This window comes from Methylobacterium aquaticum (assembly GCF_001043915.1).
GTDB lineage: Bacteria > Pseudomonadota > Alphaproteobacteria > Rhizobiales > Beijerinckiaceae > Methylobacterium > Methylobacterium aquaticum.
On sequence record NZ_LABX01000050.1, the window covers coordinates 1 to 52,909 of the forward strand.

The 52,909-nt window shown below is 69.9% G+C and carries 46 protein-coding genes, 1 tRNA gene, 1 other RNA gene, 2 pseudogenes and 1 other annotated feature; of the genes and pseudogenes, 23 read left to right on the plus strand and 27 right to left on the minus strand.

The window, feature by feature from the left end:
• Positions 1-136: 136 nt before the first annotated feature.
• Positions 137-1,936, plus strand: a complete 1,800-nt coding sequence (locus VP06_RS06965; protein ID WP_082167231.1) for a PQQ-dependent dehydrogenase, methanol/ethanol family — start codon at positions 137-139, stop codon at positions 1,934-1,936.
• Between the two features lie 32 nt (positions 1,937-1,968).
• Positions 1,969-2,472: a hypothetical protein gene (locus VP06_RS06970; protein WP_048463106.1), complete on the plus strand. Its 504-nt coding sequence runs from the start codon at positions 1,969-1,971 to the stop codon at positions 2,470-2,472.
• 416 nt (positions 2,473-2,888) lie between these two features.
• Here the strand turns inward: VP06_RS06970 and VP06_RS06975 are convergent, their stop codons facing one another.
• Positions 2,889-3,875: a hypothetical protein gene (locus VP06_RS06975; protein ID WP_048463107.1), complete on the minus strand. Its 987-nt coding sequence runs from the start codon at positions 3,873-3,875 to the stop codon at positions 2,889-2,891.
• A gap of 651 nt (positions 3,876-4,526) precedes the next feature.
• On the opposite strand from VP06_RS06975, the gene VP06_RS06980 reads away from it, so the two are divergent.
• Positions 4,527-5,738, plus strand: a complete 1,212-nt coding sequence (locus tag VP06_RS06980; RefSeq protein ID WP_048463108.1) for an acyl-CoA dehydrogenase family protein — start codon at positions 4,527-4,529, stop codon at positions 5,736-5,738.
• A 77-nt stretch (positions 5,739-5,815) separates the two neighbouring features.
• Positions 5,816-6,793: an alpha/beta hydrolase gene (locus VP06_RS06985; RefSeq protein ID WP_048463109.1), complete on the plus strand. Its 978-nt coding sequence runs from the start codon at positions 5,816-5,818 to the stop codon at positions 6,791-6,793.
• Between the two features lie 155 nt (positions 6,794-6,948).
• On the opposite strand, the gene VP06_RS06990 is transcribed toward VP06_RS06985, so the two are convergent.
• From VP06_RS06990 to VP06_RS07015, 6 genes are all read right to left on the minus strand, one after another.
• Positions 6,949-8,652: a saccharopine dehydrogenase family protein gene (locus VP06_RS06990; protein WP_048463110.1), complete on the minus strand. Its 1,704-nt coding sequence runs from the start codon at positions 8,650-8,652 to the stop codon at positions 6,949-6,951.
• Between the two features lie 55 nt (positions 8,653-8,707).
• The gene (locus VP06_RS06995) at positions 8,708-9,133 is read right to left on the minus strand and encodes a thiol-disulfide oxidoreductase DCC family protein (protein ID WP_048463111.1); all 426 of its coding nucleotides are present in this window, start codon (positions 9,131-9,133) and stop codon (positions 8,708-8,710) included.
• A 159-nt stretch (positions 9,134-9,292) separates the two neighbouring features.
• Positions 9,293-9,592: a hypothetical protein gene (locus VP06_RS07000; RefSeq protein ID WP_048463112.1), complete on the minus strand. Its 300-nt coding sequence runs from the start codon at positions 9,590-9,592 to the stop codon at positions 9,293-9,295.
• A gap of 92 nt (positions 9,593-9,684) precedes the next feature.
• A complete protein-coding gene (locus VP06_RS07005; protein WP_048463113.1) occupies positions 9,685-10,668 on the minus strand; it encodes a CobW family GTP-binding protein in 984 nt (327 codons plus the stop codon).
• Complete coding sequence (locus VP06_RS36030) at positions 10,665-10,958, minus strand: hypothetical protein (RefSeq protein WP_048463114.1); 294 nt, start codon at positions 10,956-10,958, stop codon at positions 10,665-10,667. The genes VP06_RS07005 and VP06_RS36030 overlap by 4 nt, the downstream gene beginning before the upstream one ends.
• 18 nt (positions 10,959-10,976) lie before the next feature.
• Positions 10,977-11,876 carry a polysaccharide deacetylase family protein gene (locus tag VP06_RS07015; RefSeq protein WP_048463115.1) on the minus strand — a complete coding sequence of 300 codons (900 nt, stop codon included), beginning with the start codon at positions 11,874-11,876 and terminating at the stop codon, positions 10,977-10,979.
• Between the two features lie 128 nt (positions 11,877-12,004).
• Between VP06_RS07015 and VP06_RS07020 the strand changes: the two genes are divergently transcribed.
• Positions 12,005-12,096: transfer RNA gene (locus VP06_RS07020), tRNA-Ser, on the plus strand.
• Between the two features lie 262 nt (positions 12,097-12,358).
• Here the strand turns inward: VP06_RS07020 and VP06_RS34555 are convergent.
• Both VP06_RS34555 and VP06_RS07030 read right to left on the minus strand, forming a co-directional pair.
• Positions 12,359-13,304, minus strand: a pseudogene (locus tag VP06_RS34555) (transposase).
• Positions 12,886-13,024 (minus strand) — a sequence feature (AL1L pseudoknot). Its footprint overlaps the pseudogene before it by 139 nt.
• A 104-nt stretch (positions 13,305-13,408) precedes the next feature.
• Positions 13,409-14,011: an invasion associated locus B family protein gene (locus VP06_RS07030; protein WP_048463116.1), complete on the minus strand. Its 603-nt coding sequence runs from the start codon at positions 14,009-14,011 to the stop codon at positions 13,409-13,411.
• Positions 14,012-14,185: 174 nt separating this feature from the next.
• Here VP06_RS07030 and VP06_RS07035 point away from each other — a divergent pair, with 174 nt between their 5' ends.
• Both VP06_RS07035 and VP06_RS07040 read left to right on the plus strand, forming a co-directional pair.
• Positions 14,186-15,244, plus strand: coding sequence for a phosphotransferase (locus tag VP06_RS07035; protein WP_048463117.1), 1,059 nt, complete (start codon positions 14,186-14,188; stop codon positions 15,242-15,244).
• 202 nt (positions 15,245-15,446) lie between these two features.
• Positions 15,447-15,677 (plus strand): hypothetical protein, encoded by a 231-nt coding sequence (locus tag VP06_RS07040; protein ID WP_048463118.1) that lies wholly within the window; start codon positions 15,447-15,449, stop codon positions 15,675-15,677.
• Positions 15,678-15,710: 33 nt separating this feature from the next.
• Here the strand turns inward: VP06_RS07040 and VP06_RS07045 are convergent, their stop codons facing one another.
• Together VP06_RS07045 and VP06_RS07050 are read right to left on the minus strand one after the other, a co-directional pair.
• Complete coding sequence (locus tag VP06_RS07045) at positions 15,711-15,923, minus strand: hypothetical protein (RefSeq protein WP_048463119.1); 213 nt, start codon at positions 15,921-15,923, stop codon at positions 15,711-15,713.
• A gap of 196 nt (positions 15,924-16,119) precedes the next feature.
• Positions 16,120-16,701, minus strand: a complete 582-nt coding sequence (locus VP06_RS07050) for a GNAT family N-acetyltransferase (protein ID WP_048463120.1) — start codon at positions 16,699-16,701, stop codon at positions 16,120-16,122.
• Positions 16,702-16,898: 197 nt separating this feature from the next.
• On the opposite strand from VP06_RS07050, the gene zapE reads away from it, so the two are divergent.
• Positions 16,899-18,098, plus strand: coding sequence for a cell division protein ZapE (gene zapE / locus VP06_RS07055; RefSeq protein WP_048463121.1), 1,200 nt, complete (start codon positions 16,899-16,901; stop codon positions 18,096-18,098).
• Between the two features lie 81 nt (positions 18,099-18,179).
• Positions 18,180-19,316, plus strand: a complete 1,137-nt coding sequence (locus VP06_RS07060; protein WP_048463122.1) for a M20 family metallopeptidase — start codon at positions 18,180-18,182, stop codon at positions 19,314-19,316.
• A 22-nt stretch (positions 19,317-19,338) separates the two neighbouring features.
• Here VP06_RS07060 and VP06_RS38545 read toward each other — a convergent pair whose 3' ends face one another.
• Positions 19,339-21,072 (minus strand): methyl-accepting chemotaxis protein, encoded by a 1,734-nt coding sequence (locus VP06_RS38545; protein WP_197093152.1) that lies wholly within the window; start codon positions 21,070-21,072, stop codon positions 19,339-19,341.
• Positions 21,073-21,659: 587 nt separating this feature from the next.
• Here VP06_RS38545 and VP06_RS07070 point away from each other — a divergent pair.
• Positions 21,660-22,265, plus strand: coding sequence for an NUDIX domain-containing protein (locus VP06_RS07070; RefSeq protein WP_048463123.1), 606 nt, complete (start codon positions 21,660-21,662; stop codon positions 22,263-22,265).
• Between the two features lie 52 nt (positions 22,266-22,317).
• Here VP06_RS07070 and VP06_RS07075 read toward each other — a convergent pair whose 3' ends face one another.
• The gene (locus VP06_RS07075; RefSeq protein ID WP_048463124.1) at positions 22,318-23,307 is read right to left on the minus strand and encodes an alpha/beta fold hydrolase; all 990 of its coding nucleotides are present in this window, start codon (positions 23,305-23,307) and stop codon (positions 22,318-22,320) included.
• 409 nt (positions 23,308-23,716) lie between these two features.
• Here VP06_RS07075 and VP06_RS07080 point away from each other — a divergent pair, with 409 nt between their 5' ends.
• From VP06_RS07080 to truA, 8 genes are all read left to right on the plus strand, one after another.
• Positions 23,717-25,084 (plus strand): RtcB family protein, encoded by a 1,368-nt coding sequence (locus tag VP06_RS07080; RefSeq protein WP_082167235.1) that lies wholly within the window; start codon positions 23,717-23,719, stop codon positions 25,082-25,084.
• 67 nt (positions 25,085-25,151) lie between these two features.
• An RNA gene (ffs, locus tag VP06_RS34055) (signal recognition particle sRNA small type) lies at positions 25,152-25,248 on the plus strand.
• Between the two features lie 64 nt (positions 25,249-25,312).
• Positions 25,313-27,325 (plus strand): DNA polymerase III subunit gamma/tau, encoded by a 2,013-nt coding sequence (locus VP06_RS07085; RefSeq protein WP_048463125.1) that lies wholly within the window; start codon positions 25,313-25,315, stop codon positions 27,323-27,325.
• A 65-nt stretch (positions 27,326-27,390) separates the two neighbouring features.
• The gene (locus tag VP06_RS07090; protein ID WP_048463126.1) at positions 27,391-27,711 is read left to right on the plus strand and encodes a YbaB/EbfC family nucleoid-associated protein; all 321 of its coding nucleotides are present in this window, start codon (positions 27,391-27,393) and stop codon (positions 27,709-27,711) included.
• A gap of 88 nt (positions 27,712-27,799) precedes the next feature.
• Positions 27,800-28,405 (plus strand): recombination mediator RecR, encoded by a 606-nt coding sequence (recR, locus tag VP06_RS07095; protein WP_048463127.1) that lies wholly within the window; start codon positions 27,800-27,802, stop codon positions 28,403-28,405.
• 104 nt (positions 28,406-28,509) lie between these two features.
• Positions 28,510-29,025: a peptide deformylase gene (gene def, locus VP06_RS07100; protein WP_048463128.1), complete on the plus strand. Its 516-nt coding sequence runs from the start codon at positions 28,510-28,512 to the stop codon at positions 29,023-29,025.
• Between the two features lies 1 nt (position 29,026).
• Positions 29,027-29,959, plus strand: a complete 933-nt coding sequence (gene fmt / locus VP06_RS07105) for a methionyl-tRNA formyltransferase (protein ID WP_048463129.1) — start codon at positions 29,027-29,029, stop codon at positions 29,957-29,959.
• Entirely contained in the window at positions 29,959-30,711 is a 753-nt protein-coding gene (gene truA / locus VP06_RS07110; RefSeq protein ID WP_048463130.1) for a tRNA pseudouridine(38-40) synthase TruA, read from the plus strand. The genes fmt and truA overlap by 1 nt, the downstream gene beginning before the upstream one ends.
• Here truA and VP06_RS07115 read toward each other — a convergent pair whose 3' ends face one another.
• Together VP06_RS07115 and dapE are read right to left on the minus strand one after the other, a co-directional pair.
• On the minus strand, positions 30,712-31,281 hold the full coding sequence (locus tag VP06_RS07115; protein ID WP_048463149.1) for a hypothetical protein: 570 nt from the start codon (positions 31,279-31,281) through the stop codon (positions 30,712-30,714).
• Positions 31,282-31,334: 53 nt separating this feature from the next.
• The gene (dapE, locus tag VP06_RS07120) at positions 31,335-32,537 is read right to left on the minus strand and encodes a succinyl-diaminopimelate desuccinylase (protein WP_048463131.1); all 1,203 of its coding nucleotides are present in this window, start codon (positions 32,535-32,537) and stop codon (positions 31,335-31,337) included.
• A gap of 122 nt (positions 32,538-32,659) precedes the next feature.
• Here dapE and VP06_RS07125 point away from each other — a divergent pair, with 122 nt between their 5' ends.
• On the plus strand, positions 32,660-33,439 hold the full coding sequence (locus tag VP06_RS07125; protein ID WP_048463132.1) for a HesA/MoeB/ThiF family protein: 780 nt from the start codon (positions 32,660-32,662) through the stop codon (positions 33,437-33,439).
• Positions 33,440-33,463: 24 nt separating this feature from the next.
• On the opposite strand, the gene VP06_RS07130 is transcribed toward VP06_RS07125, so the two are convergent.
• The 7 genes from VP06_RS07130 to VP06_RS07160 form a co-directional block, all read right to left on the minus strand.
• Positions 33,464-35,449 (minus strand): methyl-accepting chemotaxis protein, encoded by a 1,986-nt coding sequence (locus VP06_RS07130; RefSeq protein WP_245291084.1) that lies wholly within the window; start codon positions 35,447-35,449, stop codon positions 33,464-33,466.
• A 623-nt stretch (positions 35,450-36,072) separates the two neighbouring features.
• On the minus strand, positions 36,073-36,996 hold the full coding sequence (locus VP06_RS07135; RefSeq protein ID WP_048463134.1) for a DUF1186 domain-containing protein: 924 nt from the start codon (positions 36,994-36,996) through the stop codon (positions 36,073-36,075).
• 59 nt (positions 36,997-37,055) lie between these two features.
• Positions 37,056-39,479, minus strand: a complete 2,424-nt coding sequence (gene pheT, locus VP06_RS07140) for a phenylalanine--tRNA ligase subunit beta (RefSeq protein ID WP_048463135.1) — start codon at positions 39,477-39,479, stop codon at positions 37,056-37,058.
• 18 nt (positions 39,480-39,497) lie between these two features.
• On the minus strand, positions 39,498-40,085 hold the full coding sequence (locus VP06_RS07145; protein WP_048463136.1) for a hypothetical protein: 588 nt from the start codon (positions 40,083-40,085) through the stop codon (positions 39,498-39,500).
• Positions 40,085-40,429: a hypothetical protein gene (locus VP06_RS07150; RefSeq protein WP_048463137.1), complete on the minus strand. Its 345-nt coding sequence runs from the start codon at positions 40,427-40,429 to the stop codon at positions 40,085-40,087. Before VP06_RS07150 ends, VP06_RS07145 begins: the two co-directional genes overlap by 1 nt.
• Before the next feature lie 37 nt (positions 40,430-40,466).
• On the minus strand, positions 40,467-41,549 hold the full coding sequence (pheS, locus tag VP06_RS07155) for a phenylalanine--tRNA ligase subunit alpha (protein ID WP_048463138.1): 1,083 nt from the start codon (positions 41,547-41,549) through the stop codon (positions 40,467-40,469).
• 91 nt (positions 41,550-41,640) lie between these two features.
• Complete coding sequence (locus VP06_RS07160) at positions 41,641-42,438, minus strand: IclR family transcriptional regulator (protein WP_063928353.1); 798 nt, start codon at positions 42,436-42,438, stop codon at positions 41,641-41,643.
• A gap of 237 nt (positions 42,439-42,675) precedes the next feature.
• On the opposite strand from VP06_RS07160, the gene VP06_RS07165 reads away from it, so the two are divergent.
• Genes VP06_RS07165 through VP06_RS07175 form a run of 3 tightly spaced genes read left to right on the plus strand, consistent with a single transcriptional unit; the run spans position 42,676 to position 45,873 of the window.
• Positions 42,676-43,902: an ABC transporter substrate-binding protein gene (locus tag VP06_RS07165; protein WP_048463139.1), complete on the plus strand. Its 1,227-nt coding sequence runs from the start codon at positions 42,676-42,678 to the stop codon at positions 43,900-43,902.
• A 47-nt stretch (positions 43,903-43,949) separates the two neighbouring features.
• Positions 43,950-44,720 carry an SDR family NAD(P)-dependent oxidoreductase gene (locus tag VP06_RS07170; RefSeq protein WP_048463140.1) on the plus strand — a complete coding sequence of 257 codons (771 nt, stop codon included), beginning with the start codon at positions 43,950-43,952 and terminating at the stop codon, positions 44,718-44,720.
• Positions 44,721-44,754: 34 nt separating this feature from the next.
• The gene (locus tag VP06_RS07175) at positions 44,755-45,873 is read left to right on the plus strand and encodes a CaiB/BaiF CoA transferase family protein (RefSeq protein ID WP_048463141.1); all 1,119 of its coding nucleotides are present in this window, start codon (positions 44,755-44,757) and stop codon (positions 45,871-45,873) included.
• Between the two features lie 35 nt (positions 45,874-45,908).
• Here VP06_RS07175 and VP06_RS07180 read toward each other — a convergent pair whose 3' ends face one another.
• The 5 genes from VP06_RS07180 to VP06_RS38920 form a co-directional block, all read right to left on the minus strand.
• Complete coding sequence (locus VP06_RS07180) at positions 45,909-48,065, minus strand: TonB-dependent hemoglobin/transferrin/lactoferrin family receptor (protein ID WP_048463142.1); 2,157 nt, start codon at positions 48,063-48,065, stop codon at positions 45,909-45,911.
• Positions 48,066-48,244: 179 nt separating this feature from the next.
• Positions 48,245-49,075 (minus strand): heme ABC transporter ATP-binding protein, encoded by an 831-nt coding sequence (locus tag VP06_RS07185; RefSeq protein ID WP_048463143.1) that lies wholly within the window; start codon positions 49,073-49,075, stop codon positions 48,245-48,247.
• Positions 49,068-50,114, minus strand: a complete 1,047-nt coding sequence (locus tag VP06_RS07190) for a FecCD family ABC transporter permease (protein WP_053081572.1) — start codon at positions 50,112-50,114, stop codon at positions 49,068-49,070. Before VP06_RS07190 ends, VP06_RS07185 begins: the two co-directional genes overlap by 8 nt.
• Before the next feature lie 13 nt (positions 50,115-50,127).
• On the minus strand, positions 50,128-51,015 hold the full coding sequence (locus VP06_RS07195) for a heme/hemin ABC transporter substrate-binding protein (protein ID WP_048463145.1): 888 nt from the start codon (positions 51,013-51,015) through the stop codon (positions 50,128-50,130).
• Complete coding sequence (locus VP06_RS38920; protein WP_082167237.1) at positions 51,012-51,320, minus strand: hemin uptake protein HemP; 309 nt, start codon at positions 51,318-51,320, stop codon at positions 51,012-51,014. Before VP06_RS38920 ends, VP06_RS07195 begins: the two co-directional genes overlap by 4 nt.
• 1,392 nt (positions 51,321-52,712) lie before the next feature.
• Between VP06_RS38920 and VP06_RS07200 the strand changes: the two are divergent.
• A pseudogene (locus VP06_RS07200) lies at positions 52,713-52,909 on the plus strand (PE family protein); the annotation flags it as partial.

A 52,909-nucleotide genomic window follows, 5' to 3' on the forward strand; every position in this document is an offset into this window, starting at 1 on the left:
GACGGCAGCGCTGTCGCGCTGCCTATCCGACACCAAGACCGAGAGCCGCGCAGCAACGACGCGGGTCCGGACAATGAGACCGGGATTGAGGAAATGCCGGGCCGGCCTGCGCCGGCTCCCGCCTGAGGAGAGCAGCATGTCACGTCTCGTTCGAGCCAGGGGCTGGCTCGCCGCGGTCGCGCCCTGTGCCGTGGCCCTCGCGCTCGCGCTCGCCGCCGCGCCGGTGCAGGCCGGTCCGGTCGACTACAAGCCGGTCACCGATCAGCGCCTCGCCCATCCCGAGCCGGAGAACTGGCTGCAATACCGCGGCAACTACCAGAGCTGGGGCTATTCTCCCCTCGACCAGATCACCGCGAAGAACGTCACCAAGCTCGTCCCGGCCTGGAGCCTGTCGACCGGCGTGAGCGAGGGCCACCAGGCCCCGCCGATCGTCAACAACGGCGTGATGTTCGTCACCACCCCGCAGGCCCAGGTGATGGCGATCAACGCCCGCACCGGCGAGATCCTGTGGCGCTATCAGAAGGAGCTGCCGCCGGAGCTGTCGCAGCTCCACCCGACCAACCGCGGCGTCGGCCTCTATGGCGACAGCGTCTACATGACCACCACCGATTCCTGCGTGGTGGCGCTGGGCGCCACCACCGGCAAGGTGAAGTGGGAGACCTGCGTCGCCCCCTGGAAGGACGGCTACTACATGACGCTCTCGCCGCTGGTGGCGAAGGGCAAGGTCGTGGTCGGCGTCTCCGGCGGCGAATACGGCGTGCGCGGCTTCATCACCGCCCTCGACGCCGAGACCGGCAAGGAAGCCTGGAAGACCTACACGGTCGCGGGCCCCGGCGACCCGGCGGCCGGCACCTGGAAGGGCGATTCCTGGCAGACCGGCGGCGGCTCGGTCTGGATCCAGGGCAGCTACGACCCGGCGGCCAACCTCGCCTATTTCGGCACCGGCAATGGCGGCCCCTGGACGCCCGACGCCCGGCCGGGCGACAACCTCTATACCTCGTCGGTCGTCGCCCTCGATCTCGATACCGGCAAGATCAAGGGTCACCACCAGTATCACTGGAACGACGGCTGGGACTGGGACGAGGTCTCGGCGCCGGTGCTGATCGACATCGAGCGCAACGGCAAGACGATCCCGGCGGCGATCCATGCCGGCCGCAATGGCTATCTCTGGACCCTGGAGCGCAGCAAGGACGGGCCGCTGAGCTTCGTCGAGGCCAAGCCGTTCGTCTACCAGAACGTCTTCTCGTCCCTCGATCCGAAGACCGGCCGGCCGACCTACGACCAGTCCAAGATCCCGGGCATCAACCGCCGCGCCGCCTTCTGCCCCGGCCTGTGGGGCGGCAAGGACTGGCCACCGGAAGCCTACAACCCGAAGACAGGCCTGTTCTACATCCCGTCGAACGACAACCTGTGCTCGGAGCTGGCCGGCGCCCAGGCCGGCACGCGCAAGCCCGGTGAACTCTATATCGGCATCCCGATCGACGAGGTGCTGAACTCGCTGCGCCTGCGCGACGGCGTCGACAAGTCGAAGCCCTTCGCCATCGGGGCGATCCAAGCCTGGGACCCGAAGACCGGCAAGCGCGTGTGGCAGCACGACTTCCAGGATTCGGCCAATTGGGGGCCGCTGCTGACCACCGGCAGCGGGCTGATCTTCGCCGGTGGCACCAGCGACCGGAAGTTCCGGGCGCTGGACGGCACCACCGGCAAGGTGCTGTGGGAGACAAGGCTCAATTCCGGCGTCACCGGCGTGCCGTCGAGCTACATGGTCGACGGCATCCAGTACGTGGCGGTCCAGGCCGGCTGGGGCGTCGATGCCGAGCGCATGCTGACCGGCATCAACGCGCTCATCCCCGAGGAGCGCCGGGTCAGCATCCTGCCGCAGGGCGGCGTGATCTGGGTGTTCCGGGTCATGGGCGAGGAGGCGGCGGCCAAGTGAGCGGCCAAGTGAGCGGCCGAGTGAGCCACCAAGTGAGCGGCCTTTCGAAGCCGGGGCTGCGTCTCGCCGCCCTGGCGCTCGCGGCCGGCCTCCTCGCGGGGCCGGCCGCGGCGCAACCCGCACCGGAGGCGACGGCCGGGAGCACCGCTCCCCTCCCCGCGCAGGCGGATGCCCTCGTCGCCTACGTGACGAAGGCCATGACCGATCACGACATCGCCGCCTTCGAGCGGCTGGTGAACTGGTCCGGCACCCGGGCGCAGCGCAAGCGTCTGACGCTCTACCAGATCCGCTCCGGCTTCGGCCGGCCGATCAAGGCGGCTTCCCTCGAGCCGATGCCGGAGGATGGCCTGGCGGAGGCGACGTCGCGCGGCACCCTCAAGGCCAACATGCCGGTGACCGAGCGGCTGCGGGTGGTGTTCGATGAGCCGCCGGTGGAGGACGGCGCCGCGCCGACCAACGTGTTCCTGGTCGGCCGCGAGGGCGGCACCTACCGCATCGCCCTCCTGGTCCCGACCGGGCCGCCCCGGGGCAAGTGATCGACGTCCCAAATAAGACTTCAAATCGCTTTCGCGAAAGCAGTGGCGGTTTTCGCGATTGCCTCGATATGCCGAAACCAGGAAGATCTGCGTTGGCATGACAGCGCAAGTCTTCTTCGCGTCAGTCCGGTGACCGATGGGTACCGTCGCATTGGCGCCGCACGCGACGGGATCGCGTGCGGCGCCGCGGCTCATGGATCAGACCGAAGCGGCTTCGGATCCGGGAGGAACACGGCCTCGCGGCGACGAGCCCTCATCCCGTCGACCGCCTCGCGACGTGAAAACCATATTATGCCAGCGGCAGAAGATGCCGACGCATCCGGCCACTGCCACCAACTCGAATATTCGATACAAAACCAGAGTCCTGGCAGAAATTCGAGAACGGAACCAAAGGTCGTTTTCCACGACCGTTGAGATCATGCCCTGTCGGATGCTTTCGCGAAGCCCATCTCCTTCAGATAGCGATCCGCAATGCTTGCTTCCCACTCGTTGAACAAGCCGCTTAACGGCAGCCCGGCGAGCATGCCCGGCTTCTCCGACGGCCCATGCGTCTTGATAAGCAATTCGACCGCAAACATGACTCTCTTGTATTTATCGTATTCCTGCATGACTTTGTCTCTGTCCATCTTTACGCTTGCGATCGCGACGTTGTAAGCATCATTTGTCGATTTGAAATCTTTAATATCTTTTTTGATGATTTCATCGAGACTTTCCATTTGCGCGGTGCGGATCTTGGCGATCATCTCGTTCAGGAGCTTGATCTCGTGCTCGGTCGCCTTGAGAATTTCGTGAAGCGTAAAGGCTCGTGACTCTTCCGCGCTGACGTGAGACTCGAAGACGATCTGGAACGAGCCGATGAATTCGTTCGAGAAGAACTGCTTCGCTTCGTAGACCCGTCCCGACGATCCATAGAACAAATGGAGACCGCCCGAGAGCGGGATGTCCTTCAGCTCGGACTTGTGCACCGTCTCCGACTTGACGGAAAATTGGGACAGCGTTGCCGATACCAGCGCCTGGACCCGTGCGACGATGAGACTGTAGTCGCCGGCGAAGACGCCGGCGAATTCTTTCGCGGTATCGATCGCGTTCTGGTCAGCCTTGTCGGATCCGGGTACGGCGCTGGAGGGATAGTCACCTGCGCCAAGCGCCTTGCCGATGCTCTCGACAATGGCGTTGATGCGGTCCAGGCCCCAGTCGCTGTAATTCTGGTAATCGCTTTGCCGGTTGCCGAACAGCCTGTCGTGACTCCATTTATTTTTCTCGTAATGACTATCGATACTGGCAAGCACTCTCTCGTGAAGATTTGCCTCTTCTTTTTTTGCGTCCGCCTCGACCGCAGACATGTATTTACGAAATTCTTCGTCTTGCTTCATCTTGTCGGCGATTGTCTGAGTCATACCCATGACGAAGCATCCCTGTTAGCGCGGATTGGTTGTCCGCACGGGTTAATTATCATGTCATTAGTAGTTTTGTATCGATTTTATTGAGAAATATATTTTCGAAACGTGCGCCTTTACTGTATTGCCAAACATTATGAGAATATATTTGTCAATTTTTTGACTTGACATGATTGTCAAAGATTCGTCGTCGAGCGTCCCGTGGCGGAGGTGCTCTGCCGCACCGGTCCAACGATCACGATCAGGCCGCAGCCCGTCGGCGCAGGTTGACGCTGCCGGCAGGACTTTGGCGAATCTGGTCATGCCACAGGATCATGCCCCGTCGCGGCGCGGATCATCCTGGATGGTCACCGGCCCGAGGCCGGCTCGCCGGGTGTAGGCCAGCCCATATCCGGCATCGGCCACGGTTCTGCCGAGGCGATGCGCGCCGTGCGCCGACGCTGAGGCGGCCACCGGCATCTTGATCGCCCGCTCCCGCGGCATGAACGCTCGGCCGCGGCCAGCGGGGATTGGGCCGGCCCGAGAGCCAGGAAGGCGTGCCTCATCGGACGATCCGCCCCAGCGGCGAAACGGCAAATCGGGCGGGGGGCGCTTGACCGCGCACCTCGGGGCAGCGCAAGCGTATGGAAATATAGTTCCATACCGGAGGACACACCGATGGACTTCACGCTCTCCCCGCGCATCGAGGAGTACCGCACCCGCATCGCGGCCTTCGTCGAGAGCGAGATCCTGCCCGTCGAGGCCGATCGCAGCACCTGGGACGAGCACGAGAATATCGGCCCCGCGGCCCTGGCCGGCTTACGCGCCAAGGCGAAGGCGGCCGGCCTGTGGTGCCTCCAGCTCAGGCCCGAGACCGGCGGCCAGGGGCTCGGCAAGGTCGGGATGGCGGCCTGCTACACCGAGATGAATCGCTCGATCTTCGGGCCGGTGGTGTTCAACTCGGCCGCCCCCGACGACGGCAACATGATGGTGCTGGAGGCGCTCGGCACGCCCGAGCAGAAGGCGCGCTGGCTCGAACCCATCGTCTCGGGCGAGGTCCGCTCGGCCTTCGCCATGACCGAGCCGCATCCCGGCGGCGGCTCCGACCCGTCGATGATCCGCACCCGCGCCGAGCGCCAGCCGGACGGTTCGTGGCGGATCACCGGGCGCAAGTGGTACATCACCGGCGCCGAGGATGCGGCCCATTTCATCCTGATCGCCCGAACCTCGGACGATCCGCGCTCCGGGCTCACCGCCTTCCTGTTCCACCGCGACCAGCCGGGCTGGGAGATCGTGCGCCGCATCCCGATCATGGGGCCGGAGGAGCATGGCGGCCATTGCGAGCTGGCTTTCGACGGGCTGACGATCAAGCCCGAGGATGTGCTCGGCGGCGAGGGCAAGGGCCTGAAGGTGACCCAGGTCCGCCTCGGCCCCGCCCGCCTCACCCATTGCATGCGCTGGCTCGGGCTCGCCGGCCGCTGCGTCGAGATCGCGCAAGACTATGCGGCCAAGCGCGAGGGCTTCGGCGTGCGGCTCGCCGACCGCGAGAGCGTGCAGCTGATGCTGGGCGGCCTCGCGATGGATATCGAGATCGGCCGGCTGCTGGTGATGCGCGCCGCCTGGGAACTCGACCAGGGCCGCTTCGCCCGCAAGGAGGTGTCGATGGCGAAGGTCCACGTCGCCAACACCCTGCACCGGGCGGCGGATCTCGGCATCCAGATCAACGGCGCCCGCGGTTATTCCAAGGACACGGTGCTGGAATGGATCTACCGCTACGCCCGCCAGGCGCGCCTGGTCGACGGTGCCGACGAGGTCCACCGCATGGTGCTGAACCGCCACCTCGAATCCGAGGGGCGCGGCTTCTTTGCCTGGCCCACCGCCGAGGCGTGACGCCCAAGGTCCGAGGATGATCCCGGGCGGGGACCTGCTAAAGCTCTCGGCTCCCTTGTCCCCGTTCGAGCCGTCCGATGCCCGCCCTCCACCCCGACGTCCAGGCCCTGCTGGCGATGCTGCGCGCCGCCAACGCGCAGCCCCTCGAGGCGCTGCCGCCCGAGGCGGCCCGGCGCGGCTACCTGGCCGGGCGCCGGGCCCTGCAACCGCCGCCGGATCCGGTCGCCGAGATCCGCGACCTCGCGGCGCCCTCCCCGGCCGGCCCGGTGCCGCTCCGCCTCTACCGCGGCGAGGGCACGGCGCCCGGGACGCCCCTGCCCTGCCTCCTCTACCTGCATGGCGGCGGCTGGGTGCTCGGCAGCATCGAGTCGCATGACTGGATCTGCCGGCGGCTGGCCAACCTGATGCGCGCCTGCGTGATCTCGGTCGATTATCGGCTGGCCCCCGAGCACCCCTTCCCGGCGGCGGTGGAGGACGCCGCCATGGCTCTCGCCTTCGTGGCCGAGCAGGCGGAGGGCTTGGGCATCGATCCAACCCGCCTCGCCGTCGGGGGCGACAGCGCCGGCGGCAACCTCGCGGCGGTCCTGGCGCTGATGGGCCGCGACGGCGCCCTGCCGCGGACGGCGATGCAGGTGCTGCTCTACCCCTCCGTCGATCTCGGCCTGACCAGCGAGGGCTTCGAGCGCATCACCGAGGGCCAGCCCCTCACCGCCGGCACCATGCGCTACTTCGTCGACCACTACGCCCCGGACGCCGCCGACCGGACCGACTGGCGCGCCTCCCCGGCCCGCGCCGCCAGCCTCGCCGGCACGGCGCCGGCCCTGGTGCTGACCTGCGGCCACGATCCGCTCTGCGAGGAGGCACGGGCCTATGCCCACCGGCTGGAGCGCGAGGGCGTCCCGGTCACCGCCCTGCACCTCTCCGACCAGACCCACGGCATCCTGACCATGAGCCGCCTGGTGCGGACCTCCGCGACGGTGCTGAGCTTCGTGGCCGAGGCGCTCACGGAACGCTGGAGCCTCGGTGGCCCGGAGGGCGGGCGCGGCAGCCGGTAGAAGGGACGCTGGAGCCCGCGGGCGGCCTCATACCAACGGTCGAAAGAAAACGACCGTTGGTGCCGTTCTCGAGTTTTCGCCAAGCCTCTGGCTTAGTATCGAAAAGTTGAGATTGGATCAGCGGCCCGATGCGTCAGCATCTTGGGCCGATGGTATTACGACACACGGTCGGATCGCGCATCGGCTGCCGGCTCCGCCCCCGTCGCCATGGGCTCCAGCGTCCCCCGATAGGCGACGATCAATCCGACGAGCGGCACCCGGATCGTGACGTCGAAGGCGAACCGGCCGTCGCTCTCCGTCTCCACGCTCTCGCCCACCGGCAGCAGCACGCCCGGCATCGGAACGCCGAGGAGCGACCATCGCCGGGGCACGAACCGCAGCCGCGCCCCGTCCCGGACGAGGGCGAGCGAGATGGCCACGATGCCGAACCGCTCGACCAGCAGGTATCGGTCCCGTCCGGTTCCGGCCGCGTGGACCGATGCGAAGGTCCGGCCGCCGATGGTCCTCGTCCATCGCTCGCCCCCCGCCTCCGGCGCGAAGGAGACCGTGACGGGAGCGCTCCGGGCCGTCTCCGGGAAGCCGATCAGGGCACAGAGGAGGCGGGCGACGAGACCGCGCCCCCGCGTCACGGTGGCGGACCCTGTCCAGCGGCGCAGCCCCGTGCCGTCGTGCAGCGCCCGGACCCGCGCGGGCAGTGCATCGAAGGCGGCGCCGAGCAGGTCGCGATAGAGCGGGCCGCCGCCCGCCTCGTCCCGGAACCCGAAGACGATCGCCCGGCGCGCGAACGCCGCCGCGTAATCCTCCAGCTCCAGGGCACGGACGGCCGGCCGGGCCCCGGGCGCGGGCCGCTCCCCATCGCGCCACTTGCGGATCAGCGCCTCGATCGCCATCGCGGGGATCAGCGGGCCGTCATCGCCCTCGGCGAGGAGGTGCCAGCTGCGCACGACCTCGCGCCCCTCGGCGCGTCCCCGCACGGACAGGATCATGCCGCCGCGATGCTCGCCGAACCGCAGCCGGTTCAGCACCGCATGGAACAGGCCCGCGCAGGGCGTGAGCGCCGGCCCTCCGAACCGCGCCCGCGCCATGGCCAGGAGCATGAGCATCCGGTGCAGCGATTCGGGCACCGGGCCGGCCCCCATCCAGATGTCGGTCATCGCGGGATGCTCGGGTGGGAGAACCCGCAGGTCCGGCACGTCGACCAAAGAGAAAAGCCGGCTGCGCAGGGGCAGGTGCCCCGGAACCGCGACCGTGAAGCGACGGCTCTCGGCGAGGCCCGGGGCCTCGCTCGGCCGGCCGCCACGCAGCAGCCGGACCGGACCGCCGGCATAGCCCACAACAGCCCGCACGACGTTGACGCCGACCCCTGCATAGGGCGAGGGGGCGATGCCGCCCTCGACCGACCGGATCTCCATCCCCACCGCCATGCGGCGCAGGACGGCGGCGGTGAGCACCGGAAAACTGCTGACACCGGACAGGATCGCGATGCCCGCGGCCTTCGCCCGCGCGTCGAACCGGGACACGCCGAAAACGAAATCTGCCCCATCGGCAAAGTCGAGATAATCGACGCCGGCCGCGAGGCATGCCTCGATCACGCGGTACGGCTCGGCGCCGTAATCCTGGAACGGACCCGAGGCATCCACCACCAGGTCCGGTCGCCGGGCCCGAAGCGCCCCGGCAATGTCCGCCCGGTCGAGGGCGAGCGGCTCCACCCGCGCCACCCCGCGATAGGCCGCGCAGAACGCCTTGGCCCGTTCGAGGCTGCGGCCAGCGATGACGAGGTCGAGGCCGCGGACGTCTTGCAGGAGCTGGACGAGCCGTCCGCCGAAGACCCCGTATCCCCCCAGGATCAGAACGCGCATCGACGGGTCGTCCCGGCCGGGCGTGGGATCGGGGCGAGGATCGTTCGCGGTCCCGTCACAGGATGCGGTCCCGATACCGCTCGGGCGCGACCCAGCACGTGTCGCGCCGGCCGAACAGGCGATAGCGGTTCCGCGCGACGAGGCGGTAGACGGGGTCGCGCAAGCCCGCCGGCACGATGCGGAAGACCCGGGCCAGATTCCAGGGAAAGCCGAGGCCCTCGGCGATGGCGAGGACCGCGTCGCTGTCCCGGCGCATCCGGTCGCTGTCGACGACGAGAAGGCTCGTCGGATCCTCCGGGTCCATGCCGTGTCGCCGGCAGAGGGACTGGCCAATGGCGCTCTGCATCGCGGCGAGGCGGAACCTCGCGGTGCGGTCCCGTTCCAGAACGAACCGGGCGCTGGCCGAACACAGCACGCATTCGGCATCGAACAGGATGATGGGGCCGGCGGACGCCGGCGCCGTGCGGGCTGCTGTCGTCATGCCACGATCGTAGCCGATTGCTCCGGCTCACGAGAAGCGCGCGTCATACGAAATCCGATTGAGTGCTTCGCAAGGCGGATTTCGGCTTCGCTCAGGCGCCGCGCGGGCTTGTGATGCGAAATCCGATTGAGTGCTTCGCAAGGCGGATGTCGGCTTCGCTCAGGCGCCGCGCGGGCCGCGCTTGGCGGCGGGCTTCTTCCGGCGGGGTTTCGCGGCCGGCTCGGGTTCGGGGGCGGGCTCCGGCTCGCGCACCGGCTCGGGGCCGCGCGCCTCGCGGGTGATCATCTCCACCATGCTCTGCGGCAGGCGGACGAAATGGCCGGTGCCGTGGCCGGACCGGTCGAGGATCTCGGCGAAGACGGGCTTGTGCGGCTCGTGCCCGGCCTCGCCGAGCGCGCAGGGGCGGCGCGGCAGGGCGCTCAGCTTCGCGGCGAGTTCCTTCGGCACCAGTGCGTTCACGCCTCACCCTCCCGTCGGCCGGACGAGGAGGAGATGTAGGACCCGCAGGGTTAACGATCGGCTGCCGCCTGCGCCGGAGCGGCGTGTGGGCCTTAGACGGCGCGGGCCCCGACGACGGCCGACGCGCCCGTGAAGGCGCCATAGGAACGGCGCAGGAGGGCCCCGTCGAGGGCGTGGCCGATCAGGACCAGGCGGGTACGGGCGGTGCCGTCGGGCCAAGCGGGCAGGTGCCGCGGCGGATGGACGAGGTGCTGCACGCCCTGGACCACCACCGGCGTGGCGACGCCCGCGACCGCCACCAGGCCCTTGAGGCGCAGGATCCGGGCGCCGTGCCGGTTGAGCAGCATGCCGAGCCAGAGCCCGAACCGGGTCCAGTCCACCGGCCCGCTCTCGATCGTCACCGCCCCGACCGGGCCGTGCGACGCCGCCGGGACCTCGGCGCAGAGCCAGCGCCGGGCGCTCCCCTGACCGGTCGGGTCGTCGGTGAGGAGGGCGGATTCCGGCTCGTCGTCGAGGGTGAGATCGGTGACCGGGGCGACGGGATTGAGCGCGGCGAGCTGCGCGCGCAGGGACGCGATGGCCTCGGGCTCCGCCAGGTCGGTCTTCGACAGGATCAGCCGGTCGGCGCAGGCCACTTGGCGCACGGCCTCCGCGTGGGCATCGAGGGTGCGGGCACCGTTCACCGCGTCGACCACCGTGACGATGCTCCCCACCGCGAAGGCGTGACGCAGGACCGGGTCGGCCACCAGGGTGGCGATGGCAGGGCCCGGATCGGCAAGGCCGGTGGTCTCGATCACCACCCGGCGAAACGCCGGCACCAGGCCGCGCCGGCGGCGATCGTGCAGGTCGATCAGCGCCGCCTTCAGGTCGCCGCGGATGCCGCAGCAGACGCAGCCGCCGCGCAGCAGCGCGACCTCGCCCTGCACAGGCTCGACCAGCAGGTGGTCGAGCCCGACCTCGCCGAACTCGTTGATCAGGACCGCGGTATCGCGCAGGTCCGGCCGGCGGAGCAGGCGGGCGAGCAGAGCGGTCTTGCCGGCGCCGAGGAAGCCGGTGAGCAGGGTGACGGGGGTCACGCTTTCGCCTCGAGCGCCGCGATGACCGCCGGGTCGAGGGGATCGCAGGATCGCCCGGTCAGGCGCTCCGCCACCGGCCACAGCGCACCGAGATGATCGACCACCGCGCTGCGCCCGGTGCGGCCCGAGAGCGTGTAGCGGTCGGCCCAGGCGGCGAGGTGCAACCCGTAGAGGCCGAGCACCCGGTTGGCGGCGGAGGCCCGGGCCCGGCGCTCGGCCTGCGGCGTGCCGCTCCGCACGCCGTCGCTCCAATGGTCGGGCGCCCCGAAGGCGCCGCATAGGCCGCACATCGGTTCAGGAGCCCGGGCTCAGGATTCCGGCCGCGCCGGGCCCTCGAACGGGAAGCGCGTCGCAAAATCCTCGGCGATCGTCTCCATCGTCACGAAGCGTACGCCGTCATGGGCCTTGAGGTGCTGGAACAGCCGCTCATGCATCTGGAGCACGTGCGGCTTGCCCGACACGTCGGGATGGATGGTGATCGGGAAGACGGCATACTCGTAGTTGGCGTAGACCCAGTCGAACTGGTCGCGCCACATCTGCTCGATGTCGCGCGGATTGACGAAGCCGTGGCTGTTGGGCGCCGCCTTGACGAACATCATCGGCGGCAGGTCGTCGAGGGTCCAGGAGGCCGGGATCTCGATCAGCGGGGTCTCGGTGCCGTGCTCGAAGGGCCGCATCCAGGTCGAGGGATGTTGGGAATAGTCGATCTTGGTCCAGGATTCGCCGACCCGCACGTAATAGGGGTGGTGGTCGTTGTGCATCAGCGAGTGGTCGTAGCGGATGCCCTTCTTCTGGAGCAGCTCGTTGGTCTTCGGCCCGAACTCCCACCAGGGCGCGACGTAGCCGCGCGGCGGCTTGCCGGCGAGGTCGGTGATGAGCCCGACGCACTTGTCGAAGATCGCCTCCTCCTGCTCGGGCGTCATCGCGATCGGGTTCTCATGGCTGTAGCCGTGCATCCCGATCTCGTGCCCGGCCGCGGCCACGGCCTTCATCTCCTCCGGGAAGGTCTCGATCGAGTGGCCGGGGATGAACCAGGTCGTCTCGATGCCCCAGCGGGCGAACATCCGCAGCAGCCGCGGCGTCCCGACCTTGCCGGCGAACACGCCCCGGGAGATGTCGCAGGGACTGTCCTCGCCGCCATAGGAGCCGAGCCAGCCCGCCACCGCGTCGACGTCCACCCCGTAGGACACGAAGATCTGTTTTGCCATTCCGGCCTCCCCGCCTGCGGGGTCATCTGACAACCGGCGGCGCCCAGGGGTCAACCCGCCTCCGACGGCCGAGCCGCCACGAAACCGGTTGACCGGGCCCCGCCGATTCCCTAGAGCGTTGACCCACAGGAGACGTGGCCGAGCGGCTGAAGGCACTCGTTTGCTAAATGAGCAAGCCCCGAAAGGGGCTTCGAGGGTTCGAATCCCTCCGTCTCCGCCATCCAGCGCTTAAGCGGCCGGAAAGCAAATATCGCCATGTGGCTCAAGGGTAGGACGCTTCAGCCTCCCCTGCATGAGCACTACATGCATCGGTTTCCACATGTGAAGCGAAGTCATCGTTCCGGAAACAGGATCTATGTCCGGCGCGACCCCTTGGCCGTTCAGGCGATCACCGGCCGAACGTTCTTCGAACGCTCACTGCGAACCTCGGACCAACGCCGTATTGAACCGCTCGGGGTTTTTCGGAGGCTGATTGGCTTGGGTCAGGCCGCCAAGGCTTGGTCACCAGCGTGAGCATGATCGCGCGCGTCGGCCTCGGCGGGAGGGACGTTGCCGATCGGCGCGAGGCAGCGACGGTGGTTGTACCAGACGACCCACTCCAAGGGGGCGCACTCGACGGCCTCGAAGGAGCGCCACGGCCCGCGCCGCGATGGATCACCTCCGCCTCGAACAAGCCGTTGATCGTCTCCGCCAAGGCGTTGCCGTCGCTGTCATCGACGGCTCGATGGCCGCTCCGGCCAGGCGCTCGGTGTACGGCAGAGCTAAGTATTGCGAGCTGCGATCCGAGTGATGCACCAGTCCGCGGCCTTGGACAGGGCCGCGCCACTCTGCATCGAGCGCCCACGATCCCCTCCCGAGCCAGTTGCCGCCAGATCTTGCGCATGCCGTAGACGCAGAAATTCGCCTCGAACACACGTCTGATCTCGATCATCAACGCGGCGCCGCTGCGAGCACGAACTGGTTGCTTGTCGGGGTCGATAGGCGGGGCAGCGCGCAGGTAGTCGGTCGGCGGGGCGATCGGCAGCACCCTGCAGATCGGCCACATCCTGAGGCTCTCGAAGGACGACCCCGTGGACGGCTCGATGATCGTCGATGACGCTGATCATGGCCGCGACCGGCGGTCGAACTCGGCACAAGCAAAATACGCGCTGGCCTTGCACAGGATCTCGTTGGCCTGGCGCAGCTCGCGGTTCTCCCGCTCGAGCGCCTTGATCCGCTCGCGCTCGTCCGTCGTCTGGCCAGGTGGCACACCTTGATCGCCTCGGACTGGCGCACCCAGCTCCTCAGCGTCCCGCCCGATCAGCCGATCTTGGCCGCGATCGGCTGGATCGCCGACCACGGCGAGCCGTGCTCACCCTCATGGTCGCGCACCATCCGCACGGAACGCTCGCGCACCTCAGAAGAATGCGGCGCTGCTCGCTTCGTCATGGCTCCATCCTCTCAGAAGTTGGAGCCTCCGGAAAACCCAGGGCGGTTCACTGAGGGTGGTGAGCGGGGATCTCGCGCCCGATCTTGTCGGTCGATCTCGCACGTTACTTGCACTCCTCGCGAGTGCGCTTCATCGCCTCGCCGAAGCCGTCGAGGGCATATTCGTCGGTCGAGGTGTTGCCGCGCTGCGAGACGGCCTTGATGACGACCTTCTTGCCCCGGGCCATCTCGGCGACGACCTTGCTCTCGTCGGCTGGGTTCTGCACCCAGGCATTGGCGCCCTTCACCACCAGCGCGTAGCGCGCCGGACCGATCGCCAGGCTCGGATCGGAGGCGCTGGAGGCGGGGGTCGGCACCGCGCCGTTGGCCGCCGCGGTGGTGGTCGTCTGGCTGGTGCCGGGCTTGGGCGCGAAGCCCAGCATCACCGCGACCTCGTTGTTGACCTTCTCGCCCTTGCGCACGGTGACGAAGAGATAGGCCGGATCGCGCTTGAGGTTTTTCGGGAGACGCACCTGCGGCTGGCTGATCGCGTAACAAATCCGCGACTTGCCCTCGCCCGCGGCAAAGACGTTCCAGTCGCCGAAAGTGCCGATGGGACTGGCCTGGAGGCTCGCGGGCGCGGCCTCCGCCTTCGGCTTCGGCTTGGCAGCGGCGGGCAGGACGAGGGCGAACAGGCCGAGAGCGGCGAGGAGGGATGCGCGAGTCATGCGGGCACTCTAGTCGCGGGGGCTGCGCTTGCCCACCCGATTGCCGGAAAATGCGGCGGAATCAGTGGGCTACGCACACGCTCCGACGAATTGCTGCGGTGCAGGAATGACCCGCGGCCGGCGGTGGGGCATGGTCGCCCCGAGGAAACGCACGCGAGAGGCCGCGAAGGTCGCATGACTGCCCCATCCCCGTCGGACCTGCCCGAGACCATTCCGGTGCGCGAGGCGCACCGCTTCCCGACCGAGGCGCTGGAGGCGTTCCTCGCCCGGCAGGGGCTGGGGCGGCTGACCGAGCTGCGCCAGATGCGCGGTGGGCAATCGAACCCGACCTTCCTGGTGATGGCCGAGGCCGGCGAGTACGTGCTGCGCAAGCAGCCGCCGGGCAAGCTGCTGCCCTCCGCCCACGCCGTCGACCGGGAATTCCGGGTGTTGCAGGCTTTGTCGCGCACCGACGTGCCGGTGCCGCAGGCGGTGGCCTATTGCGCCGATCCGGCGGTGATCGGCACGCCGTTCTACCTGATGGAGCGGCTGCACGGCCGGGTGTTCTGGGACCCGATGCTGCCGGAGCTGCCGCGCGAGGAACGGGCGGGCATCTATGACGGGATGAACGAGGCGTTGGCGCGCCTCCACCTGGTCGAGCCTACGGCGATCGGCCTTGCCGATTTCGGCCGTGCCGGCAACTACTTCCAGCGCCAGACCGAGCGCTGGTCGAAGCAGTGGGTCGCCTCGAAGACCCGCGAGAACGCGGCGATCGACCGCCTCGCCGAATGGCTGCCGGCCCATATCCCGGCCGACAGCGACGAGACCCGGATCGTCCACGGCGATTTCCGCCTCGACAACATGATCTTCCACAAGACCGAGCCCCGGGTGATCGGCATCATCGACTGGGAGCTGGCCACCCTCGGCCATCCGCTGGCCGATCTCGGCTACAACTGCATCGCCTACAACACCGACCCCTCGGCCTATCGCGGCATGCTCGGGCGCGACCTCCAGGCGCTGGGCATCCCCACCCAGGACGAATACGTGCGCCGCTATTGCGCGCGCACCGGGCGGCGCGACGGCATCAGCCCGTTCCACGTCGCCTTCGCGCTGTTCCGCCTGGCGGTGATCCTGGAAGGCGTGCTCGCCCGCGCCCAGGCCGGCAACGCCTCCAGCGACGAGGCGAGCCAGAAGGGCGCGCTCGGCATCGCGCTTGCCGAGCGGGGCTGGCAGCTGGCCCAGGGCCGGGCTTGACGGAGGATGTTCCGCCCAAGTAACGTGCGGATCTCAGCAGAAGGACGACAGACGATGGTTCGCGCACTCGCACAGATGGGGTTCCCCACGCGGTGACGTGAGCGCACGCTCGATGTCTGCACGGCAACCCCGACGGCGCACGCCCTCGGGGTTTTTCTTTGTCCAATGATCCCTGCTGCGCATCCGCAGAAGAGGAAAGGTCATGACCACGCACTACGTCCAGTGCGAGCTGTCCCGCCATCGGCTCGTGCAGGTCACCTGGTTGCCGGAGCGCTTCGCCCGCGCCGGTGATTACGTGAAGCTGAAGGAAGAGGGCGGCTGGCAGGACGGGTGGCGGGTCGCCGCCACCTATCCGGGCGTGCGGCTCAGCCATGAGGTGCTGATGGAGCGCAGCCAGGATTACAAGCGCACCCGCGCGGCGTCGGATATCTGATGCGATCGGGGCGGGCCGTCCCCGAGCGGCCCGTCACGCTTGGGCGGCGTTCTCGCGCTCCCGGCGCCGCTGCAAGCGGGTGACGCCGTAGATGGTCGCCAGCCGCAGGCGGGCGGAGCGGACCGGGGCCGTGCTGCGCTCCGCCTGGACCGCCGCGATGGTGCGAAGCGCCGCGGCGACGGAACGCTCCAGGTTCGACTGGGCTTGTGTGGTGGTCTCGCCGCGAGTGAAATGGACGGGCTGCATCGGGATGTCCCCTCCTGCTGATCGTGCCTGTGGTTTGACACGGACAATCCGGCAGGGACGGGGCCCGATCGTGGCGGGTCCGCGTCGCGATCAAGACTTTGTTCATCGCTGCATTGGTCATCATGGCGCTTGGACGCCGCGCCGAGGCGGCGCGACGCATCATGGTCGGCACCGCCTCTGCGACGATCGGGCGGCGTCAGAGCATCGGCACGGCCGGCCAGGCCGCCGACGCGGCAGCCGCGGCGTCGAACACGCCGTCCATGCCCTCGCGCCAGAGCGAGAACAGCGTGGGCGGGCTGAGCGCCAGGACGGCGTGGATCTCCCCGCCTCCGAGGCGCAGCTCAGCCCCGAGGCGCCTGGCGAGCGCCCGCATCGGGCGGTTGCCGGCCAGGCAGCGCAGGTGCAGCCGGCGCGTGCCGCCGTTGCGGGCGGCTTGCGCGAGACGCGCGCCGAGCGCGACGCCGAGGCCGCGCCCGCGATGACCGGGCGCCACCGCGAAGGCGATCTCGGCCTCGGCCCTCGCCCCGGCGGGGCGCAGCTCGCCGATGCCCCGCAGGGTGCCCTCCGAGAAGGCACCGAAGACCAGTCCCTCGGCGGAGACGGCATGGGCCGCATAAGCAGCGGCGGCGGCCTCGCTCACCGCCCCCATGAAGCGGTCGAAGCGGGAGTCCGGGTCGAGGCCGCGGAACAGGGTGACGACCGCATCGCGGTCGGTCGACCAGAGGCGCCGGATCCGGAAGCCGGCGGGCTGTGGGAGAGGCAGGGCGTGATCTTGCATTCTCGAGGTGCACTCCGGACGGGGGACGGCACGATCTCGAGCGTTTCCTCATCCCGGTCGGCGACCGGGATTGTGCAATGCAGCAAGTGGTGAGCCGTTCCGGGATTGCCCGGCACGACGGCCGTGCCGGTGGCGCATGACGCCGCCATGATCTCACCGCATTGCGCAGGCCCGTGCGCCGCGATAATCCCCGTCGCGTGACGCAAAGCCCCGCTTCCGCCGCCCGCTTCCCGGTCTCCGCCCGCTACGACGCCCTGGTCGAGTCGGGCGCGATCGAGCGCGATCCCGCCCAGACCGACCTCGTCGCGCGCCTCGACGGGCTGATCCGCGACCTCGCCGCGACGCCGCCTCCGGAAAAGCCCGGCGTCCTCGGCCGGCTGTTCGGCCGCAAGCCGGAGCCGGTGGCAGCCCCCCGCGGCCTCTACGTCTGGGGCCTGGTCGGCCGCGGCAAGACCATGCTGATGGACATGTTCCACGAGGCGGCCCCGGCCCCGAAGCGCCGGGTGCATTTCCACGCCTTCATGGGCGACGTGCACGAGCGCATCCATCGCCACCGCCAGGCGGTGAAGCAGGGCACGGCGAAGGGCGACGACCCGATCCAGCCGGTCGCCGAGGCGCTGGCAGCGGAGGCACGCCTGCTCTGCTTCGACGAATTCACGGTCACCGACATCGCCGATGCGATGATCCTCGGGCGCCTCTTCACCGCCTTGTTCGCCCGCGGCGTGGTGATGGTGGCGACGTCGAACGTCGAGCCCGACCGGCTCTACGAGGGTGGGCTCAACCGTGCCCTGTTCCTGCCCTTCATCGACCAGCTCAAGGAGCGGGTCGCGGTGGTGCGGCTCGATTCGCGCACCGATTTCCGCCTGGAGAAGCTCGGCGGCAGCCCGGTCTACCACGTGCCGGCGGACGAGGCGGCGGCACAGGCCCTCACCGGGGCGTTCCGGGCTCTGTCGGGGGAGGCGAAGGGCCGGCCGACGACCATCACCGTCAAGGGCCACGAGGTGGCGATCCCCGAGGCCGCCGGCGGCGTCGCCCGCTTCACCTTCCCGGATCTCTGCGCCCGGCCGCTGGGGGCTGCCGACTACCTGGCCCTGGCCCAGCACTTCCACACCGTGATCGTGGAGGAGATCCCGGTGATGGACATGCCCCAGCGCAACGAGGCCAAGCGCTTCATCATCCTGGTCGACGCGCTCTACGACACCCGCACCAAGCTGCTGGCCTCCGCCGCCGCCGAGCCGACCGGGCTCTACCTCGCCGAGTCGGGCCGCGAGGCGTTCGAGTTCCAGCGCACGGTCTCCCGCCTGATCGAGATGCGCTCGGAGGAATACCTCGCCCTGCCGCATGGACGGCCGGATTCCGAGGCATCGGGCAGCACGACGGGGCTGGTGGAGACGTAACCGCCCTTCGTGACGGCGCCGCATTTCGCGCCGAAACGGTGGCGTATCCGAGTTGTTAGATCTTTCCCGCCGAGGCTCCCGATGCCCCCCTCCCCCCTGCCCCCCGTCCCGTCGCCCGAGCACGCCGTCGCGGCGATCTCGCGCTGGCTGGCCGTCGAGAGCCCGACGGACTCGGCCGAGGGCGTCAACCGGATGATGGATCTCGTCGCCGGGGAGGCCGCCAGCTTGAGCCTCGCCGCCGAGCGGGTGCCGGGCCGCGACGGGTTCGGCGACAACCTGATCCTGCGGGCGGGGCCACGGACGGGCGAGCCGGGCCTTCTGGTGCTGTCCCATCTCGATACCGTCCACCCGATCGGGACGCTCGCCCGTGACCTGCCGGTGCGGGTCGAGGGCGACCGGCTCTACGGGCCGGGGGTCTACGACATGAAGGGCGGCGCCTGGCTGGCGCTCCAAGCCTTCGCGGCGGCGGCCCATGGCGGCGCGGCGCGGCGCCCGCTCACCTTCCTGTTCAGCAGCGACGAGGAGACCGGCTCGCCATCGACCCGCGGGCTGATCGAGGATCTGGGACGTCGGAGTGCCGCCGTGCTGGTGACCGAGCCCGGCCGCGACGGCGGCAAGGTGGTGACCGGCCGCAAGGGCGTCGGACGCTTCGACGTCCATGTCGAGGGCCGTCCCTCCCATGCCGGCACCCGCCATGCCGATGGCCGCAACGCCATCCGGGAGGCCGCCCGGCTGATCCTGGAGATCGAGGGGCTGACCGACTATGCCCGCGGCGTCACCACCACGGTCGGGACGATCAGTGGCGGCACCGCCGAGAACGTGGTGCCGCAGCATTGCCGCTTCGCCGTCGACCTGCGGGTCGTCACCGCGGCGGACGGCCTGGACTATGCCGGCCGGATCCTCGGCCTGACCGCGACCGAGGAGTTTCGCGTGACGGTGACCGGCGGCATGAACCGGCCGCCCTACGATGCCGAGGCCGGCGCCGCGCTCTATGCCCATGCCAAGGCCCTGGCCCGGGACGAACTCGGGATCGATCTCGGCGAGGTGCCGCTCACCGGCGGCGGCTCGGACGGCAACTTCACGGCCGCCCTCGGCATCCCGACCCTCGACGGGCTCGGCATCGACGGCGACGGGGCGCACACCCTCCAGGAATACGGCCTGATCTCCTCGATCGCCCCGCGCCGGCACCTGATGCGGCGGCTGCTGGAGACGCTGTGAGCCACCGGCCTCCCCGCTCGGCTCAGGTCCGGTAGGCCGTCCGGCAGGCGCCCCAGTGGCGCCCGAGCACCCGGATCGGCGCATCGACCTCGCGCACCTGCACCGTCTCGTGACCGAGCCGGCGCCGATAGGCCTGGACCGTGAAGGGCCGCAGCGAGCGCGCCGCCGTGATGCCGGTGCGGTCGTCGAAGATGCGCCGGTGGCGGCAATGGGCGTCGTTCCAGACCGGGTCGTCGGGCCTCTGCGGCTGCGAGACCTGGCGGTTGTGGATCGGCACGAAGCCGTTGCGGTCGGTCGGAATGCAGAACAGCATCCGGTTGTCCTGGAGCAGCGGCGGCTCGATCAGCGGCCGCAGGATCCGCTCCAGGGTCTCGATCGCGTCGTTGAGGAATTGCGGCGGGTTGCTGCCGGCCATCCGCCGGTATGCGGTGTCGAACAGGGCCTCCTGGGTGATGCGCCCGGCCGTCACTTCCCCCTCCATCGCCGCCGCCATCGCGGCGGCGATCGATTGCGCCCGGGCGATCAGGGGCTGGTAGTCGGCCGCGAGATCGGCCAGAACCGTGCCCAGGCGCTCCCGCGCCGCCTCGTCCAGTGCCGCGAAGCGCAGATGGAGGCCGACCGGGCTGACCGCGACGACCTGCCCGGCAACCGGGCCGAGACGCTCGACCTCGAGGGCGAGCGTGGCCCCTACGGCAGGCGCCGGCCCCGCCATCCCCTCGAGGAGCAGTCCGCCGGCGCTGAGATCGATCGTGCGGGTGCGCCTTCCGTCGCGCAGGCGGACGGGCAGCTCGGCCGGGTAGCGGTCGAGACGGCGGCGGTCGCCGACCTCGCTCTGCCGCACCACGGCCACGAAGCGGCGGCCGAGCCCTTCGGCCTGGCCGGCCGCCTCCGCCGCCTGCGCCTCCGCCCGGGCGGCAAGCCCCTCGACCCGGTCGGCGGTGGTGCAGGCGTTCCGCGCGTCCCGGCTCACTCCGGCGACGAAATCGGCGGCCCGTCCGGCCTCGCCGGCGAGCCCCGCGACCGCCGCATTCTGGTCACCGGCAATGTCCAGGACCGTCGCGAAGGCCGGCCGCATCGCCGCGACGGCGCCGGCCACGGCGGTGATCGCAGTACCGGAGGCGGCGGCGCCCTCGCGCAGCCGCGCGATCCGGTGGCGCACATCCTCGGCGGCGCGGCCGGTCTCGATCGCCAGCGCCTTGACCTCGCCCGCGACCACGGCGAAGCCGCGCCCCGCCTCGCCGGCCCGGGCCGCCTCGATCGTCGCGTTGAGGGCGAGAAGGTTGGTCTGGCGCGAGACCGCCGCGATCGCATCGACCACCCCGACGATCTCCTCGCTGGCCTTGGCGAGGGCCAGCATGAAGGCCCGCGCCTCTTCGGCCCGGTCGGTCGCTGTGCCGAGATGGCCATCGGCCTGGCTCATCGCCGCCACGATCCGGTCCGATGTCGCCGAGAGCGTGCGGCTGGTTCCGAGGATCTTGTCGGTCATCGCCTCCGCGTCGCCCGCCGCCTCGGCGAGGCGGCCCATCTGGGTCCGGATGTCGGCGATGTCGGCCTGCATGCCGCCGACCTCGGATCGCGCCGAGCCGATCGCGTCCCCGACCCGCGTGATGGCGGTGAGGACGTCCGCCTCCATCGCGTCCATCGCGTCGTGGGCCGGCCCCGCGGCCGCGCCATCGGGCACGACGACCGGCGCGGTCAGGACCGGGTGGGCGGCGGGCGCCGAGGGCTTCGAACGGGACAGGGAGAAGAGCGACATGCCGACGAACATCGCGCCCAACGGTCAATGGTTGGTTAATGACGGGTGGGAGCGATGTAGTCCGCCCCTACCTTCGGCAACCCGCCAGACCCTTACGCCACTCGTCACCGCTTTCGGATGCGAAATCCAAGTCGAGCAGCAGATACTTATCATGAAATTTCTGACAGTGATGTATCAAATATGATTTTATTGCAATTTACCTGCTTCATATACCTTATTTATCTGACGATTGCGTGAACGATCCTGACGATCGAGCTGGATTCATGCGCTGCCTCGACCTCCGCTATCGCACGGCGCGCGGCCGACCCTTACGGACGATCCCCAACGACGTCGCGTGTCCCTTACGGCAGCGGGACCGTCGACACCGCGGCCCGACGAGGCTCCATGGCGTCTTGATCGGCCGGCGATGCCTGCGCCATCGCCGTGCCAAGGTGGAAATCGGCTTTTGCCCGCGCGCCGTTCGGGCCTCATCTCACGCCTGCGTCACCCCTCGGCGCGACCGGTCCGCCCCCGCGCCCGGCTCGGGCCGCCAAGCGGAACGCGGCAGCGCCCGGAGTCTTGTCCGAGGATTGAAGGAGAGAGCCGAGATGACGAGGCACGACGATCCCGCGGCGACGCGCTCGCCCTGGGTGACGCTCGCGCGCGACCGCCGCTACGAGGACCGTTACCTCGGCGTCGATCTCGACCAGTTGCGCCACGTCTCGGGCCGCGAGCATCCGCACGTCGCCTTGCGCTTCAAGGTGTTCGGCGTCGCGGTGCTGCCGGTCGATGCAGACGGCCGGGTCAGCCTGATCGGCCAGTACCGCTACGTGCTCGACCGGTTCACCTGGGAACTGCCCCGCGGCTCGGGCCCGGTCACCGAGGATGCGCTCGCCACCGCCCGGCGCGAATTGGCGGAGGAAACCGGCGACGAGGCGGAATCCTGGCTGGAAATGCTGCGCCTCGACGCCTCGCCGGGCATCTCGAGCGAGCAGGTGCCGGGCTTCGTCGCCTGGAACCTGAAGCGCGGCCCGGCCCATCCCGACCCGCAGGAGAGCCTGCGGCTGCGCCGCCTTCCCTTTTCCGAGGCGGTGGGCGAGGCGCTGTCGGGCGCCATCACCGACGGGCCGAGCGTGGCTTTGCTCCTGTGCCTGGCGGAGCGGGCCCGGCGGGGAGACCTGCCGGGGGATCTTCTGGACTTGTTGCGCGGGTAGCGATCGGGCGCAGGTGTCTCGCGGAGCCTTCAGAGGTGTGCCGAAGACCGCCTCATGGGGCCGACAGTTCGCGCAGCAACGCTTCGTGGAACCGGTCCGGCGCCTCGACCTGCGGCGCATGGCCGAGGCCCTCGAACATCACCAGGCGCGCCCCCTTGATCCGGGCCGCCACCTCCGGCCCGAGCCGGTCGTAGCGCCCCAGGGTCTCGGCCAGAGCCGGTGCGGCGCGATTGGCGCCAGGAGCCGTGCGATCCTTGTCGCCGGCCATCAGCACCGTCGGCACGCGCAGGCGATCGAGTTCGTGCACCACCGGCTGGGTGAACACCATGTCGGAGGTCTGGGCCTGGTTCCAGGCCACGCGCTCGGCTCCGGAGCCGGCATAGAGCCCGGCCTGCATGTCGACCCAGCGGTCATAGGCCGGCTTCCATTGGCCGTCATAGTAGAACTTGAGCTGGTAGGCTTTGATTGTCGCCGCGCTTGTCTTGCGCTCGGCGGCATAGGCAGCATCGATGGTCTGATAAGGCACGCCCTTCTGCTGCCAATCCTCGAGCCCGAGGGGATCGACCATCACCAGCCGCTCGACCGCCTCCGGGACCATCAGCGCGTAGCGGGCCGCCAGCATCCCGCCCATCGAGTGCCCGACGATGGTCGCTTTCGCGATGCCCAACGCCGCGAGGAGCCCGTGGGTGTTGGTGGCGAGCTGCTGAAAGCTGAACTGATAGCCGGTCGGCTTCGTCGACTTGCAGAAGCCGACCTGGTCGAGGGCGAGCACGCGATATCCCGCCTGCGCCAGCACGCCGATCGTGTCGCCCCAGGTCGCGGCGCAGAAGTTCTTGCCGTGGAGCAGCACCACGATGCGGCCGTTCGGGCGCTCCGGTGCCACGTCCATGAAGGCCATCGACAGTTCCTGCCCCTGCGACGCGAAAGCGTGGCGCCTGACCGGGTAGGGATAGTCGAACCCCTGGAGTTCGGGCCCGTAGGAGGGGGCGGCGGACGCCGCCGTGGCAGCGAGGAGGGCGACGGCGAGGAGCGGAAGGCGCATCGGGCGGGTCTCGGAAGGGGATCCAGGCTCTTGCAATCTAAGCAGATTTCGCCGAAGTGGTTGCCGGTTCGGCGGCAAAAATCTGCGATCAAACAAGACCCTCAGCGGACGAAGCGTTGGCCTGCCAACGCAAGTCTGCTTAGGGCTCGCAACCTGGGGCGCGATTGCGCAGAGCCTCGCTCTCGGCCGATCGCGTCGTGATCGAAGCGAGTCGTCACGGGGCGACGGTGGCTCGGGCATCCCGGACGCCGGCGCCGGGCCGCGCGACCACCGGCTGGAACGCGACGTGCCTCCGCGTTACCCTGGCACCGTCACCCCGGTTCGGAGCCCGAGGGGGCAGCCCAGGCTCCACGACCGTCCCGAAGGGCACGGCCGAGAGCCGCGGGTCGTCAGCGCAGGAGACAACCCCGTGATCGATGGAGCGACCCTGATCGCCTGGGGCTTCCAGCCGGACCGCTGGTTCAAGCAGGGCATCGCGACGGCCAACGCCATGCGCGCGGCGGGCGAGAGCGACGACGCGATCTTCGCCCACTTGCAGACCCTCGCGCCGGTCGAGACCCTGCTGCGCACGAACGGCCTGCCCTATGGCCTGTTCCTCGACGCCGAGACCCCGGCCGAGCGGGCGAATGCCGCGGCAGTCGCGGCGCATATGGACGCACTGATGCGGGTGCCGACGATCAAGGCCGGGGCCGTGATGCCGGATGCCTGCCCGTCGGGCTCGGCCATGGGCACGATCCCGGTCGGCGGCGCGGTGGCGTGCGAGAACGCCATTCATCCCGGTTTCCACTCGTCGGATATCTGCTGCTCCGTCGCCGCCACGATCTTCAAGCGCGACGACGATCCGGTGAAGGTGCTCGACGCCGTGCAGCGGGTGACGCATTTCGGGCCCGGCGGCCGCGCCAAGCCGATCCGACCGGCTTTCGAGGGCGACACGGATTTCGGCGACAACCCGTTCCTGAGGGGCCTGGAAAACTTCGCGCTCGGGCATTTCGGCAGCCAGGGCGACGGCAACCACTTCGCCTATGTCGGCCGTCTCCGGTCGACGGGGCAGATCGCCCTCGTGACGCATCACGGCTCGCGCGGCCTCGGCGCGCAGCTCTACAAGCGCGGCATGGCGGCGGCCCGGCGCCATACGGCGATCGTGGCGCCGAAGGTGCCGGCGCACAATGCCTGGATCAAGGCCGACAGCCCGGAGGGCCGATCGTACTGGCAGGCGTTGCAGATCGTGCGGAGCTGGACCAAGGCCAATCACGCCATCATCCACACGATGGTGCGCCAGGAGATCGGCAACCAGATCGCCGACACGTTCTGGAACGAGCACAACTTCGTCTTCCGGCGCGACGACGGCTTGTTCTATCACGGCAAGGGCGCGACGCCGTCATGGTCGGGCTATTCGGCGGACGATGACGGCCGCACCCTGATCCCGCTCAACATGAGCGAGCCGATCCTGATTACCGCCCACCGCGACCACAAGGGCTCCCTCGGCTTCGCGCCCCACGGCGCCGGCCGCAACGCCTCCCGCAGCCAGCACCTGCGCGAGAACGGCGACGCGCTCGCCGCGGAACTCGCGGCGTTGCAGGCGCGCGGCCTCGACATCCGGTCCTATTGCGGCATCCCCGACCATTCGGAGCTGCCCTCGGCCTACAAGGACGCCGCAGCGGTGCGGGCCCAGATCGACAAGTACGATCTGGCGCGGGTCGTCGACGAGATCACGCCCTGCGGCTCGATCATGGCCGGCGACTGGGAGCGGGACGCGCCCTGGCGGAAGCCACGGTGAGCCTCGGCCGGGAGGGCACGCCGTCCGGCCGCTTGCGTTTCCGGCCGCGCCCCGCCATATAGGCGTCGGGAGGTTGGCGAGGGACGTTTCACTCGCCAACCGGGTCAGGTCCGGAAGGAAGCAGCCCTAACGAGACCGAGCGGGTTTTCGTCCAGCCTCCCACCCCCACCCGTTTCAGGAGCGCGTGCGCCCCCTCTCCGGGGGCCGCCCTCACGACCCTGCGAGCGCATGGACGAGACCTCCGGCACGCCCTCGATCGACGAGCCGGGTCTCCCCGGATTCAGCGCGGCTCCAGCCCGGCCTGCCCCCGCCTACCGGGTGCTGGCGCGCAAGTACCGGCCCAAGGATTTCGACGACCTGATCGGCCAGGGCGCCATGGTGCGGACCCTGGCGAACGCCTTCGAGGCCGGCCGCATCCCGCAGGCCTGGATGCTCACCGGCGTGCGCGGGGTCGGCAAGACCACCACCGCCCGCATCCTCGCCCGCGGCCTCAACTACGCGCTTGCCGACGAGCCGAATGCCGGGCCGACGATCCGGCTGCCCCGCCTCGGCCTGCATTGCGCCGCCATCATGGAATCCCGGCACATCGACGTGCTGGAGATGGACGCCGCCTCGCATACCGGCATCGACGACGTCCGCCAGATCATCGACGGCATCCGCTACTCGCCGGTCTCGGCGCGTTACAAGGTCTACATCGTCGACGAGGTCCACATGCTGTCCGAGAAGGCGTTCAACGCCTTCCTGAAGACGCTGGAGGAGCCGCCGCCGCACGCGAAGTTCGTCTTCGCCACCACCGAGATCCGCAAGGTTCCGGTCACCATCCTGTCGCGCTGCCAGCGCTTCGACCTGCGCCGGGTCGAGGCCGGGGCGCTGATCGCCCATCTCCAGAAGATCTGCGACGCGGAAGCCGTCTCGGCCGAGGCCGAGGCGCTCGCCGCCATCGCCCGGGCGGCGGAAGGCTCGGTGCGCGATTCGCTCTCGCTCCTCGACCAAGCGATCGCCCACGGCGCCGGCCACGTCACCGCCGAGACGGTGCGCGACATGCTCGGCCTCGCCGACCGGGCCCGGGTCGTCGACCTGTTCGAGGCGGCGATGCGCGGAGACGTGCCCGCCACCTTCGCGGAATTGCGGGCCCAGCACGAGTCGGGCGCCGATCCGGCGGTGGTGCTCTCCGACCTCGCCGAGTTCACCCATCTCGTCACCCGGCTGAAGCTCGCGCCCGAATCGGCCCGCGTCGACACCTCGCTCAGCGAGGTCGAGCGGGTCCGCGGCGGCGATTTCGCCGATCGGCTCTCGGTGCGGGCCCTGTCCCGCGCCTGGCAGATCCTGCTCAAGGCCATCCCGGAAGTGCAGACGGCGACCCGGCCGCTGGCGGCGGCCGAGATGGCGCTGGTGCGGCTGATCTACGCCGCCGACCTGCCGACGCCGGACGAGGCCCTGCGCCAGATCCGGGAGGGCGCCGGCCCCACCCCGCCGGCCCGGGGCCCGGCTCCGCTGCCCTCCATTGCACCGGTGGCGCAGGCGGCCCCCGTAATGCCGGGGCCGGCTCCCGCCGCCGCGATGCGCGCCGCCCCGGCTTCCGTCGCCGCAGCGCCGGCCCTGGCGCGCAGCCTGCCCGATAGGCCGCAAGCCGCGATCGCATCGGCCGAGGCGGCTCCGGTCCGGCCCGTGCCGGCGATGCCGCGGCCGACCCTGGTCCAGCCCGCGCCCGTCCCCGAACCCGAGCCCGTCACGCCGGCCTCCGCCAAGCCTGCCTCCGCCAAGCCTGCCTCCGCCAAGCCGGCCTCCACCAAGGCGGAGTCCGGGCCGCGCCTGCGCCGGTTCGAGGACGTGGTGGCGCTCGCCGACGAGCGCCGCGACATCGGCCTGAAGATGGCGCTGGAGCGGGAGGTTCACCTCGTCCGCTTCGAGGACGGCCGGATCGAATTCCGCCTCGCTCCGGGCGGGCGGCCGACCCTCGCCAACGACCTCGGCAACGCCCTGAACCTCTGGACCGGCCGGCGCTGGGTGGTGGCCCTGTCGCAGGAGACCGGCGAGGCGACCCTCGAGACCCGGGCGAAGGCCGCGGTCGAGAGCCGCCACCAGGGCGCGGCGAGCCATCCGCTGGTCCAGGCGGTGCTCAAGAGCTTCCCGGGCGCCCAGATCGTCGACGTGCGCGACAAGGCACCCGATCCGCCCGAGTTCGGCGAGGCGCCGCCGCCGGATTCCGACGATCCGGATCTGCAAGCGCCGGACCTGTAGCCGTCAGCCCGCCGGCACCCCACATTCGCTCGACGATTGCTCTCTCTCACCGCGAGGACGCCGCCATGGACATCATGGGACTGATGAAGCAGGCCCAGGCCATGCAGCAGAAGATGGCCGACCTTCAGTCCGAACTCGACGACGTCCAGGTGACCGGCGCCTCCGGCGGCGGCTCCGTCTCGGTGACGATGACCGCGAAGGGCGACGTGAAGGGCCTGAGCCTCGATGCCGCGCTGCTGGTACCGGACGAGAAGGAGATCCTGGAGGATCTGATCGTCGCGGCGCTCAACGACGCCAAGGCCAAGGCCGAGCGGGCCGCGCAGGAGCGGATGCAGGAGCTGACCAAGGGCCTGCCGCTGCCGCCGGGCATGAAGCTGCCGTTTTAGCTCTCTCCCCTCCCCGGGCGATCGCGGGCAGGCCCGCGATCGCCCGGGGAGGGAACCATCGCCTTATTCTCAAAGCAGGCCAACTTTTATGCCCCAGGCCGTCGCGGGTCCGGAGATCGAGCGGCTGATCCAGCTCCTGGCCCGCATGCCTGGCCTCGGGCCGCGTTCGGCCCGCCGGGCCGCTCTCCAGCTCATCAAGAAGCGCGAGACGCTGCTGGCGCCGCTCGCCGATGCCATGAAGATCGCCGCCGACCGGATCGTGGTCTGCCATGAATGCGGCAACGTCGACACGCAGGATCCCTGCACGATCTGCCGCGACCAGAGCCGCGACCCCTCGATGCTGGTGGTGGTCGAGGACGTGTCGGATCTCTGGGCGCTGGAGCGCTCCGGCGCCGTGACGGCGCGCTACCACGTGCTCGGCGGCGTGCTCTCGGCCCTCGACGGGGTGCGGCCGGAGAACCTGAATCTCGGCCGCCTGGTCGAGCGGGTGAGTGCCCCTGAGATGCGCGAGGTGATCCTGGCGCTCAACGCCACCGTCGACGGCCAGACCACCGCCCATTACGTCACCGAGCTTCTCACTCACCTGTCGATCAAGGTGACACGGCTCGCCCACGGCGTGCCGGTCGGCGGCGAACTCGACTATCTCGACGAGGGCACCCTGTCGGCGGCGATCCGCCAGCGCACGGCGTTTTAGCGGGTCCCATCATGGGGTTTGACCCGGGAGAGACGAATCCTTATCTCCCGGACACTTGTGGGCGCCGCTGCGGCGCCCGGCCCCCCGATCTCGCTGGCACCCGAATGAGCATCCGTCCCCTCGTCATCCTGCCGGACGCGCGCCTGCGCGAGATCTCGGCCCCGGTCGGCACGATCACCGGCGACGTGCGGAAGCTCGCGGCCGACATGCTGGAGACGATGTACGATGCCCCCGGCGTCGGGCTGGCCGGCATCCAGATCGGCGAGCCGGTCCGCATCGTCACCATCGACACCTCGAAGGAGAAGGACGAGCGCAAGCCCCTCGTGCTCCTCGATCCCGAGATCGTCTGGACCTCGGACGAGACCCGCCCCTACGAGGAGGGCTGCCTGTCGATCCCCGATTACTATGCGGAGGTGATCCGCCCCGACCGGGTGCGGGTGCGCTTCCGCACCCTCGACGGCGAGACCGTGGAGCAGGAGGCCGACGGGCTCCTCGCCACCTGCCTCCAGCACGAGATCGACCACCTCAACGGCGTGCTGTTCATCGATTACCTGTCGAAGCTCAAGCGCGACCGGGTGATGAAGAAGTTCGCCAAGGCGGCCAAGCGCGAAGCCGCATAAGATGCCGCTCAAGGTCGTGTTCATGGGCACCCCGGATTTCGCGGTGCCGACGCTCGCCGAGATCGTCGGCGGCGGCCACGAGGTCGTGGCGGTCTATACCCGCGCGCCCGCGCCCGCGGGTCGCGGCATGGCCCTGCGGCCCTCGCCGGTCCAGGCGCTGGCGGAAAAGTTCGGCCTGCCGGTGCTGACGCCGGCGACGCTCCGCACCGAGGAGGCGACTGAGACGTTCCGTGCCCACGAGGCTGACGTCGCGGTGGTGGTCGCCTACGGCATGATCCTGCCGCCCGCGATCCTCGACGCGCCGGCCCTCGGCTGCCTCAACCTGCACGCCTCCCTGCTGCCGCGCTGGCGCGGCGCCGCGCCGATCCAGCGCGCCGTGATGGCGGGCGACGAGGAGACCGGCGTCGCGGTGATGCGGATGGAGCCGGGCCTCGATACCGGCCCGGTCGGCATGGTCGAGCGGGTGGCGATCACGCCCGACATGACAGCAGGCGAGCTGCACGACCGGCTGATGCCGCTCGGCGCCGACCTGATGGCACGGGCGCTCGGCGCGCTGGAGCGCGGCAACCTGCACGTCCGGGCCCAGAGTCCCGAGGGCGTCGTCTACGCCCACAAGATCACCAACGAGGAGGCGCGGCTCGACTGGTCGGAAGGAGCCAAGACCCTCCACGACCGGGTGCGCGGCCTGTCGCCGTTCCCGGGCGCCTATCTGATGGCCGATCTCGGCCGCGGGCCGGAGCGGGTGAAGGTGCTGCGCGCCCGTCGCGCCAAGGGGTCGGGCGAGCCCGGCAGGCTCCTCGATCCCATCGGCACGGTCGCCTGCGGCGAGGGCGCCTTGCGCCTCGTCACCGTCCAGCCCGCCGGCAAGGGCGCGATGCCGTTCGAGGACTTTTCCCGCGGCCGGCGGCTCGAACCGGGCACCCGCCTCGCCTGATGCCGCGCTACAAGCTCGTCGTCGAGTATGACGGTACCGCCTTCGCCGGCTGGCAGCGCCAGGCCGCCGACCGCTCGGTGCAGCAGGCGCTGGAGGAGGCGATTGCCCGCTTCACCGGCGGGCCGGTGCGGGTGCACTGCGCCGGGCGCACCGATGCGGGGGTCCATGCCACGCATCAGGTGGTCCATCTCGACCTCGACACCCCGTGGCGCACCGACACCGTGCGCGACGCCGCCAATGCCCATCTCCGTCCGGAGCCGGTGGCGGTGATCTCGGCCGCCGCGGTGAGCCCGGATTTCGACGCCCGCCATTCGGCGATCAAGCGCCATTACCGCTACCGCATCCTCAACCGCCGCTCGCCGCCGGCGCTCACCCGCGGCTTCGTCTGGCACGTGCCCTGGGCCCTCGATGCCGGGCTGATGCACGAGGCGGCGCAGCTGATGCTCGGCCGGCACGACTTCTCCGCCTTCCGGGCGGCGGAATGCCAGGCCAACAGCCCGGTCCGCACCCTCGACCGGCTCGACGTGACGCGGGAGGGCGAGGAGATCGTCGTCGTCACCGCCGCCCGCTCGTTCCTGCACCATCAGGTGCGCGGCATGGTCGGCACGCTGATGCTCGCCGGCGGCGGCCGGCTGACGCCGCAGGGCGTGCGCGACGTGCTCGATTCCCGCGACCGCACCCGCTGCGGGCCGCTCGCCCCCTCGGGCGGGCTGACGCTGACCGGGGTGGATTATCCGGCGGATGTCGGCTGATCACACCAGGGCGTGCGCCCCGCCGGCCAAGCCGGCGACCAGCGCGAAGCAGGCGAGCGTGACCATCACCGCGACCGGGCCGGGCAGGCCGAGGATCGCCCGGGCGGCGCGGGCATGGAGCCACAGCACCACCACCAGGAAGGCGCTCGCCTCGAGCGCCGCGAGGTCCGGCGTGGCGAGGCCGAGGAGCAGCAGGCAACCCGGCAGCGTCAGGGCGAGAAGGCCCGCCGCCAGGCACCAGTTGGTGACGACCACGAAGGGCACGTAGGCCCGGGTGCGGCCGAGGCGGCGCAGGACCGCGATCATCGCCAGCGGCACCGCGAGGAAGCCCGCCAGCAGCCCGGCGACCACGGACGCAGTGATGTGGTCGAGCTGGAACGGCGCCGTGCCGGCCCCGCGCTCCAGGAACAACGCCACCGTGACCGCCGGCGCGGTGAGCCAGATCGCCCCGAAGGAGCGCCAGAAGCCGCGCTCGCTGACGTCGAAGTGGCGCAACGCATCCGGCCGGCGGCCGATCAGCCCGGCCGTGCCACGCAGGGACCGGGTCACCTCGTCAGCGCTCACGAACATCGGCGGCCTCTTGAAAGTCGAGGCCGCCAGATTCAACTTTCGTCTAAGGCCGGTCAAGCCTGACGCTGCGTCGCAGCATCGCCCGGGAAATAGGCGTCCAGCACCCGGCCGACGATCGCCGCCAGCCGGTCGAGATCCGCGATCGCCACCCGCTCGTCGACCTGGTGCATCGTCTGCCCGACGAGGCCGAACTCGATCACCGGGCAGGCGTCCTTGATGAAGCGCGCATCCGAGGTGCCGCCGGTGGTCGAGAGGGCGGGCCGGCGGCCGGTCTCGGCGTGGATCGCATCGGCGACCTGCTCCACGAAGGCGTCGGGCTGGGTGAGGAAGGCAACGGAGTTGGTCGGGCGCACGGTGAGGCTGTAGCGCACGTCGTTGCCGGCGGCGGCGGCCAGGCGCCGTTCCAGCTCGGCGGCCAGGGTCGCGGGCGTCCAGAGGTCGTTGAAGCGGATGTTGAACGTCGCCCGCGCCTCGGCCGGGATCACGTTGGTCGCCGGGTTGCCGACATCCATCGTGGTGAATGCGAGGTTCGAGGCGTCGAAATGCCCGGTCCCGGTATCGAGCGGCTCGGCGAGGAGCCCTTGCGCCAGGCGCAGCAGGCCGGGAATCGGGTTCTCGGCCCGGTGCGGATAGGCGACGTGGCCCTGCATGCCGTGCACGGTCAGGTCGGCCGTGAGCGAGCCGCGCCGGCCGATCTTGATCATCTCGCCGAGGGTGTCGGGATTGGTCGGCTCGCCGAGCAGGCAGTGGCTGAACCGCTCGCCCTTCGCCCGCGCCCAGTCGAGGAGCTTGACGGTGCCGTTCACCGCCGGCCCCTCCTCGTCGCCGGTGATCAGGAAGGCGATGGCGCCGCCGAAATCCGGCCCGCGCCGCTCCAGGAAGGCCAGCACCGCCGCCACCATGCTGGCGATGCCGCCCTTCATGTCGACGGCCCCGCGGCCGAACAGCTCCCCGCCTTCGATCACGGCGCCGAACGGGTCGTGGCGCCAGGCCGAGGCGTCACCCGGCGGCACCACGTCGGTGTGGCCGGCAAAGAGCAGGCACGGCCCCTCGCCGAGGCGGGCATAGAGGTTCTCGATGTCCGGGGTCCCCGGCTCCGAGAAGACCGGGCGCTCGACCGTGAAGCCGGCCGCGGCCAGGATCTCCGCCAGATAGGCGAGCGCCCCGCCCTCGTGCGGCGTGACGGAGGGGCAGCGGATCAGCCCCTGGGCCAGGGACAACGGAGTATGGCTCAGGGGAGAGCGGGAATCGGTCACGGGCACATCCGCACGACGTCGAGGAACGGGTGGCCGCGAGCCGTAGCGCCGAACGGTACGGATGAGAACCATGCGCCCGATGGGCCTTCCCCGCGCCCGGCCTCTCGCTTAAATCACACCGGATGACCGCGCTCAGCCCCGACGAGATCGAACGCTACGCCCGCCACATCGTGCTGCGGGAGGTCGGCGGCCCCGGACAGCTCCGCCTCAAGGCGGCCCGCGTGCTGGTGATCGGCGCCGGCGGCCTCGGCGCGCCGCTGATCCAGTACCTGGCGGCGGCCGGCATCGGCACGATCGGGATCGTCGACGACGACACGGTTTCGCTCTCGAACCTCCAGCGCCAGGTGATCCACGGCACGCCCGATCTCGGCCGGCCGAAGGTCGAGAGCGCGGCCCACGCCGTCGCCCGGCTCAACCCGCATGTCCGGGTCGAGACCCACGCCACCCGGCTCACCCCCGAGAACGCCGAAGGACTGATCGGGAGTTACGATCTCGTCGCCGACGGGTCGGATAATTTTGCCACCCGCTACGCCGTCTCGGATGCCTGCTACCGCGCCCGCCGGCCGCTGGTGACCGCGGCGCTCGGCCAGTTCGACGGCTCGCTCACCACCATCCGGGCCCACGAGGCCGGGCCGGACGGGCAGCCGAACCCGACCTATCGCTGCCTCTTCCCGAGCCCGCCGCCGGCCGGCGCGGTGCCGACCTGCGCGGAAGCCGGCGTGCTCGGCGCGCTCGCCGGCCTGATGGGCTCGCTGATGGCGCTCGAGGTGATCCGCGCCATCGCGGGTTTCGGCGAGCCGCTGGTCGGCCGCCTTCTGATGGTCGACGCCCGGTCCCTCCGTTTCGAGACGTTGTCCTATGCCTGGGACCCGGGCAACCCGTTGAGCGGGACGGACCTGTAAGACCCGCCCCGCATCGAGACCTGATCACGCCGCCCGGATCTCGCCCAGGAAGCCGTCGACCTCCTGCTTGACGGTCAGGGACTGCGTCGCCAGGTCGGCGGCGGCCGAGAGCACCTGCGAGGCGGCGCCGCCGGTCTCGTCGGCCAGCGACAGCACGCGGGCGACGCTCGACGAGACGTCCTGGGTGCCGCGGGCCGCCTCGGTCGCATTCCGCGAAATCTCCGCGGTCGCGGCGGTCTGCTCCACCACCGTGGCGGCGATGGCGCCGCTGATCTCGTTGAGCGCCGCGATCGTGCCGCTGATCTGCCGGATGGCGGCGCTGGCCCGATCGGTGGCGGACTGGATCGCCGTGATCTGCCCGCCGATCTCCTCGGTCGCCCGCGCCGTCTGGCCGGCGAGTTCCTTCACCTCGGCGGCCACCACGGCGAAGCCGCGGCCGGCATCGCCCGCCCGCGCCGCCTCGATCGTGGCGTTGAGGGCCAGCAGGTTGGTCTGGCTGGCGATGGCCGAGATCGTGGTGACGGCAGCGCCGATCTGGGTCGCGGCGGTGCCGAGGCTCGCCATCACGGCGTTGGTGGCGTCCGCCTCGGTCGCGGCATGGCCGGCGACCTCCCGCGAATGGACCACCTGGCGCTCGATCTCGCGCAGCGAGGCCACCATCTCCTCGGCCGCCGCCGCCACGGTCTGGACGTTGGCCGAGGTCTCCTCGGCGGCGGCGCTGGAGGCGACCGCCTGGGCGTTGGTGCCGTCGGCGACCTGGGTCATCGTGCGGGCAGTCGCATCGAGTTCGGATGCGGCCGAGGTGACGATCTCGAGGGAGCCGGCGACCCGCCGCTGGAAGGCGGTGATGAGCGCGTCGACCCGGTCGGCGCGGCGCTGGCGGGCGGAGGCTTGCGCGTCCCGATCGGCCTCGAGGGCGAGGCGCTCCACCGCATTGCGGCGAAACACCTCGACGGCCCGGGCCATCTCGCCCATCTCGTCGGTGGCGTCCTGCGACGGCACCGTGATGGCGGTCTCGCCCGCGGCCAGGCGGCTCATCGCCCGGGTCATGCCGGAGATCGGGCGGGTGATGCTGCGGCCGATCAGGAAGGCCAGGGCGGCGCTGATCGCCAGGATGAGCGCCAGCAGCGCGACCTGCACCTGCTTCGTCGAACTCATCGTGGCGCCGCTGCGCGCGGCGATCTCCTGAAGCGCCGCATCCAGCCTGCCCCGGACCTCCATGCCCGAGGCGACCAGGGCCTCCGTCTTGGCCTTCAGGACCTGCTCGTAGAACGCCTCGCTGTCGAGCATCGCGGAGGCCGCCGCCGTGATGTGCCGGTTGAGGCGATGCAGGGCCTCGTCGAGGGTGCCGAGATCCCGCAGCTGCGCCGGGGAGAGGCTCAGCCCCTTCAGCTTGGCGATCGTCGCCTCGGCGCTGGTGAAGTTCGCCGCCGAGAGGGCGCGGGTCTTCGGATCGGTGGTCGCCAGGAAGCGCCAGTTCATGACGCGGAACAGCAACAGGGTCCGCTCGATCTCCACCGCCTGGGCCAAGAGGGCGTCGTCGCTGCCGGACCGGAGCTGGGCGACGAGCGCACCCGACGCCTTGGTCAGGTCGTCACCCGAGGTATAGACCCCCGCCTTGTTCTCGCGGATCTGGGTGCCGAGCGCGATCAGCTTCGGCAGATCGGCGGCGAGACGGTTCGACTGGTCGCGCAGGTCGGCATAGAGCGCACGCCGCTCCTCCGACAGGGCCCGTTGCACCAGACCTTCGGCGAGCTGCGTCACAGCCGACAGACTGGACTGCATCCCGGTGGCGGCTTCCGGAGTCGGCGTCGTCCGGAACTTCAGGCTCTGGGCCAGGAAGCGGTCGGTCAGGCCGTTCAGCGTATACAGCTCGCGCGCAGCCTGTTCGATCTGGGCCTTGTACCGGAACGTGTCGTCGAGGCTACCGGTCTGCCGGTAGGCGAACCCGCCCATCACGGCCGCCAGGAGCGCCAGGAGCGTGAAGCCGCCATACAGGCGTGCACGCATGTGAAGTTGCATCGAATCGCTCGTCTACCTGAATATATCCATGGTGGACGTTGCGGCACATTTCGGAAATTTCCGTAAACATTTTTGCTTTTACAAATTATGAGTATTTTTTCCTAAAACAATCATCTCGCAGTAGCTCATTACGTGTCAGAGCAATTCGCCAAACAAGCGTGACACGGACGGATGATCAACGCTCACGTCGCGAAACTTTCATCCGCTCCGCCGGTGCGCGAAATCTACTTGTGTTGCTGCATTGTGACTCACATGCGGCTCATAGACCGCGCGAGGGTGAGAATCCCGGTCCCATGGCCAGGGCAGGCACCGGGATGTCCCCCGCGGAAGGGGTACACCAACGGTCGTCGAACACGACCTTTGATCCGATGCTCGATTGTCCGCCAAACCTCTGGTTCTGAATGGAAAATTTGAAATGGGTCAACGGCCTGCTGCGTCAGCATCGCGGGCCATTGGAATGCTTCGAAGCGGCAGCGCGCAACGAGGGCACCGAACCCCACCGACGATCCGCTATGTCTCCGGAGCGACGGACGGCAGGTCCCGCACTGGGCCGCGCCTCGGCACCACCGGACCATCGCGCCCTCGGGCCCGGTCCGGCACCGCAGGCTCCGTCAGCGTCCGGGCGGCAGCGGCGGCAGGGCGGCCAAGCCCTGCTCGACCTTGTCGAGGCAGCACTTCTTGAACTTCTTGCCGCTGCCGCAGGGGCACGGGTCGTTGCGGCCGACGGTGCGGTAGGGATTGCGCTCGGGGATCGGGACGCCGTCGTCGTCGAGATCGGGCAGATGGTCGTAGGCGCCCTCACGGGTGTAATCGAGCGCGCCGACCAGGTCGTCGAGATAGTCGATCAGCAGATCGTCGAAGCGCTCGCGGCTCTTCGGCCGCAGGCGGGCCTCCTTCAGAGTCTCCTGCACCGTCTCCCAGTCGACGACGGTGCCGGCATTGCGGCCGTCCTTGCGCGCCGCCTTCAAGCGGGGGGCGAGGTCGTCGAAGCCGAGCAGCGAGACCGCATCCTCCCAGCCCTGCCAGACCTCCTCGGCCTCGGGCGGGGCCAGACGCTCGTGGTCGAAGCGCACCAGGAACGCCTTCACCATCTCGCGGTCGATGCGCCCATCCGCGGTCAGCAGGGCAAGCGCATGGAAGAGCTGCATCCGCGCGATGCCGACCGGCGCCTCGCCGGCGATGGCGGCGAGCAGGCGCTCGGCCTCGCCGTCGAAGCTGGCGGCGACGAGGCTCGCGAGGGTGTTCGGGTAATCCTCCCCGAGCGCTGCCGAGATCGCGTCGTCGTCGCGGCGCAGAAGGCGCATCAGGGCGGCATGGATGCGGGTGTCGCGGGCCGAGGCGAGGACGTGGAGGCCCCAGAACAGCAGGGTCCGCTCGGGCTCGGTCAGCGCCTCGGCCTCGCCGTCGGCGGCCCGGTCGAGGAGCGCCAGCACCGGCTCGGCAATCGAAGCCGGCGCCGCCCGCGCCCGCTCCAGGGCCTCCTCGGGCAGGTAGGTCGCCACCGAGAGTTCCCGGATCAGATCGGTCTCCGCCACGCCTGCCTCCTCGTTCCGTGTTTCCGGCGACGCGCACCGCGCCGCCGGTCCATTCAGGGTCAGCCCCGCAGGGTCGCGCCGGTCTTGCGCGTCACCTCGGCGACGATCTTCTGGCTCACCGCCTCGATCTCGGCATCGGTGAGGGTGCGCTCGGTCGGCTGGAGCCGGACCGCCACGGCGACGGACTTCTGGTCCTCGCCGATGCCGGCGCCCTCGTAGACGTCGAACACCTCGATCCCCGTGACGAGATTGCGCTCGGCACTTTGCGCCGCCTTCAGGATGTCGCCCGCCGAGACGGTGCGGGCCACCACGAAGGCGAAGTCGCGGGTCAGCGGCTGGAAGTCGGGCAGGCTCGCGGCCGGCTTCATCTTGGTCGGCCGGTGCTTCGGCAGCGGCAGGGCATCGAGGGTGATCTCGCTGACCACCACCGGGCCCTTGATGTCGAGGGCCTTGAGCACCCGCGGGTGCAGCTCGCCGAAGAACCCGACTGGGTTGCGCGGCCCGAACTGGAGCGTGCCGGAGCGACCGGGATGCAGCCAGTCCGGGCCGCCGGCCACGACCTGGAGCCCGCCGGTCGGCACGCCGAGGGCGGTGAGCAGCGCCAGCGCATCGGCCTTGGCCTCGAAGGCATCGACCGGGCGGGCGGCGCCGTCCCAGTGCCGGCCGGCGCCGCCATGGCGGGCGGAGCCACGGCGCAAAGCCGCCGCCTTGGTGGTCTGGCCCTCGGGCTGGTCCGAGGCGAAGCACTGCCCGACCTCGAACAGGGCGACGTCGCCCATGCCACGGTCGGCATTGCGCTGCGCGGCGCGGGCGAGGCCCGGCACCAGGCTCGGGCGCATGTCCGACAGGTCGGCGGCGATGGGGTTGGCGAGCGCCAGTTCGGGCTTGCCGCCGCCGAACAGGGTGGCGTCGTCATGCGCGATGAACGACCAGGTCACCGCCTCGACGAGGCCACGGGCCGCGCATTCGCGCTTGGCCTGCCGGGTGCGCTTCTGCATCACCGTCAGGACCGGGCGGATGACGGTCGCCTCGATCCGCGGGAGCGGTTTGGGCTCGATCCGGTCGAGGCCGGCGATCCGCACGATCTCCTCGACGAGGTCGGCCTTGCCCTCGACGTCGGGCCGCCAGGACGGCGGGAGCACCTTGGCCCGGTCGCCGGAGCCGGCGACGTGGAAGCCCAGCGACTCCAGCGTCACCTTCATCTCCGGCCGCGGCAGGTCGAGGCCGGACAGCCGGCGCACCTCGGTCCACGGGAAGTCGATGATGCGGTCGGTGTCCGGCACCTCGCCCGACACGGAGGCCTGGCTCGGGGTGCCGCCGCAGAGATCGAGCACCAGTTTCGTCGCGAGATCCAGACCCGGCAGGGCGAAGGCCGGGTCGACCCCGCGCTCGAAGCGGTAGCGGGCATCGGTCACGATGCCGAGGCGGCGCCCGGTGCGGGCGATGGTGAGCGGGTCCCACAGGGCCGATTCGATCAGCACGTCGGTCGTGCCCTCGTCGCAGCCCGAATGCTCCCCCCCCATGATGCCGGCGATCGATTCGACACCGCTCTCGTCGGCGATGACGATCGTGCCGTCGTCGAGCCGGTAGGTCCGTCCGTCGAGGGCCACGATCTCCTCACCGTCGCGGGCGCGGCGCACCGTGAGGTGGCCCGTCACCTTGGCGGCGTCGAAGACGTGGAGCGGCCGGCCGCGGTCGAAGGTGACGTAGTTGGTGATGTCGACGAGCGCATTGATCGGCCGCAGGCCGATCGCGGTCAGGCGCCGGCGCATCCATTCGGGCGACGGCCCGTTCTTGACGCCGCGCACCAGCCGCAAGCCGAAGAGCGGGCAGAGATGCGCGTCCTCAGGCAGGACGTCGCGGGTGACGGCGACCGGGCAGGCCCCCTCCCCCTTCACCGGGGTCAGCTGCTCGCGCCGCAGGGTGCCGATGCCGGCTGCCGCGAGATCGCGGGCGATGCCGTGGATGCCGGTGCAGTCGGGCCGGTTCGGCGTGAGGTTGATCTCGATCGCCGGATCGTCGAGGCCGGCGAAGGCCGCGAAGGACTGGCCGACCGGCGCATCGGCGGGCAGATCGAGGATGCCGTCATGGTCATCCGACAGGCCGAGCTCGGACCCTGAGCACAACATGCCGCGGCTCTCGACGCCGCGGATCACGCCCACCGACAGGGTGATGTTCTTGCCCGGCACGTAGGTGCCGGGCGGCGCGAACACGGTTTTCATGCCGGCCCGCGCGTTCGGCGCGCCGCAGACCACCTGCACGGGCGCACCCTCGCCGGTCTCGACGGTGCAGACCCGCAGCCGGTCGGCATTGGGGTGCTGCTCGGCGGTGAGCACGGCGGCGATGCGGTAGGCCGCGAGATCCGCGGCCTTGTCCTCGACGCGCTCGACCTCCAGCCCGATGCGGGTCAGCGTCTCGACGATCAGGTCGAGGGAGGCGTCTGTGTCGAGGTGGTCCTTGAGCCAGGAGAGGGTGAATTTCATGGGGCTAAACCTCTCGGCTCAGGCGAGCCGGGCCTTGGTGATGGGAAGGACGGCCAGGCGGCGGCACTGGTCGTCGTCGAGGGATTCGAGGTCGGCGACCGCCTGCTTCGCGCGGGCCACGACGTTGCGAGTCGCATCGCGATGAATGGTCAGGCCGGGCGGGCTGTAATCCGCCTGATGCCGGCGATCCTGGAGGTAGGCGAAGGCTGCGCTGATCTCGACGACGATCGGGCCGAGTTCGGGTGCCTCCCGCCCGGCCAGGCGCCTCCGGATCTGGCCGTGGTCGATGAGCCGGTAGACTGGCTCCGTCAGCGCCGGGTCTCGCCGCCAGAGGCTAGAGCATTTTCCGACGAAGTGGATACCGGTTCGTCGTAGAAAATGCGGCAAAATCAAACAGCGAGAGAAGCTTCGCGATTGCAACGCGATCGTGAAGCGCTCTAGCGCGCGCGTGCACACGAAGTAGAGCCCGTGGAACACGGCGTAATAGGCACTGCTGATGGCACGGCGCATCGCGGCCTTTTGCAGGTTGCGGCGCCCGCGCTGCTCGGCGAGCATGTCGGCGACAACGAGAAGATCGTAGACGAGAGGATTGCCGAGTCGCGCCATTACGCATTCACTTCCGAATCCCGATCATCCATTTCCCGATCATCCATTTCCCGATCATCGTCGTCGTCATCGCCGAAGATCTCGTCATCTGGGTAATCGACATCGAGACAGGGGAAGTGCTCTTCCCCTTTCTCGCGCAGGGCAAGCCAGAGAGCCGCGTTGGCGGCATTGGACTCCTGACCCTCGGTCACGCCCGAGCCAGGCTTCATGTGCGCGACGACGAACAGCGAGGGCTCGTCGGACTGGTCACAGCCCGGACGCCCCTCGACCCGCTCGTAGCCGGAAGCGGCGAGATGACGGGTCAGGATCTCGTCGGCGATCGTCGTGATCTCGTCCACGGTCATGATGCGCCTCGCGCAAGCGTCTCTCAGGAAGCGTCCGTCAGCCGGTCAGGCCGCCGACCAGGCTCGGGATGTCGAGGGGCCGGAAGCCGTAATGCTCGAGCCAGCGGACATCCGCCTCGAAGAACGGGCGCAGGTCCGGCATCCCGTATTTGAGCATCGCGATCCGGTCGATGCCCATGCCCCAGGCGAAGCCCTGGACAGAATCCGGGTCGAGGCCGCAATTCCGCAGCACGTTCGGGTGGACCATGCCGCAGCCGAGGATCTCGAGCCAATCGTCGCCCTCGCCGAAGCGGATCTCGCCGCCTTTGCGCGAGCACTGGATGTCGACCTCGGCCGAGGGCTCGGTGAAGGGGAAGAAGGACGGCCGGAAGCGCATCTTGACGCTGTCGACCTCGAAGAACGCCTTGCAGAATTCCTCCAGGATCCACTTCAGGTGCGCGATGTTCGCCTGGCGATCGATCACCAGGCCCTCGACCTGGTGGAACATCGGGGTGTGGGTCTGGTCGGAATCGTGCCGGTAGGTGCGCCCCGGGCAGATCACCCGGATCGGCGGCTGCACGGAGCGCATGGTGCGGACTTGCACCGGCGAGGTGTGGGTGCGCAGGAGCTTGCGCTTGCCGTCCCGGTCGGGCCGCAGGAAGAAGGTGTCGTGCATCTCCCGGGCCGGATGGCCCTCGGGGAAGTTGAGCGCGGTGAAGTTCAGCTCGTCGGTCTCGACGTCCGGGCCTTCCGCGATCGAGAAGCCCATATCGCCGAAGATCGCCGTGATCTCGTCCATCACCTGGGTGATCGGGTGGATGCGGCCGCGGGTTTCGGGGCCCTCGCGCACCGGGAGCGTCACGTCGATGCGCTCGGCCGCGAGACGCGCCGTCAGCGCCGCCTCGGCCAGGGTGTCGCGCCGCGCCTGGATCGCGCCCTGGACCCGGTCGCGCAGGCCATTGATCAGCGGGCCCTGCTCCTTGCGGACCTCGGGGCTCATGCTCCCCAAGGTTTTCAGCAGCTCGGAGACGGCCCCCTTCTTGCCGAGGGCCGCGACGCGCACGCCTTCGAGCGCGGCCTCGTCGGCGGCGCCAGTCACCTGGGCGAGGAGATCGGTTTCGAGGCGGGTGAGATCGGTCATGGTCTGCTCAATCGGGGCTCAGGCGATGCCCTGCAACGCGCCGCCTGCTCCGTCAACCCGGGCCGGGGGCGGTGTCGGCGCGGCGGCGGACCTAACCCGGATCTGCCGCAGGCCCGCGCCGGCGGGAGGCGCGCGCCTCCCGCGCCTCCGCCGCGGGCGAGGCAATGCCGTGGCGGGCGAGCGCCGCCTTCAGGAGCGCGGCGGTCTCGGGCCGCCGCGTCAGGCAGCGCGAGGTCGGCCCCGCGACGACGATCGAGAGGCGGCGATCGCCGAGCGGGAGCGGCAGGGCCACGCCGGCGAGGTCGGCAATGTACTCGGACGCGCTCTGGTGATAACCGCGCTCCCCCGCCTCGGTCAGCTCGTGCTCCACCGTGTCCACGCTCATCGGCGTCGTGTCCGAGAAGCGCTCGAACGCGATCCGGCGGTAGACCGCCTGCCGGGCCGCCGGGGGGTACTGGGCGAGGATCGCCCGCCCGGCGGAGCTGGCATGGATCGGCACCCGGTCGCCGACCCGGGCGTGGTAGCGCACCTGATGCCGGGACTCCGCCACGGCGAGGAACAGGGCATGCACCCCGGTCAGGGTGCCGATCGCCGTGGTCTCCCCGGTGGCCGCCGCCACGTCGGCCACGAGGTCGCCGACGACGTCCGGGAGGGGCTCGGCCTCCGCCACGGCCTGGGCGAGCGTCAGCCAGCGCGGCGTCGGATAATATCCCGCCCGCGGCCGCGGCTCGTAGAGGTAGCCCTTCTCGACGAGGGTGCCGACGAGGTTGAACGTGCTCGATCGCGGCCAGCCGAGTCCGTCGGAGATCTCCGCGAGGGTCGCCGGGCGGCGCCGCTCGGCGAAGTACTCCATCAGTTCGAGAACGTTGGCCGCCTGCTTGACCTGCATCTGTCCCGTCGCCCCGTACCCGCACGCGGCGTGATCGGCCCTGCCGCCCGGCTCCGCAGGGCCGCAAGCTAGCGCTCGCCGCCCGCCCGCACCACAGGCCCGCCCCTTGCGGCGGATCGCTTGACAAATTCACTATTGGAACTGCAAAATTCTCATACAAGAATTTTTGGCGTCGCAACGATCGGCGCCGATGATGCGAGCAGCCGCGAGATGCCGGTTCGCCGCAGGGAGGAAAGCATGCCGCTCCGCCGTACCCTCGGTACCCTCGGTACCCTCGCGTTCGCCGCCGGAACGCTGCTCGCGTCCACGGCTCTGGCGCAGATCCCGGTGAAGATCGGCGTCCTCGCCGACATGTCCGGGATCTTCTCGGACATCGGCGGCGCCGGCGCCGCCGAGGCGACCAGGATGGCGGTCGAGGATTTCGCCAAGCTGCCGGAGGGGAAGGACCTGAAGGTCGAGGTCGTCGCCGCCGACGCGCAGAACAAGCCCGACGTGTCGAGCGCCATCGCGCGCAAGTGGTTCGACTCGGACGGCGTGGACGCCGTCGTCGACATGCCGACGAGCGCGATCTCCCTCGCCCTGGCGCCGCTCGTGCGCGAGAAGAACAAGGTCGCGCTGTTCACTGCCTCCGGCTCCTCGGACCTGACTGGCAAGTCCTGCACGCCGAACTCCGTCCACTGGACCTACGATACCTGGGCGCTCGCCCATGGCACCGCCGAGGCGATCACGCGGGCCGGCGGCAAGTCCTGGTACTTCATCACCGCCGACTTCGCCCTCGGCCACGCGCTCGAGCGCGACGCCGGCGCGGTGGTCAAGGCTGAGGGCGGCCGGGTGGCCGGAACCGTGCGCCATCCCACCGACGCGAAGGATTTCTCGTCCTTCCTGCTCCAGGCCCAGGCGTCCCAGGCGCAGGTGATCGGCCTGACCAATGCCGGCGGCGACACGATCAACGCCATCAAGCAGGCCGCCGAGTTCGGCATCGTGCAGAGCGGGCAGCAGCTCGCCGGCATGCTGCTGTTCCTCTCGGACATCCACTCCCTCGGCCTGCGCACCGCGCAGGGCCTGCGCCTGACGACCGGGTTCTACTGGGACCTGAACGACGGGACGCGGGCCTTCGGCGAGCGCTTCGCCGCGCGCAACAACGGCCGCTACCCGACCATGAACCAGGCCGGGGCCTATTCCGCCACGCTGGCCTTCCTGAGGGCGGTCGCGACGCTGGGCTCGGCCAAGGACGGGGCGGCGGTAGTGAGCGCGATGCGCGACGCCGGCACCTTCGACGATCCGCTGTTCGGCAAGACCTCGCTGCGCGCGGACGGCCGCGTGCTGCACGACATGATGCTCGTCGAGGTCAAGAAGCCGGACGAATCGAAGAAGCCCTACGACTACTACAAGGTCCTGGCCACCATCCCGGGCGCGGAGGCTTTCCGTCCCCTCAAGGACGGCGGATGCCCGTTCGTGAAGTAGCGGGCGCCGCCCCGACGGCATCGACGCAAGCTAAGGACACGACGACCATGCGACTGGCAAACAAGCTCGTGGTGGTGACGGCCGCGGCCTCCGGGATGGGACGCGCCGGCGTGGAGCTCTTCCTGCGCGAGGGCGCGCGGGTCGCGGCCATCGACGTGAACGCCGAGGGGCTCGCGCGGCTCTCCGCCGACATGGCGGCGCAGGGCCATGACGTCGCGACGGTGCGGGCCGACCTCTCGCAGCCCGAGGAGATGCGGGGCTCGATCCACGAGGCGGCGGCCGTGCTCGGCGGGATCGACGTGCTGTGGGCCCATGCCGGCATCCCCGGGCCCGGCGGCATCGAGAACCTCGACGTCTCGGCCTACCGGCTCGCCATCGACCTCAACGTCACCTCGGCGGCCCTCGCCGCCGGCGAGGCGATCGGGCACATGCGCCGGCGTGGCGGCGGTTCGATCGTGTTCACCGCCTCCGTCTCGGGCCTCGTCGGCTCGATGTGGAGCCCGATCTACTCGGCCGCCAAGTTCGCGGTGGTCGGGCTGACGAAGTCCCTCGCCCAGACCTTCGCCCCCGACAACGTCCGGGTGAACGTCATCTGCCCGGGCCTCGCCGAGACGCCGATGAAGCTCGGCTTTACGGGCCGTTCGGGCGATCCGGCCGAGGCCGCCGCCGCCGAGGCGCGCATGGTCTCCGCGGTGCCGATGGGGCGCCTGTGCCGGCCGGAGGAGGCCGCCCATGCAGTGCTCTGGCTCGCCTCGGACGATGCCTCCTACGTGACGGGCGTGGCCCTCCCCGTCGATGGCGGCTTCACGGCGCGGTGAGCGCCGGGGCCCGCGCACGAGAAGGAGAAGCGCCATGCCGGGTCCGCTCGCGGGCATCAAGGTCGTCGACCTGAGCACGGTCGTTGCGGGGCCCTTCGCCACGCAGATCCTCGCCGAGCTCGGCGCCGAGATCCTCAAGGTCGAGGGACCGGGCGGCGACATCCTGCGCGCGCCGGGCCCGGCCCGCTCGCCCGGCATGGGGGCGGCGTTCCTCAACTGCAACCGCGGCAAGGACAGCGTCGTCCTCGACCTGAAGCAGGAGGCGGGCCGCGCCCGGCTCGACGACCTCGTCCGGGGTGCCGACATCCTCGTCCACAACATGCGGATGAAGGCCGCCGCCCGGCTCGGCCTCGACGACGCGCGCCTGCGCACGATCAATCCGGGGCTGATCACCTGCGCCATTGTCGGCTTCGGCCAGGACGGGCCCTACCGGGACCGCCCGGCCTACGACGACATCGTCCAGGCGGCGTCGGGCTGGGCCGATCTCGAGCGGCGGGCCGGGGGCGAGCCCCGCTACGCGCCGACCATCGCGGCCGACAAGACCGCGTCGCTCTACGTCACCACCGCGATCAGCGCCGCCCTGTTCCACCGCGCCCGCACGGGAGAGGGACAGGCGATCGAGGTGCCGATGTTCGAGTCCATGGTGTCGTTCCTCGCCGTCGAGCACCTCGCCGGCCTCACCTTCCGGCCGCCCCTCGGCCCGTCCGGCTATGCGCGCCTCCTCTCGAAGCACCGCCGGCCCTACCCGACCCGCGACGGCCACATCGCGGTCCTGCCCTACAACGCGAGCCACTGGCGCGCGGTCTTTAGCGCCGCCGGCCGCGAGGATTGGGCGCAGGAAGCGGCGCTCGGCTCCGATGCCGCCCGCGCCGCGATGATCGACACCCTCTACGAGCGCCTCGCCGGCTGCCTCGCGCAGGACACGACGGAGGCGTGGCTCTCGCGCCTCGCCCCCCTCGACGTGCCCTGCACGCGGGTCAACCGGATCGAGGACCTGCTCGACGACCCCCACCTCGCGGCCACCGGCTTCTTCGAGGCGATCGACCATCCGACGGAGGGAGCGCTCCTGGCGACGCGACCGCCGGTCCGGTTCTCGCGCACGCCCTGCGGCGCGACGCGGCCCGCGCCGCCCCTGGATTCGGGCAAGCCCTGAGGCCGGCATCCGGAGGGCGCGGGGCCGCCGCGGCATCACCGCGTCGCGAACTTGATGCTGATCGCGGCCTTGGCCGTCAGGCCGGGGCTCGGCAGCAGGTTGAGGTACTGCGTGTAGCGCTTGTCGAAGGCGTTCTGCACGATGACGTCGGCGCGGATGCGATCGTCGATGCGGTAGGAGGCGAAGACGTCCACGAGCGCGTAGGCCTTCGTTGCCAGGATCGTGGTGCCGGCCGGCACGTCGCGGCGGCTGTCGACGAATGTCAGGCGACTTCCGACCGTGACGCGCTCGTCGAGGAACCGCAGCCCGAGCGTCGCGCTGATCCGATCCGGCGGCACGGTCAGCAGCGTCTCGCGGGTCGCCTTGTTGCGCCCGTCGGTATGCGTGGCGGCGAGCGAGACGAAACCCCCGCCCCAGTCATACGCGCCTTCGATCTCGACACCCGACAGCTCGGCCTGCGCGATGTTGAGGTACTGGAGCGATTGCACCGGGATCACGCACGGAAACCGCCCGGGGAGCCGCGCGCAGATCGACGCCGGTATGCCGGGTATGGCCGGGGCGAAATAGGTCGGGCCGACCGACGAGATGGTGATGTAATCGTCGACGATAGTGTTGAAGACGTTGAGCTTGGCTCTCAGAACGTCTCCTGGCTGGAGCACGTCGCCGTATTTCAGGTTGATGCCGCCCTCGACGGTGTGGGCCACCTCCGGCCGGAGCGTCGGATTGGGCAGGATGGTGAAGGCCGGGAACGGATGGATGCCCTGCACCAGCGTCTCGGTGATCGACGGCGCGCGATAGCCTTCGGCGTAGGTGGCGTAGAACTCGATGCCGGCGAACGGCGACACGCCGACGGTGAATTTGGGCGACAGGCGGTCGCCGCTCGATCGGTAGGCGCCGCCGGAGAGGTCGTAGCGATCGTAGCGCAGCGCGCCGATCACGCGGAGCCAGGAGGCGTAGCGCATCTCGTCCTGGACGAATGCGCCCGCGAGGTTGCGCTCTCCCGAGGGGGTGAAGGCGGATCCGAAGCCACCGGCCCGGTCCGTCGTCCTGACGCTGTCGAAGACCATGTCCCCGCCGAGCGTCAGGGCATGGCTCACGCCCCAGGTGTCGAAACGGGCGGTGTTGTGGATGTCGAACCCCGACGTGTCGATATCGTAGTTGATCTGGTTGCCCGCCCGCACGCCGAGATTGCCGTAGAGGCCGCTCGCCGTGTCGCTCAAGAAGGTCAGGGTGTTGTGCGTCGTGGTGTAGTAGCCCTTGGCACTGAGATCGATCAGCGGCACGTCCGGGCGGGCGAACCGGTAGCCAAGGGTGTAGGTGTCGGCCTGGACGGCGTTGGCGAAGCGGGCGCCGGCGTTGCTGGAGCCGTTATTGGCGAAGTCGACGTTCTGGATCAGGGCCGTGCCGCTGATCTCGTGGCCGTCGGCGGGCCGGACGTTGAACTTGGCGAGGCCCGAGGTCAGTTCGTTGCCGGTGTCGCGCACCAGGTTACCGAGGCCGTCGCGGTAGGGCGTGTTGTTGCGGTAGACGAACTGCCCGAAGACGTCGGCGGCGGTGCCGATGCGCGCGCCCAGAGCCGTCGAGTTGAGGAATCTCTGCCCGTTGGTGCCGAACCCCCATTTCTGCACCGCGCCGGCCGTCTCGTCCGGCGTCAGGATGTCGTCGATCGAGCACGTGCGGAAGGCCAGCACGCCGCCGATCGCGCCCGAGCCGTAGATGGTCGAGGTGGGGCCCCGCGTGATGTCGATGCCGCCGACAAGTTCCGGGTCGAGGTAGAACACGCCGTTGGCGCTGTGCCCGGAGGTCTGGAAGTCCTGGCGCGCGCCGTCGACCAGCACGTTGACCCGCCCGAAATCCTGCAGACCGCGGATGTTGATGGCCTGGGCCGGGTCGTTCTGGTTCTCCTGCGTCGTCACGCCCGGCACGTCGCGCAGCACCTCGGACAGCCGGCTCGGCTGGAGACGCCGAATCTGCTCGCGCGTCACCACGCTCGTGCCCGACAGGGCGTCGATCGCCGATTCTGCGGTCTTCGTGGATGTCACCGTGACGGTGTCGAGGGCGATCGGCGCCTCCGGCGGAGGAGCCGCCGGTGGCGGGGCCGCGATCTGCGCGTGGGCGGATCCGAGGGTGAGGAGCGAGACACCGACCAGGAGACCGGGGCGGCACGACAGGATGGGACGGCGGGAGATCATCACCAGTTCCGCGAGGCAGGGCGCAACGTCGAGAAGTTGGCTGGCTGGCGGAGGGCTGGCTGGCTGAGGCTCGTCATGCGAGCCCGATCGCCTCGGCGTCAATGCGTGAGAAGAAGAACCGGATTGTTACAGCTCGAAGTTACGATGGCGCGCATTCATAAGCATTCCAGAGAGATCGTCTAACCTGTCGTCGAGTTGCCTTGGGGCAACACGCGAGTCGGCAGGATGAAGGGCTTGCCGCCTGGCGGAACCCGTCCGACGGGCCATCGCACGCCGAAGACCTCGGCGATCAGGTCGTCGCGCAGGATCGCATCGGGGGCGCCGCGCGCCACGAGCCGGCCGCCGTCGAGCACCAGCAAGGTGTCGGCATAGACGGCCGCGAGATTGAGGTCGTGCAGGATCGCCACGACGCCCACCCCCGTGCGACGCAGATCGTCCACGGCGTCGAGGATCGCGCTCTGGTGGCGCAGGTCGAGGCTCGCCGTCGGCTCGTCGAGGAACAGCACCTGTCCCGCGGCGACCGTGCGGCCGGCGGCCAGCTGGCAGAGCACCCGCGCGAATTGCACGCGGGCCTGCTCGCCGCCCGAGAGGCCGGGATAGGCGCGCTCGGCAAGGTGCAGGATATCGGCCTGCTTCAGGGCCTGCACCAGGATCGTCTCCCGGTCGCGGCGGGTCAGGCCCCGGCCGATCCCGTCGAGGCCGATCCGCGCCACCTCGGCGACCGCGAACGGGAAGGCGACGCGGGCCTGCTGGGGCAGAACGGCGCGCAAGGTCGCGAGACGCCAGGCCGGGATCCCGGCGACCGGCTCCCCGGCATAGGCCACGCTGCCCGCTGTCGGGCGCAGCTCGCCGCAGAGGAGACGCAGCAGGGTGGACTTGCCGGCGCCGTTCGGCCCGATCATCACCTGCAGCGTGCCGGGCTCGACCGTCAGCGAGAGGCCCTGGACGAGGATCTTCCCGTCCGCCGCGAAGCCGAGGTCGCGGCCAATGAGGAGCGGCGGCTCAGCCATCGAAGCCTCTCTGTCCGGAGAGCAGCAGCCACAGGAAGACGGGCGCCCCGACGAGCGCGGTGACGATCCCGATCGGCAGCTCCGCCGGGGCCACGACGAGGCGCGCCGCGACGTCGGCCAGGACGAGCAGCGCGCCGCCCAGCAGCGCGGCGGCGGGCAGGAGGCGGCGGTGGTCGGGGCCGATCGCGAGACGCAGCGCGTGCGGCACCACGAGACCGACGAACCCGATGACGCCGGCCGCGGCGACCCCCGCGCCGACCGCCACGGCAACGAGCAGGATCGCCGCGCGCTTGAGGCGCTCGACCGGAATGCCGAGGTGGAAAGCCTCCGCCTCGCCGAGGACCAGGGCATTGAGGCCGCGCCCCAGGAAGGGCACCGCGGCGAGGACCGGCAGGATCGCCGGAGCCGTCGCCGCGACCTTGGTCCAGCTGGCGCCCCCGAGGCTGCCGAGCGACCAGAAGGTGAGGTCGCGCAGCTGCCGGTCGTTGCTGGCGAAGACCAGGAGACCGGTCATCGCCCCGGTGAGCGCTCCGAGGGCGATGCCGGCCAGGAGCATCGTCGTCACCGAGGTCCGCCCGGACCGGGTCGCGACGAGGGTGAGGCCGAGCGTCGCGGCGAGCCCGCCCAGGAACGCCCCGGCCGGCAGGACCGCGTAGGGCAGAGGCCCCGGGAGGCCGAGGCTCCGCAGAACGCCGTCGCCCAGCACGATGATGGTGGCCGCCGCGAGGCCCGCCCCGGCCGAGACCCCGACGAGAGCCGGGTCGGCCAGGGGGTTGCGGAACAGCCCCTGCATCAGCGCGCCGGAGACCGCGAGGCCTGCTCCGACCATCAGGCCGAGGAGGGTGCGGGGCAGGCGGATGTTGAGGATGACGAGAGCGTCGCGCGCGGAAGCCGGATCGGCACTCGCATGCGCCACCAGGTTCACAATCCGTGACGGCGGGATCGGGACCGCCCCGACGCCGACGGAAAGGACGGCAACCGCGGCGACCAGCAGGGTGAGACCGGCAAAGATCAGGCCGCTCCGCCGCCGTGCCCGCATCGGCGCATGCGCCTCAGTCACGGGGCAGGTCGGGGTAGATCGCCTGCATCAGGTCCCGCGCGGCGTCCGGGGTGCGCGGGCCGAACCCGAGAAGGGTGAGGCCGTCCATCGCCACGAGGGCGCGCCGGGCGGCGGCCGGGGTCTGGCCAAGCGCCGTGCCGGGCGCGAAGACGCCGTCCGGGCTCGGCGCGTCGGTCCCGTTCTGCATCATCACCACGGCATCGGGCGCCGCGGCGAGGATGGCCTCGTCGCCGATCGGCTTGTAGCCGTCGAAGCCCGTCACGGCATTGTCGATCCCGGCGAGCGCCAGGATGCCGTCGGCGGAGCTGCCGCGCCCGCCGGCCATCATGCGGCCGTTCGCGACGGACAGGATCACCAGGGCCCTGGCCCGCCGGCCGATCCGAGCCCGGGCTCGCGCCAGCTCGGCGAACCGGGCGCCGACCTCCGCCGCCAGCCTCTCGGCCGCCGGCGCGAGTCCGGCGAGGTGGCCGACGGTCAGGATCTTGTCGAGGACGCCCTCGGGCGTCGGCGGCTCCCTGACGAGCGACACCGGGACGCCTGCCTCCCGCACCAGGGCGAGCACCTCCGGCGGTCCGGCGCCCTCCGCCGCGATGACGAGATCCGGGCCGAGGGAGAGCAGCCCCTCGGCCGACAAGGCCCGCAGGTAGCCGACATTCGGCTTCTCGCGCAGGACGTTCGCCGGGAAGAGGCTCGTCGTATCGACGGCCACGACACGTTCGGCGGCACCGAGCCGGTAGAGGATCTCGGTGACGGCGCCACCGAGCGAGGCGATGCGGGCCGCCGGCTCGGCCGCTCGCGAAACCCCGGGAACGACGCCGATAACGGCGCCGGCGAGGAGGGCGCGGCGGCTCCAGAGCCGCGGAGTGGAACAGTCGGTCATTTCGTGAGGATCAACTTGTTGTTGGCGGTGATCCGGAGCCGGTAATGCTCGCCGGCATGCACAATCGTCACCTCACGGGCCCCATGCATCAGGACGGTCGAGGCGATCGTCGCGGGCAGCTCCGACCGCCGGTCGCGTGCCAAACCGTCACGATCACCGCTGTTGCCGGCGGCGACGTCCTCTCGTTTTGTCATGGCGTAGACTTTGAGGCGTTCCGCATGTTTGAAATATTCTATTTCGAACATGGGAAATTGATGACAACCCGTCCTAGGAGATCGTTCTCCGCTGCGCAAGACGCGCTGCATCGGAGCGGTCGACGCGACGCGCTCTGAGAATCCGTTTGGAGAGCCCCCGGAATACGAAATATGGTGCTGAACCGACGGTTTCTGCACGACAGATTGGGCCCCGCCCCCCTTTCCAATCGGGCACTCAGATCGCCTCGGTACAATCCGCTCAGACTGGCTTTCAGGATGAGGTCAAGGATGGGACGGAACGGCGCTCCAGACCGACCCTCCTGTCGTGGACCGTGTTGCAAGGCGATCGCGCGATGCGCGCGTGTCACTCGACGATGCTGGGGAGGTTGTCGATCCGGTCAGGACCAGCGACCGATGCCTCGTTCGCGTCTGGTCGGGATCGTCCGTCTCACGCCACGCGGCCCCGGTCCGATGCCGCCGGAGAATGGCCGTGCCGGTCCGGCGCAGATCCTGCGTGGTATCTGGCATTTTGGCCGGCCGGCTTCGATCGGCGGCTCCGTGATCCGCCATGCCTGCGCGCCGCCGAATTCATTTCCTGACGCAGCGTGCGCGGCGACACATCGCGCCGGTTGCTGCGCCCGTAAAGTCCAATCATCGCTACACGGGCAGGGCGACGACGCCAGACTAGAGCATTTTCCGACGAAGTGGATACCGGTTCGTCGTAGAAAATGCGGCAAAATCAAACAGCTAGAGAAGCTTCGCGATTGCAACGCGATCGTGAAGCGCTCTAGCCTGCACCAGGAGCCAGACTATGACATGAGAACCCGCATGTCTGCTGTCGTCACCGCGCCTGGGGCACCGCCAGCCGGCAGAACTGTTCGGTCAAGCAGTACAGCCAGACATCAGGCGGGTGCCGCGGCCAACGGAAACCTGACGATGGGCGAGACGACGCTTTTGCGCGCCGTGTCTGACGGCAGGATCGGTGGTCTGGCCGGTGGCCTGGCCATGACGGTGGTCGGTCCCGCCAACGCCCTGATGGGCCCGTAACGCAAACGAAAGAGGCCCTGGAATGCCGCCTGTTTGCTTTGCAAATCAAAGATATAACGTCAAATATAAAATTTATAGACTCTGATTTTGTAGCGTTAATTGCAAAACCAAATTATCATCCCACGATACCATCGCGATCATTTCCCATAAAACTCCAACTTATCGAGTAGCGTAGTCCGAACTCGAGCTGGCGGCGTTGCTGAACCAAGAGGATGGTTAACATTCAGACTTCGTTCAGTGCGCCGATAGCAGATTAGGTCCAACGAACACGACGAGCCGCCCGCAGATATCCTCCATATGGAGGATGCGTACCAGTTCCGGAACGGCTCTGACGCAGTCAAACGCTCGTATCGGCGTAGCATAGCGTTCACGCGCATCGGGTCCGGCGCGCCAAGCGGCCCCATCCCCATCCATTCCATCATGCCGGCACCGCGGGTGCCGTCGCAGGAGGCTATCATGAAGAAGACGATGTTCGCGATCGTGTCGGCCGTCGCCATGCTGGCGGCCGCGCCCCAGGCCATTGCCGGTGGCATCGCCGGCCACGGCGGAATGGGCGGCGGCGGGTATTACAATGGGAACGGCGGGGCCGGCGGCGGCGGCGGCGATGCCATGAGCGGTGGGCGCGGCGGCAATGGCGGCCGGGGCGGCTCGGG

Coding starts and splice junctions, on each gene's coding strand:
- VP06_RS06965 (WP_082167231.1), top strand. CDS start 137: ATGTCACGTCTCGTTCGAGCCAGGGGCTGGCTCGCCGCGGTCGCGCCC.
- VP06_RS06975 (WP_048463107.1), bottom strand. CDS start 3,875: ATGGGTATGACTCAGACAATCGCCGACAAGATGAAGCAAGACGAAGAA.
- VP06_RS06980 (WP_048463108.1), top strand. CDS start 4,527: ATGGACTTCACGCTCTCCCCGCGCATCGAGGAGTACCGCACCCGCATC.
- VP06_RS06985 (WP_048463109.1), top strand. CDS start 5,816: ATGCCCGCCCTCCACCCCGACGTCCAGGCCCTGCTGGCGATGCTGCGC.
- VP06_RS06990 (WP_048463110.1), bottom strand. CDS start 8,652: ATGCGCGTTCTGATCCTGGGGGGATACGGGGTCTTCGGCGGACGGCTC.
- VP06_RS06995 (WP_048463111.1), bottom strand. CDS start 9,133: ATGACGACAGCAGCCCGCACGGCGCCGGCGTCCGCCGGCCCCATCATC.
- VP06_RS36030 (WP_048463114.1), bottom strand. CDS start 10,958: ATGTGCGGCCTATGCGGCGCCTTCGGGGCGCCCGACCATTGGAGCGAC.
- VP06_RS07015 (WP_048463115.1), bottom strand. CDS start 11,876: ATGGCAAAACAGATCTTCGTGTCCTACGGGGTGGACGTCGACGCGGTG.
- VP06_RS07030 (WP_048463116.1), bottom strand. CDS start 14,011: ATGACTCGCGCATCCCTCCTCGCCGCTCTCGGCCTGTTCGCCCTCGTC.
- VP06_RS07035 (WP_048463117.1), top strand. CDS start 14,186: ATGACTGCCCCATCCCCGTCGGACCTGCCCGAGACCATTCCGGTGCGC.
- VP06_RS07040 (WP_048463118.1), top strand. CDS start 15,447: ATGACCACGCACTACGTCCAGTGCGAGCTGTCCCGCCATCGGCTCGTG.
- VP06_RS07045 (WP_048463119.1), bottom strand. CDS start 15,923: ATGCAGCCCGTCCATTTCACTCGCGGCGAGACCACCACACAAGCCCAG.
- VP06_RS07050 (WP_048463120.1), bottom strand. CDS start 16,701: ATGCAAGATCACGCCCTGCCTCTCCCACAGCCCGCCGGCTTCCGGATC.
- VP06_RS07060 (WP_048463122.1), top strand. CDS start 18,180: ATGCCCCCCTCCCCCCTGCCCCCCGTCCCGTCGCCCGAGCACGCCGTC.
- VP06_RS38545 (WP_197093152.1), bottom strand. CDS start 21,072: ATGTCGCTCTTCTCCCTGTCCCGTTCGAAGCCCTCGGCGCCCGCCGCC.
- VP06_RS07070 (WP_048463123.1), top strand. CDS start 21,660: ATGACGAGGCACGACGATCCCGCGGCGACGCGCTCGCCCTGGGTGACG.
- VP06_RS07075 (WP_048463124.1), bottom strand. CDS start 23,307: ATGCGCCTTCCGCTCCTCGCCGTCGCCCTCCTCGCTGCCACGGCGGCG.
- VP06_RS07085 (WP_048463125.1), top strand. CDS start 25,313: ATGGACGAGACCTCCGGCACGCCCTCGATCGACGAGCCGGGTCTCCCC.
- VP06_RS07090 (WP_048463126.1), top strand. CDS start 27,391: ATGGACATCATGGGACTGATGAAGCAGGCCCAGGCCATGCAGCAGAAG.
- recR (WP_048463127.1), top strand. CDS start 27,800: ATGCCCCAGGCCGTCGCGGGTCCGGAGATCGAGCGGCTGATCCAGCTC.
- def (WP_048463128.1), top strand. CDS start 28,510: ATGAGCATCCGTCCCCTCGTCATCCTGCCGGACGCGCGCCTGCGCGAG.
- fmt (WP_048463129.1), top strand. CDS start 29,027: ATGCCGCTCAAGGTCGTGTTCATGGGCACCCCGGATTTCGCGGTGCCG.
- truA (WP_048463130.1), top strand. CDS start 29,959: ATGCCGCGCTACAAGCTCGTCGTCGAGTATGACGGTACCGCCTTCGCC.
- VP06_RS07115 (WP_048463149.1), bottom strand. CDS start 31,281: ATGTTCGTGAGCGCTGACGAGGTGACCCGGTCCCTGCGTGGCACGGCC.
- VP06_RS07125 (WP_048463132.1), top strand. CDS start 32,660: ATGACCGCGCTCAGCCCCGACGAGATCGAACGCTACGCCCGCCACATC.
- VP06_RS07130 (WP_245291084.1), bottom strand. CDS start 35,449: ATGCGTGCACGCCTGTATGGCGGCTTCACGCTCCTGGCGCTCCTGGCG.
- pheT (WP_048463135.1), bottom strand. CDS start 39,479: ATGAAATTCACCCTCTCCTGGCTCAAGGACCACCTCGACACAGACGCC.
- VP06_RS07145 (WP_048463136.1), bottom strand. CDS start 40,085: ATGGCGCGACTCGGCAATCCTCTCGTCTACGATCTTCTCGTTGTCGCC.
- VP06_RS07150 (WP_048463137.1), bottom strand. CDS start 40,429: ATGACCGTGGACGAGATCACGACGATCGCCGACGAGATCCTGACCCGT.
- pheS (WP_048463138.1), bottom strand. CDS start 41,549: ATGACCGATCTCACCCGCCTCGAAACCGATCTCCTCGCCCAGGTGACT.
- VP06_RS07160 (WP_063928353.1), bottom strand. CDS start 42,438: ATGCAGGTCAAGCAGGCGGCCAACGTTCTCGAACTGATGGAGTACTTC.
- VP06_RS07165 (WP_048463139.1), top strand. CDS start 42,676: ATGCCGCTCCGCCGTACCCTCGGTACCCTCGGTACCCTCGCGTTCGCC.
- VP06_RS07170 (WP_048463140.1), top strand. CDS start 43,950: ATGCGACTGGCAAACAAGCTCGTGGTGGTGACGGCCGCGGCCTCCGGG.
- VP06_RS07175 (WP_048463141.1), top strand. CDS start 44,755: ATGCCGGGTCCGCTCGCGGGCATCAAGGTCGTCGACCTGAGCACGGTC.
- VP06_RS07180 (WP_048463142.1), bottom strand. CDS start 48,065: ATGATCTCCCGCCGTCCCATCCTGTCGTGCCGCCCCGGTCTCCTGGTC.
- VP06_RS07185 (WP_048463143.1), bottom strand. CDS start 49,075: ATGGCTGAGCCGCCGCTCCTCATTGGCCGCGACCTCGGCTTCGCGGCG.
- VP06_RS07190 (WP_053081572.1), bottom strand. CDS start 50,114: ATGCGGGCACGGCGGCGGAGCGGCCTGATCTTTGCCGGTCTCACCCTG.
- VP06_RS07195 (WP_048463145.1), bottom strand. CDS start 51,015: ATGACCGACTGTTCCACTCCGCGGCTCTGGAGCCGCCGCGCCCTCCTC.
- VP06_RS38920 (WP_082167237.1), bottom strand. CDS start 51,320: ATGCAGCGCGTCTTGCGCAGCGGAGAACGATCTCCTAGGACGGGTTGT.